Consider the following 55,431-nt stretch of genomic DNA (forward strand, 5'->3'; position numbering starts at 1 on the left):
TCCCTACGTTATCCCCCACGACAGAGTAGATTCCGATGTATTCCTCACCCGTCCGCCACTCGCCACCCAGAGAGCAAGCTCTCCTGTGCTGCCGTTCGACTTGCATGTGTTAGGCCTACCGCCAGCGTTCACTCTGAGCCAGGATCAAACTCTTCACTTAAAACTACATGATCCGAAGATCAAAATTTAAAGCTGCAGATGATTGATTCTGGCAACGTATCGCTTGCTTTAAAACAATTAATAGTTGCTTGATCAAACGTCTGCAAGATGGACAATCATCCTTCCTGCAGGCGCCTTCACAAGATACCTGCGCATACTTTCAAAGATCGAGGGAAGTGGCCTCAGCGCCGTTCCCGTGTGCTGCGAAGTTTCCTTCGTAGCGAGCCGCCCATTATGCCAGACTTTTTCAGTCCGTCAACACCTTCGTTCGATCATCTCGTTCGGCGGTGGTGGGCGCCCTGTTGTCGCTGAAGCCCCTTGGTGGCGACCCCTGCGACGTGGGAGGAGAAGTATGGCCCCATCCACATCGTTTGTGAAGGGGGTGTGGCGATTTTTTTCACCGGATGTTGCATCTGTTCATCCGTCGCGCCCGTGGAGGCATTCCGCGAAGAGCAAGAGCAGTCGAGCATGGCTCGACTCTACAAAGGAGGGGCCGGCTGCGCCGGCCCTTCCTTTGTCTCAGGCAGCGACCAGGCGCACGCGGGCGAAAGTACGCTTGCCGACCTGCAGCAGGCCTTCGAAGCCCGGCTGCAGCACCTGCTGGCCGTCTTCGACCACTTCGCCATCCACCTTCACCGCGCGCTCCTTGAGCTTGCGGTTGGCTTCGGAATTGCTCGGGGTCAGGCCGGCCGCAGTCAGCAGCGCAGCGATACGCAGGCCTTCGGCCGGAATCGCCACGTCCTGCAGCGGCAGCTGGGTGATGTCACCCTGCCCGGTCACCGCTGCTTCCCAGCCTGCAATGGCCTGCTCGGCCGCCGCGGCGTCGTGGAAACGGGTCGCCAGTTCACGCGCCAGGCGCAGCTTGACCACACGCGGGTTCAGGCCGCCATTGCCCACCTGCTCGCGCAGCTGCACGGCTTCGGCCTGGCTGATGTCGAAGGACAGCAGCTCGATCCAGCGCCACATCAGGGTGTCGTCCACCTTCATGGTCTTGGTGACGATGTCGATGGCCGGCTCGCTGATACCAATGTAGTTGCCCAGCGACTTGGACATCTTGTTGACGCCGTCCAGGCCTTCCAGCAGCGGCATGGTCAGCACCACCTGCGGCTTCTGCCCGTGGTGTTCCTGCAGGCCACGGCCCATCAGCAGGTTGAATTTCTGGTCGGTGCCGCCGAGTTCGACGTCGGCCTCCAGGGCCACCGAGTCGTAGCCCTGCACCAACGGGTAGAGGAACTCATGGATGGCGATGGACTGCTGGGCCGCATAGCGCTTGGCGAAGTCGTCGCGCTCGAGCATGCGCGCCACGGTGTGCTGGCCGGCGAGGCGGATCATGTCGGCCGCGCCCATCTTGCCGAACCATTCCGAGTTGAAGCGCACTTCGGTACGGCTGCGGTCAAGCACCTTGAACACCTGTTCCTCGTAGGTGCGGGCGTTGGCCAGCACGTCGTCGCGGCTGAGCGGCTTGCGGGTCAGGCTCTTGCCGGAGGGGTCGCCGATCATGCCGGTGAAGTCGCCGATCAGGAAAATGACCTGATGGCCGAGGTCCTGGAACTGGCGCATCTTGTTCAGCAGCACCGTATGGCCCAGGTGCAGGTCGGGCGCGGTGGGGTCGAAGCCGGCCTTGATCCGCAGCGGACGGCCTTCCTGCAGGCGCGCACGCAGATCCTCAAGCTTGAGGATCTCGTCGGCACCACGGCCGATCAGGGCAAGGGCTTCTTCAATCGAGGACACGTGACTACTCCCGGCAACGCCGATTCTTGTGTGGGGTGTTAAAGCAAAGTTAACCCGATTGGCTTCACAAAAGCCAATGGGCACAAGGGTTTGACGCGGTTTTCTCAGGTGTCTATGGTAACCGGCGATCAGGCCCGCGCTCCCGGGCTGCCAGGAAAGAACCGCCGATGCACAATTCCGAACAAGGGCGCGCACGCAAGCAGCGCTTCCAGGAACGCCTCCACGTCCTGCACGACAACACCCTGCATCGGAAGCTCAGGCAACACCTTCCCGCCGCCTTCAATGAGCGCTGGACCCGCCGCCATTGGATGCATGCCAGCCTGTTTGCGACCATCGGCGCCTTGGTGGCGACGATCGTCCCCGGTTTCTCGCACACCATCGATGCCCCCTACGCCGACAGCCACACCAGCCTGGCGCTGCCGTTGCCGCCACTGACCCTGGCCCGCCAGCAGCAGGTGCCGGGCGACAGCTGGCAGGTGCTGCGCGTGCAGCGCGGCCAGACCCTGAGCGATCTGTTCGACCAGGCCGGCATTCCGGCCACTACGCTGCACCGGGTGCTGGACCACCCCGGCGCGCGTGAGGCGCTGACCCGCCTGCGCCCGGGTGCCGAGATCGCCTTTGACATGCCGCTGTCCGGCGACCTGCGCAGCATCCGCTTCGACCGCGATGCCGACAACCGCGTGGAGCTGAGCCTGGCCGGCGATGACATCAAGGAAAAGGTGACCCGCCGCGAGACCTCCACGCGCACCGTGGTCACCAGCGGCGAGATCACCAGTTCGCTGTATGCCGCCGCGCGCCGCGCCGGGCTGTCGCCGTCGGCGATCGCGACGATGACCGACGACATCTTCAAGTACGACATCGACTTCTCCAAGGACCTGCAGCCGGGTGACCGCTTCAGCGTGGTGATGGATGAAACCTGGCGCGAAGGCGAGAAGGTGGACACCAGCAAGATCCTGGCGGCGACCTTCACCACCGGGGGCAAGACCTATTCCGGCTTCCGCTTCGACCGCAACGGCAAGTCCGAGTACTACGACATCAACGGCCGTTCGCTGAAGAAGAGCTTCATCCGCATGCCGATCCCGTTCGCGCGGCTGAGCTCCACCTTCGGCGCCCGCAAGCACCCGGTGCTGGGCAAGATGCGCATGCACAAGGGCGTCGACTACGCCGCGCGCACCGGTACCCCGATCATGGCCGCCGGCGACGCCCGCGTGCAGTTTGCCGGCGTGCAGAACGGCTACGGCAACGTGGTGATCCTCGACCATGGCCGCGGCCACACCACCCTGTACGGCCACATGTCGCGCTTTGCGAACATCAAGACCGGCCAGCGCGTGGCCCAGGGCACGGTGATCGGCTACGTCGGTTCGACCGGCCTGGCGACCGGGCCGCACCTGCACTACGAATTCCGCGTCAACGGCGAGCACCGCAACCCGCTGACCGTGACCATGCCGCCGCCGGAACCGCTGAAGGGCGCCGAGCTGGTCGCCTTCCGCGCGCAGACCGCGCCGGCGATGGCGCGCATCCAGGGCATGGAGAAGCTGATCTACGCCGACGCCAGCCCGGCACCGACCAGCCGCGACGAGGCTGCGCCCGCGGTGGCCAGCGCCAAGGACAAGCCGTCCAGCAGCCGCAAGCGCGGCTGAGCCCTGCGTTGACGAAGAAGGACGCGGCAGCCCAAGCTTGCCGCGTCCTTTTTTTATGCCTGCCATGAACACCACTGCCGACGCTGACGCCCCCCTGTACCTTGGCCTGATGTCGGGCACCAGCGCCGACGGCATCGACGCCGCGCTGGTGCAGTTCCCCGCCGGCGGTGGCTGCCGCTTCGTGCACGGCCTGACCGCCCGCTGGGAACCGGTGCTGCGCGCGCGGCTGGTGGCGCTGGGCGAAGGTGGCCCGCTGGAGTCGCTGGAGGAACTGGGCGCGCTGGACGCGCGGATCGCGATCAGCTTCGCCGACGCCGCCAATCAGTTGCTGGCCGAGGCCGGCGTGGACCGCCGCCAGGTCCGCGCGATCGGCTCGCACGGCCAGACCGTGCGCCACCGCCCGCTGGCCAGCCCGGCCTTCACCGTGCAGCTGGGCGACGGCAACCGCATCGCCGAACTGACCGGAATCACCACCGTGTCCGACTTCCGCCGCCGCGATGTGGCGGCCGGGGGCCACGGTGCGCCGCTGATGCCGGCCTTTCACCTAGGCATGCTGGGCACCGCCGATGAGGACCGCGCGGTGCTCAACCTGGGCGGCATCGCCAACCTGACCCTGATCCCGCGCGAAGGCGAGGTGCGCGGCTTCGATACCGGCCCGGCCAACGCGCTGATGGATGCCTGGTGCCAGCGCCATACCGGCCGCACCTTCGATGCCGATGGCGCGTATGCCGCCAGTGGCGCGGTGGACGAGTCCCTGCTGGCCGGCTGGCGTTCGGACCCGTGGTTCGCGCTGCCGCCGCCGAAGAGCACCGGGCGCGAACAGTTCCACCTGGCCTGGGCCGAGGCGCACATGGGCGAAGGCCAGTACGCCGCCGCCGATGTGCAGGCCACCCTGCTGGAGCTGACCGTGGCAACCGTGGTCGATGCGCTGCTGTCACAGCAGCCGCAGACCCGGCGCCTGCTGGTGTGTGGCGGCGGCGTGCGCAACCGGCAGCTGATGAAGCGGCTGGCGGCCCAGCTGCCGGAGGTGCAGGTGGAATCCAGCGCAGTGCACGGGCTGGACCCGGAGTACGTGGAGGCGATGGGGTTCGCCTGGCTGGCGCAGCGGACGATGGACGGGCTGGCCGGCAACCTGCCGAGCGTGACCGGGGCCAAGGGCCCGCGGATCCTGGGGGCGATCCACCTGGCGTGAGGTGGGCCATCCGCGCAGGTGAGGCGCCGTTGTAGAGGCGAGCACCGCTCGGCTTCGCGCAAGCCGGGCCAGGAGCAGCCGAGCGCGGGCTCGGCGCTACAGCATGGCAGCGCGGCCGCTAATCGAAGCCCTGCCCTGCCGGCAGGGCCTGCAGGGCGGCAATCGCGGCGGAGAGGGCGTCCACTTCGGGATCGCCGAAGCCGGAGCGGACCTCCAGTTCACTGCTGAACAGGCCCTGCTCCAGCAAGGCGGCGCAGGTCTGTTCGTGGGTCCAGCCGCGGGCGACCGCGACCCGTCGGATGCGTTCCAGCAGCAGCGGGTCCAGGTCCCGCAGCACAACGTCGGCCATGCTCACTTCCCCGTTCGCAAGGCACCGCCCCCTCGGCGCGTCGGGGGCGATGATCCCGCAGTCCGGGCGGGCAGGCAATCAGGCGACCGGCGGCGGCCCGCGATCGGCGATCCGCGGCCACAGCCACGCCAGCAGCAGCAGGGTTGGCACCACGGTGATCGAGCTGAGGATGAAGAACGTGCTGTAGGACGTGGCTTCGACGATGTAGCCGGAGACGCCACCGACGAACTTGCCCGGCAGGTTGGCCAGCGAGACCAGCAATGCGTACTGGGTGGCGGTGAAGTTGCGGTCGGTCAGCGACGACATGAAGGCCACCAGCACGGTGCCGGCAAAGCCCTGGAACAGGTTGTCGGCACTGAGCGCGGCGTAGAACGCCCACAGCTTGCCCGGATTGTGCGCCATCAGCAGGAAGGCCAGGTTGGACAGCGCCACGCCCAGCGCGGCCACCAGCAGCATGCGGCGGAAGCCGAACGCAGCCACCGCGATGCCGCCAAGGAACGCGCCGCCGATGCCCATCCACACACCGAACAGCTTGGAGACGGTGGCGATGTCGGCCTTGTCGAACCCCGAGTCGAGATAGAACGGCCCGGCCATCACCCCGATCACCTGGTCGGGGAACTTGAACAGGCCGACGAAGGCCAGCAGCACCAGCGCCAGTGCCACGCCATTGCGGCTGAAGAAGCTGGAGATGGGCTGGACGAACGCTTCGGCAATATCGATGCGGCGCTGCACGGCGGTGGCCGGGCGTTCCGGTTCGGCGCACAGCAGGGTGGTGACGATCGGCAGCAGCATCAGCGCGGCCATCGCCAGGTAGGCGACGATCCAGCCTTCGAACTGGGCCAGGTACAGCGCGCCGGCACCGGCCAGGATCAGGCCGATCCGGTAGCCCAGCGTATAGGTGGCGGCCAGCGCCGCCTGGGCGGTCTGCGGCGCGATCTCGATGCGGTAGGCATCGACGGCCGAATCCTGGGTGGCGCCGGCGAACGACGCCACCAGCACCCACATCACCAGCGGCCACACGCCCTGTTCGGGCCGCACGAAGGCCAGCGCGACCAGCCCGACCAGCACCAGCACCTGCGACACCAGCAGCCAGGAGCGGCGGCGGCCGAGCCGCCCCAGCAGCGGGAAGGCGTAGCGATCCAGCAGCGGCGCCCACAGGAACTTGAGCAGGTAGAAGAAGCTGGCCAGGCTGATCAGGCCGATGCTGCCCAGGTCCAGGCCGACGTCGCGCAGGCGCGTGGACAGGGTCTGCGAGGCGATCAGCAGGAACGGCAGGCCACTGCCAAAGCCGAGCATGGCCATGGTCAGCGCCGACGGGGTGCCGAAGGCGCGCTTGATGCCTGCCCAGCCCTTGTAGCTGACCGGCGTGGCGGCCTCGGTCACAGGTCGTAGTCCACGGTGAACGGGGCGTGGTCGGAGAAGCGCTCGTCGCGGTAGATCGAGCAGCTGCGCAGGCGGTCACGCAGGCCCGGGCTGATGAACTGGTAGTCGATGCGCCAACCGACATTGTTGGCGCGGGCGGCGCCGCGGTTGCTCCACCAGGTGTAGTCCTCGCCGGTGGGGTTGAGCAGGCGGTAGGCATCGGCCCAGCCACGGCCGGCGGCGACATCGGTGGCCTGGCCATGGTCGGCGCACAGGGCGTTGAGCCAGTCGCGCTCTTCCGGCAGGCAGCCGGAGTTCTTCTGGTTGGACTTCCAGTTCTTGATGTCCAGCGCCGAACGCACGATGTTCCAGTCGCCGCACAGCACGTAGTCGCGGCCGCTGCGCGCCCACTCCTCGAGGATCGGCCGCAGCCATTCCATCACTTCGAACTTGAAACCCTGGCGCAGGTCGCCCGAGCTGCCGGACGGGATGTAGAAGGACACCACGCTGAGATTGCCGTAGCGCGCCTCGATGTAGCGGCCTTCGTCGTCGAACGGCGCCCAGCCCAGCGAGGTGATGACCTGGTCCGGCTCGCGCTTGCTGTAGATCGCCACGCCGCTGTAGCCCTTCTTGGTGATGGCATCGCGATAGAAGCAGTGGTGGCCGTCCGGACGGAACATCGGGTCGGTCAGCTGGTCTTCCTGGGCCTTGGTCTCCTGCAGGCACAGGACGTCGGCGTCCTGGGCCCGGAACCAGTCAAGAAAGCCCTTGGTCGCGGCGGAACGGATGCCATTGGCGTTGAAACTGATGATGCGCATGCGGGGGACCTGCGGCGGGAAACCGGGCAAGCATACCGGTTGCCCGCGGGGCTGCGCAGTCCGCCAGGCCGGGCTGCGGTGCGCGCCGCAGCGGGCCGGACGAGCGCGAAAGGCCCAGCTGGATTAGGATTTGTGCTCCAAATGAAGATGAATCGAGTTTTGATGAGCGACCACCGCCACCGTTTCCTGCAGCTGGCCCTGACCGCCGACGCCCTGCGCTTCGGCCAGTTCACCCTCAAGTCCGGCCGGCTGAGCCCCTATTTCTTCAACGCCGGTCGTTTCGACTCCGGCTCGCTGCTGTCCCAGCTCGGCGCCTGCTACGCCGACGCCATCGATGCCAGCGGGATCAAGTACGACGTGGTGTTCGGCCCGGCCTACAAGGGCATCCCGCTGGCCACCGCGATGGCCTGCGAACTGGCCCAGCGTGGCCGCGACCTGCCGCTGTCGTTCAACCGCAAGGAAGCCAAGGCGCATGGCGAAGGCGGCCAGCTGATCGGTGCCGACATGAATGGCAAGCGCGTGCTGATCGTCGATGACGTGATCACGGCCGGTACCGCCATCCGCGAAGCGCTGGGCATCATCCGCGCTGCCGGCGGCACCCCGGCCGGCATCGTGGTGGCCCTGGACCGCCAGGAGATCGCCTCGGAAGCCGACCGCCGCTCGGCGGCGCAGTCGGTGGCCGAAGAGGCCGGGATTCCGGTGATCGCCGTGGCGTCGCTGGCCGACCTGCTTGATTTCGCCTCCGGCAACCCGGAACTTGTGGGTTACCGGCAGCCGCTGGAAGCCTACCGGGCCCAGTACGGCGTCCGTTCGATCCGCTGACCGACCAGGGGAAAGGTCATGTCCCGAGTTCCTGCTGTTCTCTTTGCCGGCCTGCTGCTGGCCGTGCCGTTCACCGTGCCGGCGCAGTCGCGCGACGGCGGCAAGGTGGAAAAGAAGCTGTACTGCTGGAACGAGGGCAAGGAGCGGATCTGCAGTGATTCGCTGCCGGCCGATGCGGTCAATCACGCCCGCGAGGAGTTCAACGCGAAGAGCGGCCTGCGCAATGCGCAGGTCCAGCGCGCGTTGACCGACGAGGAGCGTGCCGCAGCCAGCACGGCGGCGCAGCAGCAGCAGCTGGACCTGATGGCCGAGCAGACCCGCCAGCGCACCGAACAGGCAATGCTGTCCACCTATGGCAGCGAGGACGACCTGCGCCGGGTGTTCGCCGAGCGCCAGGAGGTGCTGGACAACAACCTGAAGACCGCCGAGTACAACGTCACCAGCCTGCGCGAATCGCTGGTGGCGCTGTTGTCGGCCGCTGGCGACCGTGAACTGGCCGGCGGCAAGGTAGCCGACAAGCAGGCCGAGGCGATCCGCCAGCGGCACGTGCAGCTGCAGTCGCAACAGCGCCTGCAGGCCGGATTCCTGCAGCAGCAGCAGGCGCTGAAGGCGGAAATCGAAAGCACCCTGCAGCGCTATCGCGAGCTGAAGGGCGTGGCGCCGGCGAGCCAGGCACCGTGATCCGCTTGTGGAGCCGAGCCCATGCGCGGCTCCGGCGCCCGGTTACGGCTTGACCCACCGAATTTATGCACTCTTTACGCGTCGGCCCGGTCCGGCGCGTAGTGCGTTTATGGGCGGCAGGACGACGATGGCGGCCTGAGGTGGAGGGGTTCCACCAGGACGCTATTGCAATGTCCCCCTGGCTGTCGTTGTTGTGTGGCGTGCTGGTGCTGGTCGCCGCCGCCTATCTTCTCTATGTCGTGCTGCGGCCCGAGTCGTTCTAACGGAGCCGGCCATGACTGAGATGCTTGTCATTCTTGCCGCCAGCCTGCTGCTGGCGTGGCCGCTGGGCCTGTACCTGGCCCGCGTGATGCGCGGCACGCCGATGAAGGTCGACGTGCTGTTCAACTGGATCGAAAAGCCGCTGTACACGGTGTTCGGCGTCGATCCCTCGCGCGCGATGTCCTGGCGCGGTTACGTACTGGCCTTCGTACTGAGCAACGTGGTGGTCGCTGTATTGACCCAGGCGGTGTTCATGACCCAGGCCTGGCTGCCATTGAATCCGGACCAGATCCCGAACATGCGCTGGGACACCGCGCTGCACACGATGATCTCGTTCCTGACCAATACCAACCAGCAGCACTATTCGGGCCAGGCGCAGCTGTCCTACCTCTCGCAGATGACCGGCATCACCGGCCTGCAGGTGGTGACGCCGATGATGGGCCTGGCGCTGGCGGTGGCGACGCTGCGTGCGCTGTTCGCGCGTGCGCCGCAGGCTGCGGCGACCACCGGCAGCGGCGATGACCGCCAGATCGCAGTGGGCAACTACTACGTGGACGTGGTGCGCCTGTGCGTGCGCTTCCTGCTGCCGCTGTGCCTGCTGTGGACCCTGCTGCTGACCAGCCAGGGCGTGCCGTCGACGATGGCCGGCGGCCCGCAGGCCGCACCGATCGACGCCAGCGCCGGCATGGCCCAGCAGAAACTGCCGCTGGGCCCGGTGGCGGCGATGGTCGCGGCCAAGCAGCTGGGCGCCAACGGCGGTGGCTGGTATGGCCCCAACAGCAGCTTCCCGCTGGAGAACCCGACCCCGCTGTCGAACGCGCTGGAGGTGGTGGGCATCCTGCTGGTGCCGATCGCGGTGATCTTCATGATCGGCGCGTTCACCGGCCGGCGCCGCTTCGGCGCCCTGGTGTTCAGCTGCATGCTGGGCATGTCGCTGCTGTCCACCGGCGCGATGATGTGGAGCGAAGGGCATAGCGCCAGCGCCGCCACGCCGCTGCTGATGGAGGGCAAGGAAGTGCGCTTCGGCGCCGACGGCACCGCGCTGTGGGCGGCGGTCACGACCCAGGTCTCCAATGGCTCGGTCAACGGCATGCACGATTCGCTGGCGCCGCTGAGCGGTGGCATCGCGATGGTCAACATGCTGGTCAGTGCGATCTGGGGCGGCATCGGCTGTGGCCTGCAGCAGTTCATCGTGTACCTGCTGCTGGGCGTGTTCCTGGCCGGCCTGATGACCGGGCGCACGCCGGAACTGTTCGGCCGCAAGCTGGAGACGCCGCAGGTACGCCTGCTGGCGCTGCTGGTGCTGCTGCAGCCGATCACCCTGCTGGTGTTCACCGCGATCACCCTGGCCGTGCCCGGCCTGGCCGGCACGTCCAACCCCGGCTTCCATGGCATCAGCCAGGTGTTCTACGAGTATGTCTCGGCTTACGCCAACAACGGGTCGGGTTTTGAAGGGCTGGGCGACGCCACGCTGTGGTGGAACCTGAGCTGCTCGCTGGTGCTGCTGCTGGGCCGCTTCCCGCTGCTGATCATCCCGCTGGTGGTGGCCGCACAGCTGGCCGCCAAGCGCCAGGCGCCCGAATCTGCCGGCAGCCTGCAGATCGAAACCCCGACGTTCGCCCTGACCCTGGTCTCGGTGATCGTCATCCTGACCGTGCTGCAGTTCATGCCGGCGCTGGTACTCGGCCCGATCGCCGACCACCTGAGCCTGGGACTGCACTGAGGACACCGCCATGAGTAGTCTTGCAAGTTCCACCCGTAGTTCCTCCGCCGCGCGCCCTGCCCTGCTCGATGGCGCCGGCCTGCGCCGCGCACTGATCGAAGCCGTGCGCAAGTTGTCGCCGATGCACCTGGTCCGCAGTCCGGTGATGGCGGTGGTGATGGCCGGCACGATCGTGGCCGCGATCGTCACCCTGACCGGCAATGCGCCGCTGGGCTTCGGCCTGGCGGTGACCGCGATCCTGCTGGTGACCGTCCTGTTCGGCAATTTCGCCGAGGCGGTCGCCGAAGCCCGTGGCCGCGGCCAGGCCGCTTCGCTGCGCCGTGCCCGCCAGGACCTGGTGGCGCGCCGGCTGGCGGCGCCGCAGCCGGGAGCGGCGGAAGCCCAGGTGCCGGCCGCCGAGCTGCGCCCGGGCGACCACGTGATCGTCAGTGCCGGCGAGCTGGTGCCGGCCGATGGCGAGATCGTGCAGGGCCTGGCCACCATCAACGAAGCGGCGGTGACCGGTGAATCCGCGCCGGTGCTGCGCGAGGCCGGCACCGACCGCTCCGGCGTGATCGGCGGCACCAAGGTGCTGTCCGACCAGATCATCGTGCGTGTCACCGCCGAGCCGGGCCACAGCTTCCTGGACCGGATGATCGCGCTGGTGGAAGGCGCCAACCGGCAGAAGACCCCGAACGAGATCGCACTGACCCTGCTGCTGGCGGCGATGACGCTGACCTTCCTGGTAGTGGTGGCCACGCTGCCGGCCATCGGTGCGGCCGTGGGCGTCAAGGTCGACCCGCTGCTGCTGATCGCGCTGCTGGTGTGCCTGATCCCGACCACCATCGGCGGCCTGCTGCCGGCCATCGGCATCGCCGGCATGAACCGTGCGCTGGCCGCCAACGTGCTGGCCAAGTCGGGCAAGGCGGTGGAAGTGGCCGGCGACGTCGACGTGCTGCTGCTGGACAAGACCGGCACCATCACCTACGGCGACCGCCAGGCCAGCCACTTCCATCCGCTGGCCGGCATCGACGCCAGCCAGCTGCGCGAGGCGGCACTGCTGTCCTCGCTGGCCGACCCGACCCCGGAAGGCAAGTCGATCGTGCGCCTGGCGCGCGAACAGGGCTGCGCCACCGCCGAGCCGGACCGTGCCGAGTACCTGGCCTTCAGTGCGCAGACCCGCATGTCCGGCGTCGATCTGGAGCATGGGCGGCAGATCCGCAAGGGCGCTGCCGATGCGATCCGCGCCCACGTGCAGGCGCTCGGCGGCAACGTGCCGGCTGAACTGGCCGGCCGCGTCGAGCAGGTCGCGCGCAATGGCGCCACCCCGCTGGTGGTGGCCGAGGGACGCCACGTACTGGGCGTGATCGAGCTTTCGGACGTGGTCAAGCACGGCATGCGCGAGAAGTTCGCGCAGCTGCGGGCGATGGGCATCCGCACGGTGATGATCACCGGTGACAATCCGCTGACCGCTGCCGCCATCGCCGCCGAGGCCGGTGTCGATGACTACATTGCCGAGGCCCGTCCGGAAGACAAGCTGGCGCGCATCCGCCAGGAACAGGCCGGTGGCCGCCTGGTGGCGATGGTGGGTGACGGTACCAACGACGCTCCCGCACTGGCCCAGGCCGACATCGGCCTGGCGATGAACTCCGGCACGCAGGCGGCGAAGGAGGCCGGCAACATGGTCGACCTCGATTCGGACCCGGCCAAGTTGCTGGCGGTGGTGGAGGTGGGCAAGCAGCAGCTGATCACCCGCGGCGCGCTGACCACCTTCTCGCTGGCCAACGACGTCTCCAAGTACTTCGCGATCCTGCCGGCGCTGTTTGCCGCTGCGGTTCCGGCCATGGCCGCACTGAACGTGATGCAGCTGTCGAGCCCGCGCAATGCGGTGCTGGCAGCGCTGATCTTCAACGCGCTGGTGATTCCCGCGCTGATCCCGCTCGCCCTGCGTGGCGTGCGCTTCCGTCCGGCCACGGCCACCGCGCTGCTGCGCCGGAACATGCTGGTGTACGGCCTCGGCGGCGTGCTGTTGCCGTTCGCGGCGATCAAGCTGATCGACCTCTTCCTTGTCCTGGTATTCGGCGCATGAACCGTTCTGCTTCCACCTCCACCTCCCTGCCCCGCGAAGCGAAAGCCGAGGCCCGCGTGGCCAGCCTGCAGGACGGCGCCGGCTGGCGCCCGGCGATCGGCCTGGGCCTGGCCACCCTGCTGCTGGCCGGCGCGGTCTACGCCGGCATCGCCACCGGTTTCGCCGGCCTGGCCTACCCCACCCAGGCCGAGGGCAGCCTGCTGCGCGACGGCAACGGCCAGGTGCGCGGCTCGGCCTGGCTGTCGCAGCCGTTCACCGGTGATGGCTACTTCCAGGCACGGCCGTCGGCGGCCAACTACGACCCGATGGCCGCGGCCGGTTCCAACCTGGCGCGCAGCAACCCGGCCCTGGCCGAGCGGGTTGCCGCCAGCGCCGCGGCGGTGGCTGCGCGCGAAGGCGTCGCGCCGACGCAGGTGCCGGCCGATCTGGTCACCCAGTCCGGCGGCGGCCTGGATCCACAGCTGTCGCCGGCCGCTGCTCAACTGCAGGTGGCACGCGTGGCGCGTGCCCGTGGCCTGCCGGTGGAGCGCGTGCAGGCGCTGGTGCAGGCACATACCGAGGGGCGCCAGTGGGGCCTGTTCGGCCAGCCGCGGGTGAACGTGGTCACGCTGAATTTCGCGCTGGACCATGCGGCTAAGGCACCGTGATGCCAGCCTGCACCGGCTGCGCGCACAATGGCGGCCATGACAGCGGCCCCCATGACTGATGCGCGTACCCGCCAGGCCGATGCCCTGGTGGAAGGCCTGCAACGCGAAGCCGGTGGCAAGCTGACCGTGTTCCTCGGCGCCGCGCCGGGCGTGGGCAAGACCTACACCATGCTGACCCGCGCCCAGGAACAGCTGCGCCGCGGCGTGGACCTGGTGGTCGGGCTGGTGGAAACCCATGGCCGTGCCGATACCCAGGCGCTGCTGGAGGGCCTGCCGCAGCTGCCGCTGAAGGAAGTGGCCTACCACGGCCACACGTTGCAGGAGATGGACCTGGATGCCGTGCTGGCACGGCATCCGGCGCTGGTGCTGGTGGACGAGCTGGCCCACCGCAACGCGCCGGGCAGCCGCCACGAGCGACGCTGGCAGGATGTGATGGAGCTGCTGGACGCTGGCATCGACGTCTGGACCACGGTCAACATCCAGCATCTGGAAAGCCTCAACGACGTGGTGATGCGCATCACCGGCGTGCGCGTCAGCGAGACCGTACCGGACGGCGTGCTCGATCGCCTGCACGACATCGTGCTGGTCGATCTGCCCCCGCGCGAACTGATCGCGCGCCTGCAGCAGGGCAAGGTCTATGTGCCCGAGCAGGCCGCGCAGGCGCTGCAGGCGTTCTTCTCGCCGGCCAACCTGACCGCCCTGCGTGAGCTGGCGATGCAGGAAGCCGCCGACCGCGTCGACAGCAGCCTGCGCGAAACCCGCGCCGCACGCGGCGAAGGCAACCTGCCGCTGCGGCGCGGCGTGCTGGTGGCCATCGATGGCGGTGGCCAGAGCGAGTACCTGGTGCGGGTGGCGCGTCGCATCGCCGAGCGCCGCGACGCGCCATGGACGGTGGTGACCGTGCAGGGCCGGCGCCAGGACGAGGCCACGCGGCGCGAGATCGATGCGGCCTTCGCCCTGGCACGTCGCCTGGGTGGCGACGCCGAACTGCTGCATGGATCGAGCATTGCCGATGCCCTGCTCGACCATGCCGCACACAACGGCGTGTCGACCCTGGTGCTGGGGCGGACCCGTGAGCGCCCGCTGGCGCGGATGTTCAACCGTACCCTCACCCAGCAGCTGATCCAGCGCGGCGCGCACTACGAGATCACCATCATCAGCACGCCGCAGGCCCGGGCGCGCTCGCGCCGCGAGGGCCTGCTGCCGCCGATGCGCGGCATCAGCTACGAGCCGGTGCAGGCGCTGATCGCCACCGCGCTGGCCTGTGCGGTGGCCTGGCTGGCCGAACGCTGGGTCGGCATGGCCGACCTGTCGATGGTGTTCATCGTGGCAGTGGTGCTGGTGGCGGCGCGCACGCGCGCCAGCGTGGCGGTGATGGCGGCGATCCTGTGCTTCCTCGCCTACAACTTCCTGTTCATCGCGCCCCGCTTCACCTTCGCCATCGGTGCACGCCAGGGCGTGATCACCGTGTTCCTGTTCCTGGCCGCCGCCTTGGTGGCCGGACGGCTGGCCTCGCGCCTGCGCATGCAGGTCATCGCGCTGCGTGCGGCCAACCGCCATGCGCGTGCGCGCCAGCAGCTGGGACGCCAGCTGGCCAGCGCCGCCGGCAACGGCGAGGTGGCACAGGCAGGTCGGCATGCCCTGGAACAGGCCATGGATGTGCCGGCCTGGCTGCGGATCGGCGCCGACACCGCCGCCGGTGGCCGCAGCCAACCCGGCGATACCGACCTCGCCGCCGCCGACTGGGCGCTGCGCCATGGCCAGCCCAGTGGCCGCTTCACCGATACCCTGGCCGGTGCGCAGTGGTGGTTCCTGCCATTGCTGGATGGCGAAGACCGCGCGATCGGCGTGGCCGGCCTGTACCTGCCCGGCGCACAGGCACGCCTGCTGCCCGAACAGCGGCAGCTGGCCGAAGCAATGGTCGATGACATCGCGCAGGCCGCGCTGCGCACCCGACTGGTGGCCGAACTCGAACAGGCACATGTCAGCAACGAGACCGAGCGGTTGCGCTCGGCCCTGCTTTCTTCGGTGTCGCACGACCTGCGCTCGCCACTGGCGGCGATGATCGGTTCGGCCGACAGCCTGGCCAGTTACGGCGCGGCGATGGACACGGCCGATCGCCGTGCCCTGCTGGACACCATCCTGGTCGAAGGCGAGCGGCTGGACCGCTACATCCAGAACCTGCTGGACATGACCCGCCTGGGTCACGAAGGGCTGAAGATCAACCGCGACTGGATCGGCGTGGACGAACTGATCGGCTCGGCGGCGCGGCGCCTGCAGCGCTACCAGCCGAAGGTGCGGCTGGAGCTGGACATTCCGGCCACGCTGGCGCCGATCTGGGTGCACCCGGCGCTGGTCGAACAGGCCGTGTTCAACGTGATGGAGAACGCAGCCAAGTTCTCGCCGCCCGACGCCGCCGTGCAGGTGCAGGCGCGCGAACTGGACGGACAGCTGCGCATCGATGTGATCGATGCCGGCCCCGGCATTCCCGATGACGAGCGTGCGCGCATCTTCGACATGTTCTACAGCGTCGAGCGCGGCGACCGCGGCCGCCACGGCACCGGCCTGGGCCTGACCATCTGCCAGGGCATGATCGGCGCACATGGCGGCAGCGTGCAGGCGCTGCCCGGACGCGACGGTCGCGGTACCCTGATCCGCATCACCCTGCCCCTGCTCAAGCCAGCCTCCCACGATGAGCCCGACCCCGATTGATGCCAGCGTGCCGGCCGCGCGCGTGCTGGTGATCGACGATGAAACCCAGATCCGCCGGTTCCTGGATATCAGCCTGCGCGCGCAGGGCTACCAGGTGCGGCAGGCGGCCACCGGCCAGGAAGGCCTGCAGCTGGCCGCCAGCGAGGACATGGACCTGGTGATCCTGGACATCGGCCTGCCGGACATGGAAGGCCACGAGGTGCTGGAACAACTGAGGCAGTGGAGCCAGGTGCCGGTGATCATGCTGACCGTGCGCGCCGGCGAAGCCGAGAAGGTGCGCGCACTGGATACCGGCGCCAACGACTATGTGACCAAGCCGTTCGGCACGCAGGAGCTGATGGCGCGGGTGCGGGCGCTGCTGCGCACGCGCAGCGTGCCGACCGACGGCACCCCGCCGGTGTTCGACGATGGCCATCTGCACGTGGACCTGGTGCGCCGTGAAGTCGCCCTTGATGGCGAAGCGGTGGCGTTGACCCGCAAGGAGTATGCGTTGCTGTCGCTGCTGCTGCGCAATGCCGGGCGGGTGGTGACCCAGCCGCAGATCCTGCAGGAAATCTGGGGCCCGACCCACCAGCACGACACCCATTACCTGCGCATCCTGGTCGGCAAGCTGCGGCACAAGCTGGGCGACTCGGCGCTGGATTCGCGTTACCTGTTCACCGAACCGGGCGTGGGATTGCGGTTCAAGGGGTAGTGCCGGCCGCTGGCCGGCAATTGGGCTTGCCGGCCAGCGGCCGGCACTACCCATTCTGCTGCAGCGTCCAAAGGGGTCAGAACCCCAGCGGGGTATCGCCCAGCACCGGTTGCAGCTGGCTGCGGAACAGGGCCTGGATGCGCTCCAGTGCCGCCTCGTCGTTGCCCTCGAAACGCAGCACCAGCACCGGGGTGGTGTTGGAGGCACGCACCAGGCCCCAGCCATCGGCGAAGTCCACGCGCAGGCCGTCGATGGTCGACAGGCGGCCGCCCACGTACGGGTTGTCCGGCGATTGCGCCGCCGCCACCAGCATCGCCACCAGCGCATGCGGCGTCCCCTCGGCCACCGGAACCTTCAGCTCCGGCGTGGCGACCATCTCCGGCAGTTCGCCCAGCACCTCGTCCGGGGTTTCCTCGCGCTGTGCCAGGATCTCCAGCAGGCGCGCAGCGGCGTACAGGCCGTCGTCGAAACCGAACCAGCGCTCCTTGAAGAAGAAGTGGCCGCTCATCTCGCCGGCCAGTTCGGCGTCGGTCTCGCGCATCTTCGCCTTCATCAGCGAATGCCCGGTCTTCCACATCAGCGGGCTGCCACCGTTGCGCAGCACATGGTCGGACAGCTTGCCGGTGCACTTCACGTCGTAGATCACCATCGCGCCCGGATTGCGCATCAGCACGTCGGCAGCGAACAGCATCAGCAGGCGGTCGGCATAGATGATCCTGCCTTCGCCGGTGACCACGCCCAGCCGGTCACCATCGCCATCGAAGGCCACGCCGAGATCGGCACCGAAGCGCTTGACCGTCTGCACCAGGTCTTCCAGGTTGGCCGGCTCGCTCGGGTCGGGATGATGGTTGGGGAAGGTACCGTCGACATCGCAGTACAGCGGGATGACGTCGGCGCCGATTGCTTCCAGCAGCTGCGGGGCCAGTGCGCCGGCCACGCCATTGCCGGCGTCGGCCACCACCTTCAGCGGACGGTCCAGCTGCACGTCATCGGCGATGCGCTGGATGTAGTCGGCACTGACGTCGCGCTGCTGGTAATCACCCGGCTCGGCGGCCTGCACCAGGCGGCCCTCGACGATGCGCTGGTAGAGGTCGGTGATCGCCTCGCCGGACAGCGTTTCGCCGCCGATGACCACCTTGAAACCGTTGTACTCGGGCGGATTGTGGCTGCCGGTGACCGCCACGCAGGTGCCGGTCCGCAGGTGGAACGCGGCGTAGTACACGAGCGGGGTCGGCGCCAGGCCGATGTCGATCACCGCGCAGCCGGCACGGCGCAGGCCTTCGGCCAGCCCGGCCGTCAGCTCCGGTCCGGACAGGCGGCCATCGCGGCCGACCACCACCTCGCGCAGGCCCTGCTCCAGCGCCACGGTGCCGATGGCCTGGCCGATCAGCGCGGCGGTCTTCGGCGTCAGTTCGCTGCCCACCACGCCGCGGATGTCGTAGGCGCGGAAGATGCCGGCGGCCAGTTCTTCGACAGGCACCGGCGGTGGCGGCGGTGGCGTGGCATCGCCACTGCCGGCCAGGTTCGCCACCGGTGGCGGCGCCTGCTGCAGGCTCTCGCTCAGGGTCGGGCCATGGTCGGCTTCGGACGCTGCGGCGCGGCGCGGCAACGGCAGCGACTTCGGCAGCCGGTCGCGGCCGACCACCAGCAACACGGCAATGAACGCCAGCAGCAGCGCGACGATGGCGCTGGCCAGCGCACCGAGGCCGAGCGGGCCGGCCTCGACGTTGGGCACCGACGCGACCAGCCGCAGCGGCGTGCCGGCCACGGGTCGCGCCAGCGCCTCCGCACTCTCGGCCAGGCTCGGGTCGCCCTGGGTGACCAGATCGAATCCTCCCTGGCGCAGGCCGAGGAAGCCGGCCGACGGCGCGCTGACCTGGTCGAGCGGTGAAGTCAGCCGCAGCAGCGGTTGGCGCACATAGATGACGGCCGGCCCCAGGCTGCCCAGCTGCACCGGCGCGGCCAGGCCCAGGCGGTTGCCACCGCCGTCGCGGACCACGCGCAGGCTGGGCTTGGCCTCGGCCAGCGCGGCTTCCAGCAGCGCCAGCCGCGCATAGCCGAAGGCGGCCGCATCGGCATAGGCGTTGGCCAGATCGGCCGCCAGCACCTCGACCTGCTCGACCCCGCTCCAGCCCTCGCGCACGGCCAGCGCCGCCGCAGCGGCATCGCCAGCCTGCAGCGCCTGCTGCACGCGATCGTTCTTCAACTGCTGCTGCAGCTGCTGCAACTGGCCCGCAGCGGCCTGCTGCAGGCCCTGCACGGCCTGGTCACGCGCCTCTTCCAGCGCCTGCCCGTTGGCCTCCTGCCGCCACTGCTGCACCGCACTCCATCCGAACCAGCCGGCCAGCAGGATCAGCAGTACCCCCAGCAAGGGTGCACTGCGTCCCAACGACCGTCCCCGCTGTCCTTCCCCGATGCCGCTCATCGATGCCCCCTGTCAACGCACCCCGGTATGGCCGAATCCACCCGCGCCCCGCACGCTGTCGGTGAAAGTATCCACCACCTGCAGGCTCACGCGTGCGATCGGAACCACCACCAGCTGCGCGATGCGATCGCCCGGCTCGATGGTGAACACCTCGCGGCCACGGTTCCAGACGCTGATCAGCAGCGGCCCCTGGTAGTCGGCGTCGATCAGGCCGGTGCCGTTGCCCAGCACGATGCCGTGGCGATGGCCCAGCCCCGAGCGCGGCAGGATCACCGCGCACAGGTTCGGGTCGGCGATGTGGATGGCCAGGCCGCTGGGCACCAGCGCGGTGTCGCCCGGCTGCAGGGTCAGCGCGGTATCCAGCGCCGCGCGCAGGTCCATGCCGGCACTGGCCTCGGTGGCATAGGCCGGCAGCGGCCAGCTGTCGCCGAAGCGCGGGTCGAGCAGCTTGACCTGCAGCGGTTGGGAAAGGGATGCCTGGGTCATGCCTGGAGTCTCCGCGCGATCAGCGCCAGCAGTTGTTCGGCCAGCTCGCGCTTGGAGGTGGCCGGGAATACCTGTTCACCGTCCTGCCAGAAGGCCGTGGCGGCATTGTTGTCGCTCTCGAACCCGCCGCCGCTGATGCCCACCTGGTTGGCGATCACCAGGTCCAGGCGCTTGTCGATCAGCTTGCCGCGTGCGTACTTCTCCACGTCGTGGGTCTCGGCGGCGAAGCCGACCACCAGCTTCAGCGACTGGGTCTGCGCCGCCACTTCGGCAAGGATGTCCGGCGTGCGCACCAGCTCGATCACCAGCGACTGGCTGTCAGCGGTCTTCTTCAGCTTCTGCGTGGCAACCTGGCGCGGCGTGTAGTCCGACACCGCGGCGGCACCGATGTAGATGTCGGCAGGCAGGGACGTCAGCACGGCATCGCGCATCTGCGCGGCCGAACGCACATCAATGCGCTGCACGCCCGGCGGCGTCGGCAGCTGTACCGGTCCGCTGACCAGCACCACCTCCGCGCCCAGCGCGGCGGCGGCGGCGGCCAGGGCGAAGCCCATCTTGCCGCTGCTGCGGTTGCCGACGTAGCGCACCGGATCGATGTCTTCGTAGGTCGGGCCGGCGCTGATCAGCAGGCGCAGGCCCTGCAGCGCGCGGGTCTCCGGCGCGGCAACGGCCGCGGCGCTGCCGCCATTGGCGGCCAGCGCGGCCACGATGTCGCCGGGTTCGGCCAGGCGACCGGGGCCAGATTCGCCTTCGGCCAGCGGGCCATCGACCGGGCCGATCACCTGCGCGCCCCGCTGGCGCAGCAGCGCGATGTTGGCCTGGGTGGCCGGATGCAGCCACATGCGATGGTTCATCGCCGGGCAGATCGTCAGCGGCGCGGTGCTGGCCAGGCACAGGGTACTGACCAGGTCATCAGCATGGCCCTGGGCCAGGCGTGCCAGCAGGTCGGCGGTCCCCGGCGCGACCACGATGCGGTCGGCCCAGCGGGCCAGCTCGATGTGGCCCATGGCCTGTTCGGCGGCGCTGTCCCACAGCGTGGTGCGGGTCGGCTGCCCGGACAGGGCCTGGAAGCTGAGGGGGGTGACGAACTGCTGGGCGCCGGCGGTCATCGCCACCTGGACCTGGGCGCCGGCGTCACGCAGCCGCCGCACCAGTTCCAGAGCCTTGTAGGCCGCGATCCCGCCTCCGACGCACAGCAGCAGTTTCTGGCCTTCCAGCGCGCGAACCGGCGCGGGGGAAGCGTTGGGGGAGTCAGCCACCTGGAATTCCTGTGCAAACGAGGGCATTAGCTTACCCGATGGTCGGTAATGTCCCGGTACACGGCGCACATAGCGGGCGGCTATCAGCAGATGGGACTTGGACCACAGCGCTTCCGGGGTTCAGGCCAGTGCGATTCGGAACTTTCCTATACCTGCGGGCCGGCCACGTTTGCAGAATCGTCGGTGGCCACCACAGGTGTGCCGCTTCGCTTTTCGAGGATCCCGCGTGCACCCGCGCATCATCATCGCCGACGACCATCCCGTCGTCCTGCACGGCATCCGCATCGTGCTGCAGACCCACCTGATGGAGGTTGTCGGCAGCGCGCGCGACGGCGCCCAACTGCTGCACCTGGTCGAACGCCACGACTGCGACGCCGTGCTGACCGATCTCTCCATGCCGGGCGACGGTCCCGACGGCGCGGACCTGATCGCTGAACTGCGCGCACGCCACCCCGGCACGCCCGTGGTGGTGCTCACCGGCGCCCGCCACCCCGGCCTGCTCGACGGCCTGCTGCGCGACGGGGTCGGCGGCCTGGTCGACAAATGCGCCGATTTCGGCGAGTTGCCGCAGGCGCTGAACGCCGCCCTGGCAGGCCAGGTATTCGTCTCGCAGCAGCTGCGCCACCACCTGCAGGCGCGCGACCTGATGTTCGCGCGCGAACCGGCCGCGCTGTCGGCCCGCGAGCAGGAAGTACTGGACCTGCTGGCCGCCGGGCTGAAGGTGAACGCCATCGCCGTCCACTGCGGACGCAGCCCGAAGACGATCAGCCGGCAGAAGGCCGAAGCCAAGCGCAAGCTGGGCCTGCAGAACAACCAGGAACTGTTCGCCTACCTGCAGTCGCGGCGCGGCTGAGGCAACGGCCGACCCTGGCATGCGTGCTGCCCCGATGGGACGCCTCACCCGCACCGGCGATGATGCAGGCATGCCCATCCATGACTGGCCCAAACAGGAACGTCCCCGCGAGAAGCTGCTCGCCCGCGGCCCCGCCACCTTGTCCGACGCCGAGCTGCTGGCGCTGTTCCTCGGCTCGGGCTTCGGCGGGCGCGACGCGGTGCAGACCGCGCGCGACCTGCTGCAGGCGCATGGCCCGCTGCGCGTGCTGCTGGACCGCCCGGCCCGGGAGCTGGCCCGGCTGCCTGGGCTGGGCCCGGCGCGCAGCTGTGCCCTGGCCGCCGGGCTGGAACTGGCCCAGCGCTACCTGGCTGCCGAGCTGCAGCAGGGCGAGGCGGTCGGCAACAATCCCGTCGCGGTGGGCCGTTACCTGCAGCACCGCCTGCGCGGCCAGGCCCGCGAGATCTTCATGGCGCTGTTCCTCGACAACCGCCACCGCCTGATCGCCTGCGAGGAGCTGTTCCAGGGCACCATCAACGCCGCGCCGGTCTATCCCCGCGAGGTGGTGCGGCGCGCCCTGCTGCACAACGCGGCGGCGGTGATCCTCAGCCACAACCACCCCTCCGGCGACCCGGAGCCCTCCGGCGCCGATACCCGCATCACCGACGAACTGCAGCAGGCGCTGGCCCTGGTGGACGTGCGCCTGCTGGACCACTTCGTGGTCGGCGAGGGCCGCCCCGTTTCATTTGCTGAACGAGGGCTGCTGTCCCCGCCCCAGCCGCGCCTGTTCGGCTGAGCCGCGCCCGCCAGGCGCGGGCGGGGCCCCCACAGGCATGTTCTGGTCAGCGTGGGCGCGGGCATCTGCGCTAAAATGGGCGATTCCGCCGCTCATTCTCACAGCAGGCCTCGTGAAAAATCTCCTCCGCGCCCTGATCAGCCAAGGCATCGAAGCCTTGCGCGCCAATGGCACCCTGCCCGCCGACTCCCTGCCGCCGGACTTCGTGGTCGAGCGCCCGAAGACCCGTGACCACGGCGACTTCGCCACCAACGCCGCGATGCTGCTGGCCAAGGCCGCGCGCAGCAATCCGCGCGCACTGGCGCAGGCGCTGGTCGAGGCGCTGCCGCGCAGCGAGGACGTCAGCAAGGTCGAGATCGCCGGTCCCGGCTTCATCAACTTCCACCTGGCTCCGGCCGCGTACCAGCGCGAAGCCGCCTCGGTCATCAAGGAAGGCCACGATTACGGCCGCAACCTCTCCGGCAACGGCCGCACGGTGGGCGTGGAATACGTCTCGGCCAACCCGACCGGCCCGCTGCACGTCGGCCATGGCCGCGCAGCGGCCATCGGCGACTGCGTGGCCCGCGTGCTCGATGCCAACGGCTGGAATGCCAAGCGCGAGTTCTACTACAACGACGCCGGCGTGCAGATCGAGAACCTGGCGCTGTCCACCCAGGCGCGGATCAAGGGCATCGCACCCGATCAGGACGGCTGGCCGGAAGGCGGCTACCGCGGTGAGTACATTGCCGATGTCGCCCGCGCCTACATGGCCGGTGCCAGCGTCGATCTGGAAGGCAGCATCGTGGTCGGCGCCAAGGACCCGGACGACATGCAGGCGATCCGTCGTTTCGCGGTGGCTTACCTGCGCAACGAGCAGAACCTGGACCTGGCCGCGTTCGGTGTCGACTTCGACATCTACTTCCTGGAAAGCTCGCTGTACGCCGACGGCAAGGTCGCCGAAGCCGTGGCCAAGCTGCAGGCGTCCGGCCACACCTATGAGGAAGGCGGCGCGCTGTGGCTGCGCAGTACCGACTTCGGTGACGACAAGGACCGCGTGATGCGCAAGTCCGACGGCACCTTCACCTACTTCGTGCCGGACGTGGCCTACCACCTGTCCAAGTGGCAGCGCGGCTATGAGCGCGCGATCACCGAACTCGGCGCCGACCACCACGGTTCGCTGGCACGCGTGCGCGCCGGCCTGCAGGCGCTGGAAGTGGGCATCCCGCAGGGCTGGCCGGAATACGTGCTGCACCAGATGGTCACCGTGATGCGCGGCGGCGAGGAAGTGAAGCTGTCCAAGCGTGCCGGCAGCTACTTCACCCTGCGCGACCTGATCGAGGAAGCCGGCCGCGATGCCACCCGCTGGTTCCTGATCGCGCGCAAGCCCGATTCGCAGCTGACCTTCGACATCGACCTGGCCCGCCAGCAGAGCAACGACAACCCGGTGTTCTACGTGCAGTACGCGCACGCCCGCGTGTGCAGCCTGCTGCGCCAGGCACAGGAAAAGGGCCTGGTCTACGAGCAGGGCGATGGCCTGGCCAATCTCGGCCGCCTGGCCGACGACGCCTCGCTGCTGCTGATGAACGAGATCTCGCGGTACCCGGAAGTGGTGGAAGCGGCCGGCGTGGCGCTGGAGCCGCACCTGGTGGCGCAATACCTGCGTGAATTGGCGCATGCCTTCCACACGTGGTATCACGGGACGCCGGTGCTGGTGGACGACGCCGCCGACCGCAACGCCAAGCTGACCCTGGCCTGCGCGGCGCGCCAGGTGCTGGCCAATGGCCTCGAACTCCTGGGCGTGAGCGCCCCGGAAAAAATGTAAGCATCAGGAGACGCAGTACACATGGCAGCACGACGCGGCAAAAGCCAGGCACGACGCAACAGCAGCAGCCAGGGCACACCCGGATGGGTGTGGCTGGTGGCCGGTGTGGCGATCGCCGCCGTGGTGTTCCTGGCGGCGCCGAACCTGTTCAAGGGCGATGGCGATGGTTTCCTGCGCGCCGGCCCGCAGCCGAACCCGAACGCGCAGCCGGCCCCGGTCGCTGATGCCGACAGCGATGTCGGTGGCCAGCCGGCCGCACCGCCGGCCACGCCGAAGCCGGCCGAGGCGGAGAAGCCCGCCGCGACGCAGTACGACTTCTACACCCTGCTGCCGGGCAAGGAAGTGGAAATGTCCGACGCCGAACTGGCCGCCAGCGCGCGCGCCGAGGACCAGCGCCGGGCCAAGGCGGAAGCGTCGCGCGCGCAAGCCGCGCTGGAGGGCAAGCCGGTACCGCCCGCCAGCTCCGCCCCCGCGGCAACCGCCAGCGTCGCCAGCACCGCACCGGCGGCCGCCGCCAGCCGCCCGCTGCCGGCACCGCTGAGCGAGCGCCCGACGGCGGCAACGCCGCCGGCCAGCACCGCGCCGGCGTCCACCAGCACGGCGGCCACCCCGGCGGCACCGCGGGCGGAGACCGCGCCGGCAACGGCCGCTGCCGCACCAGCGGCCGCCGACAACGCCCGCTACATCCTGCAGGCAGGCGCCTTCGGTGCCTCCGGCGACGCCGAAGCCACCAAGGCCAAGCTGGCGATGATGGGCCTGGCCGCACGCGTGGAGTCGGCGCAGATCAACGGCAAGACCGTGTACCGCGTGCGCATGGGGCCGTACGGCAGCGCCAGCGAACTGTCCGAAGCCAAGCAGAAGCTGGACGGCACCGGCCTGCAGGCGATGGCGATCAAGGCGCAGTGAGGCTGCCGATCTGAATGAAAAAAGCCGGGCAGTGCCCGGCTTTTTTTTGTTCCTGCTGAGTCGAGCATGGCTCGACTTTACATACGGCGTCAGCCCTCGCGGGCAACCTGGAAACCGGCGAACGACTGGCTGACCGGCATCAGCTCCAGGCGATTGATGTTCAGGTGCGGGGGCAGCGTGGCCACCCAGAAGATCTGTTCGGCGATGTCTTCGGCCGTCATTGGATTGGCACCGCTGTACAGCTTGTCCGAGGCGTTCTGGTCGCCATGGGTGCGGACCACGGTGAACTCGGTCTCGGCCATCCCCGGCTCGATCGTGGTCACGCGCACGCCGGTGCCGTGCAGGTCCGAGCGCAGGCCGAGCGAGAACTGGCTGACGAAGGCCTTGGTACCGCCGTAGGCATTGCCGCCCGGGTACGGGTAGACACCGGCCACCGACGAAATGTTGATGATCGCGCCCTTGCGCTCCACCAGCTGCGGCAACAGGCGGTGGGTCAGGGTCACCAGCGCGGTGATGTTGGTGTCGATCATCGTGGTCCAGTCCGACAGCCTGGCGCTCTGTGCCGGTGCCGTGCCCTGCGCCAGGCCCGCGTTGTTGACCAGCAGGTCGATCTCGCCGAAGGCCGGCGGCAGCGCCAGCATCGCCGCTTCCATCGCCACCGCGTCGCGGATATCGAAGGCGGCGGCGTGCACCACGTCCTTGCCGTAGCGCTCGACCAGCGGCTGCAGGCGTTCACTGCGGCGGCCGGTGGCGATCACCTTCCAGCCCGCCTGGGCGAAGCGGTGGACAGCGGCGGCGCCGAAGCCGGACGTGGCGCCGGTAATCAGGACAGTGCGGGTCATCAGGCAACTCCAGGGGAAAAACCAGACCCCCATTCTGGCACCGTCGGTTGGTCTCTGTGTTGCCCGATCAGCCAGATCCGGGGTCAGATCCCCCTTGCTCCGCAAAGCGATCTGACCCCCAGCTGCAGGGTGACCGGTACAATCGGGCCATGATCAACAACGATGTCCTGCGCAGCGTGCGCTATTCCCTGGACCTGGGTGACCAGCACGTGGTCGCCCTGTGCCAGATGGCCGATCCGGCCTTCACCGTGGATACCGAACAGGTGAAAGCCTGGCTGCGCCGCGAGGACGAAGCCGGTTTCGAGGCGATGAACGACAGCGCGCTGGCGCACTTCCTCGACGGCCTGATCGTGCACCTGCGCGGACGCGACGAGAGCCAGCCGCAGCGGGCGGTGGAAACCCGCATCGACAACAACCTGGTGCTGAAGAAGCTGCGGGTGGCCTTCCAGCTGCGCGACGTGGACCTGATGGAGATCTTCGCCAGCGCCGGCTTCAACGTGTCCAAGTCCGAAGTCGGCGCGCTGTTCCGCCAGCCCGGGCACGCCAACTACCGGCGCTGCCTGGACCAGATGCTGCGCAACTTCCTCAAGGGCCTGAGCCTGCGCCTGCGCGGCTGAGCACCGCCTCGACGAAGGCGCGCGCAGCCGGCGCCGGCAGTCGCTGCCAGACCAGGTGCACGCGCCGGGTCGGGGTCGGCTGCAGTGGAATCCGCACCACGCCCTCGAAGCCGTCGGCGATCGACGCCGGCACGATGCCGACGGCCAGCCCATGGCGGACGAAGCGTTCGACCAGTTCCATCAGGTTGACCTCGAAACGCACCGCGTGCGGCACGCCAGCGGCGGCGAACGCATCGTCGGTCTGCCGGCGCGCACCGGTGCCGCGCGGGAAGTCGACCAGCGCCTCATCCTGCAGCGCGGTCAATGGCAGGCGCGGCTGCCCGGCCAGGCGATGCGACGGCGCCAGCACGGCCACCAGATCCTCCTCCTGCAGCATCTGGTGGCAGACCCCATCCAGGGGTGCCGAGGGTGCCAGCCCGACCAATGCCACATCCAGCGCGCGCGACTGCACCTGCGCGATCAGGTCCTCACTCCTGTCCACCCGCAACTGGAATTCCACCTGCGGGTGCACCTGCTGGAACGCCGCGAGCATCGCCACCAGGTCGATGCCGGCCAGCGAGGAGATCTGCCCAATGGCCAGCAGTCCGCGTACCTCGCCGCTGACGGCGGCCACGTCGGCGCGCAGGTGGCGCAGGCTGGCCTGCACCTGGCGCGCATGCACCAGCAACGCCTCGCCGGCCGCGGTGGCCCGTACCTGGCGCGGCAGGCGCTCGAACAGCGTGACACCCAGTTCCTGCTCCAGATGGGCGATCTGGTGGCTGAGCGCGGACTGCACCACGTGGCAGCGTTCGGCGGCACGGGTGAAATTGCCCTCTTCGGCCAGGGCCACGGCGAACTCCAGCTGCTTGAGATTCATCCTGCTATCTTATTTTCAGATGACACGGATGATGATGATTCATTTCCATCATGTCCGCAGCAGGCGGACACTGTGTACCCCACTTGCTGGAACACCGCGTGAGTCCGTCGCTCCCCCCTCTGCACCGCTGGCAGGTGCTGCTGATGTCGGTTGCCACCGGCGTGGCCGTGGCCAGCAACTACTATGCGCAGCCACTGCTGCACACCATCGCCGACGCGTTCGGCGTGCCGTTCGGCCAGGCCGGCATGGTGGTCACCGCCGCGCAGCTGAGCTATGCCGCCGGCCTGATCCTTCTGGTGCCGCTGGGCGACCTGTTCGAACGCCGGCGCCTGATCGTGGTGATGAGCCTGCTGTCGGCCGGCGGGCTGGTGATCAGTGCCTGCGCACCGTCGCTGACCTGGTTGCTGGTGGGCACCGCGATCACCGGCCTGTTCTCGGTGGTGGCCCAGGTGCTGGTGCCGTTCGCGGCCACGCTGGCGGCACCGGAACACCGTGGCCGCGTGGTCGGCACGCTGATGAGTGGCCTGCTGCTGGGCATCCTGCTGGCGCGCACCGTGGCCGGATTGCTGTCCAGCCTGGGTGACTGGCGTCTGGTGTATGCGATCGCCGCCGGCGCCCTGGTGCTGACTGCACTGGCACTGCAGCGCGGCCTGCCCCGCTTCCACCACAGTGCAGGGCTGGGCTATTTCGCGTTGCTGCGTTCGATCGGCGTGCTGTTCGTGCAGGAACCGGTGCTGCGCCAGCGCACCCTGCTGGGCGCCTGCAGCTTCGCCATGTTCGCGATCTTCTGGACACCGCTCGCGTTCCTGCTGGCACAGCCGCCCTACGGCTACAGCGACGCGACGATCGGCCTGTTCGGGCTGGTGGGTGCGGCCGGCACGCTGGCCGCCGGCCTGGCCGGCCGCATGTCCGACCGTGGCCAGAGCGGTCGCGCCACCGCCATCGCCCTGGTGCTGTTGCTGCTGTCGTGGCTGCCGCTGGGGCTGTCGTCGCACTCGTTGTTGGCACTGCTGATCGGCGTGGTGGTGCTGGACATGGCCGCGCAGCTCCTGCACGTCAGCAACCAGAACCTGATCTACGCACTGCAGCCTGCGGCGCGCAACCGCCTCAATGCCGGCTACATGACCGGCTACTTCATCGGCGGCTCGCTGGGTTCACTGCTGTCGGCACAGGTCTACCCGCGCTTCGGCTGGACCGGCGTGTGCGTGGCCGGTACCGCCGTGGCCGTGCTGGCGCTGCTGCTGTGGCTGCCCGGCGCGCTGCGTGCGCGCCAGGCGGCATCGTCGAACTAGAAGCTGCCCTGCAGCGCCAGCTCCCAGCGTCCACCGGCATTGCCCGGGAACAGGCGCTTGGCGGCGTTGTCGGTGTCATGCACGGTGGCGCGCAGCTCCCATGCCGGGGTCAGCGTGGCAATGGCACTGAGCTGGCCATGCAGGTAATCCGGGCCCTGTGCGGTGGCCAGCCAGTACTGGCCCACCGCCGCTTCCAGGCGGAAGCGTTCATGCAGCGGCACACGCACGCCCAGCTGGGCATAAGTGCCGCGATGTCCGCCGGCCAGTGCATCGTTGGAATGGGCGACCTGCAGCCAGGCACGCTGCTTCCAGGTCGCGGTGGTGCTGAGCTCGGTCCAGTCCAGCGCGCGGCCGGTGCCCGGGTACACATAGCGGGTCAGGTTGGCATCCAGGGTCCAGTCCGGTGCCAGCGCGCCGGACCAGCCTGCCACCAGATCGAACTCGCTGCGCGCGCCATTGTCCGGTTTGAACGAGACGTTGGAACCCCAGACGCTGGCGTACCACCCCGATGCGATCGCGATCTTCGCGCCGGCCTGTACTGCCGGGTCGCCCTCGCTCTGCGAACTGCCGCGCCACACGTAATCGCTGGTCAATGCGGCGCTGCCACTGGCCTGCACCTGTGCCTGCGCGCTGCCGATCCCGAGCAGCCCTGCCAGTGCGGCCACCACCGCCGCCATCATCCCCTTGCTGTTCACTGCACTGTGTTCCTCGTCGAAGGCGGTCGCGCCGCCGGGACGGCAGTGTCGGGCGCGTGCCCGTAACGGATCGAGGGTGCTGCCCGGCCGGCGGCGCAAATTCGGCGTAAATCCCGTGGATCGGGGCCATGTGCCAGCGACGCGGTATCATGGCGCCCTGTTTCCAGGAACCAACCGCGTGGACGCCATCCTGACCCCGGTATCGATCGGCGAGCTGATCGACAAGATCACCATTCTCCAGATCAAGGCCGAACGCATCGACGACGCCGCCAAGCTGGCCAACGTGCGCACCGAGCTGGACGGCCTGCTGCCCCTGTTGCAGCAGCAGTTGCAGGCACAGCCGGCGCTGGCCGCGCTGCAGCAGCAGTTGAAGGCGATCAACGAGCGCATGTGGGACATCCAGGACCAGCTGCGCGACAAGGAAGCGGCGCAGGTGTTCGACGATGCGTTCATCCAGCTGGCACGCGGCGTGTATGGCACCAATGGCGAACGCGTGCAGGTGAAGAACGAGATCAACCGCGTGGCCGGTTCGGCGCTGGTGGAAGAGAAGCAGTACCAGGGCGAGTGAGCGCGCTCATCCGCATTCCAGCAGCTGCCGGAAGCGGAACAGGTCGCCGTCGCCGCGGATGCCGAGCTTGCGGTAGGCCGAGGTTTTCTGCGAACTGATCGTGCTGGCCGAGCGCCCTGACCGCAGGGCCATTTCGCTGGTGCTGAACCCTTTCAGCACCAGCCCAAGCACTTCACGTTCGCGCCGGCTCAGTGGCGCCAGCGTGGGCGCCGGCATCCTGCGGGTGCGTGGCAGGTTGAGTGCCGCACGCAGCTCCGGAGGCACGAAGCGCCCTCCGCGGGCGACCACGTCGATCGCGCGCAGCAGCAGGTCCGGCGGCGTCGACTTGGACAGGAAGCCACGCGCGCCGGCACGCATGGCGGTCGTTACCGTACTGGCATTGCAGTGCGCCGAAAGCACCAGTACCAGCAGTGCCGGCCAGCGCTGCGACAGCACGTGCAACAGCGCCATGCCATCGCCCAGGTTGCCCATCGGCAACGCATCGATCAGCAGCAGGTCGACGCAGCGTGGACTGCGCTGCAGCAGCTGCAGCAGATGGGCCTCGCTGGACAGGCTCACCCGGACCTGTACGCCACTGTGCTGGCGCAGCAGCACTTCCACGCCCAACCGCAGCACAGGATGCGGGTCCAGCAGCGCCAGGCGGCATGGCCGATCAGGCAGCAGGGGCGGGAGAGTGGGCGGCATCGCGGCATGTCCAGGCAACATGGGGCATCCACCGTAGGCCGGTGCCCGCAGCGGCGGAATCCAATTCCTTGCAATGCCCGGCCCGCGCACGCCACCAGTCAGATGGCATTTCGTTTTTGCATCCCCGCAAATGCAACAGGCCCGGCAAATGCCGGGCCTGTCGAAGCGTCTGCAGCGCGGAATCGCGCCGAGGGCGCAATTACCAGCTGAAGCGCGGGCCGACGGTGTATTCCTTGTCGCCGTGGCGGTTCATCTTCAGCTCGCCGTTCAGGCCCCAGTTCTGGTTCAGCTTGACCTGACCACCCAGGCGGCCGTACCACTGGCCATCCGGATTGACGCCGTGCTTCTTGGCGTAGTCTTCGTAGCCGACCATGCCGTAGACCTCGGCGTGGGCGCCAAAGGCGGTGCGGATACCGGCTTCAGCGCTGTAGCCGTTGAAGTCCAGGCCGTGCTTCGGGTCGAACTTCTGGTAGGCGACGCGGGCAACGAAGTCGGTGGTCGGCGCGATTTCGACGTTGTAGCCGGCACCGATCTTCCACTGGTCAACCTTCAGGTTGGTGTGGTCGATTTCCTGGCGGCTGTACTCGCCGAAGGCGTGGAAGTTCGGCAGGAAGCCGTACGAACCCTTCACGCCCCAGCCGTCGGCCTTGATGCCTTCAACGTCGGTCTTGGCGTAGTCGGCTTCGGCGTAGTTGTAGGACAGGTTCTCAGCAGCCGAGGCGGTGAACGGCAGGGCAGCGGCCAGGGCCAGAGCAATCAGCGAATTCTTCATGGGGGTACACCTTTACTTTCTTATGGTGTGCAGCAGCGCCAGGGCGCCATCGCATCGGGAATGTAAATTCTCCGTTATTCGCCACAACGCTCCCTGAAAACAGCAGTCTTCGCATTGCTGAATTTTCTGGCTTGATTCAGGCTCTATCTGGCATACGCGCGCGCCGCGCGTGCATTCTGCTTCCAGCTTTCACCCACCTTTCCCCCGATGTCGATCCGCGATGCCCGGGTTCGTCGGTTACTTGAAGACCGTGCATGCGGCACGGTCCATGCGGAGGCAGGCAATGAGCTACATCGATGGTTTCGTCCTGGCGGTACCCACCGCCAACAAGGAGAAGTTCCTCGCCCATGCGCGCGCCGGCGACGTGGTGTTCATCGAATACGGCGCGCTGCGCGTGGTTGAGTGCTGGGGTGACGACGTACCGCACGGCAAGACCACCGACTTCTTCGGCGCGGTGAAAGCCACGCCGGAGGAGACGGTGGTGTTTTCCTGGATCGAATGGCCGGACAAGCCGACCCGCGACGCCGGCATGAAGAAGATGATGGAGGACCCACGGCTGGATCCGGCGAAGAATCCGATGCCGTTCGACGGTGCGCGGATGATCTACGGTGGCTTCGTGCCGATCTACGAGCTGACGCGCTGAAGCCGGCGGACGTGCTCAGCGCGCGTCCGTTTCATCGCTGCCAGCGGCATGGCCGGCGCCCAGTGCGGCGCCGGCGCCGAGGCCCATGCCGCCCATCCCGGCGCCCATGCCGCCCCCGCCGCCCGCACGCCCGCTCCTGGCATCGCCATCATTGCGGCCCTTGCCACCGCCACTGGCACCAGGCCGGGTCGGGCCCTGCGGTGGAATCTTCAGGTCGGCCGGAATCGGGGCGAGGCCCAGTGCTTCGCGCACGAAGTCACGCAGCGACACCACCAGTTCGTGGGTATGCACCGGGCGCCCCTGCGCCAGTTCATGGGCGGCACGCGCGGCCAGCCGCACCTGTTCGTCGGTGCCCAGCAACAGGATGTCCGACAATGCGGCTTCGACCGCGTCACGGATGCGCCGCGCGCGGTCCGAGCGCGGCTCGGCGATGGCTTCGGCACCTTCGCGCTGGCCCAGGTCGCGACGATGGCGCGGATCCACGCCCAGCTCGCCGGTGAACGAACCACCGAGGGTCTTGTAGGCCGCCATCAGCGTGCGCAGCCGCTCGTTGATCTGCCGGTTCTCGCGCTCGCGGCGCTGCTGCAGGGTCTGCATCACCAGCAGGCGGATGCCCACGCCCAGCAGGGTGATCAGGACCAGGCCGGCCAACGTGGACAGCACGCCCTGCCAGGAACTGAAGTCGATACCGCGCATGCGTGGGCTCCGGCGGGAAGAACCTGCATCTTGCCCCAGTCCCTGCCCCGGAAACGCGAAGGCCCCGCCACCCGGTGGGCGGCAGGGCCTTCGGTCACGGCGCGATTACTTGCGCTTGGCGACCTTGCGCACGGCCTTGGCCGGCGCCTTCTTGGCAGCGACCTTCTTCAGCGGCGCAGTCTTCTTGGCGACCGTCTTGCGGGTGGCGGCGACCTTCTTGCCCACCGCCTTCTTGGCGACGGCGGTCTTCTTGCCGACAACCTTCTTGGCAGCGGCGGTCTTCTTGCCGACGGCCTTCTTGGCAACAGCAGCCTTCTTGCCGACCACCTTCTTGGCGGCTGCGGTCTTCTTGGTAGCGACCTTCTTGGTGGCGGCAACCTTCTTGCCGACAACCTTCTTCGCAGCCACGGCCTTCTTGCCGGCGACCTTCTTGGCGGCAACGGTCTTCTTGGCCACAGCCTTCCTGGCGGTGGCGACCTTCTTGCCAACCACCTTCTTGGCGGCCGCGGTCTTCTTGGCAACGGTCTTCTTCGCGACGGCGGCCTTCTTGGTGGCGGCCTTCTTCACGGTGGCGACCTTCTTGCCGGCAGCCTGGGTGGCGGCCTTGGTGGTCTTCTTGGCGGCGGCAGCCTTCTTGGTCACGGCCTTGCCCGCGGCGGCCTTCTTCTTGGCCACTTCCTTCTTCAGGGCAGCGGCTTCGGCCTTGGCGTTCTGCTTGGCCGCTTCCAGCTTCTTCTTGGCGTTGGCAACGGTCTTGCCGACCGACTTGGCGGCCTTCTCGGCCTTCTTGGCCACGGTCTTCTCGACCTTGGCGACAGCCTTCCTGGCCTTGGCAACGCGGGTGCCGGCCGCCTTGGTGGCGCGCTTGACGGTCTTCTTGACCGACTTCACTGCGTCTTCGGCAGCGTGGGCGATGGTCTCGCCAACGTTGGTGGCGGTTTCTTTGACGTTCTCGACGGCGTCGGTCACGACCGACACACCATTACCGTTGCTCATGTTGCCCTCCTGCGGGCCTTAAGTATCAAAACGGGGCGATGCTATACCGACATTGACGATCGTGGAACGGGGCATGCGCCCGCAATCGCATCTGCTGCGACACCGATGGTGTACGCAGCCGTCCCCACCATCGCCTGCGCTTTGCAGCAAACCCCTTTTTTTCAGCGATGTGCCGCGCCCATCGCGTGGTGTCCGGCAGGCCCCGCGCGTGCCCGCGCGAAGGCGGCAGCCTGTACGCGCCGTGGCGCATTGCGGCGCCGGCTTGCGCGGAACTGCGCAAGGTTCGGCTGCGGCCGGCGCGCTCGGCGATCGCCTTCGGTGGCTCGCGAATCCGCTGCCCGGTGTGTCGCTACGGCCCTGTTTCCGCCCCTGCCGCCGACGTCCAGGCACGCCGTTTTCATGGCGCATTTATCCAGATCGCGACACACTCATTCAGCTTGTTTTACCGTAGGGCCGAACCGCCCCCACCCACGCCAGCGAACCGACTCCCATGCGACCGCTACCTACCCTGCTCACGCTCGCAATCGCCGCCGCCTTCGGCGGCTTCGTTGCCACCGGCCTCAATGCGCACCTGGACAACCGTGCCGACGCAGCGCCACTGCCTGCGGTGCTGCCGACCACCGCGGCGCTGCCGGCCTCGGTGGCCGGGCAGGCGGTGCCGTCGCTGGCGCCGATGCTGGAAAAGGCGATGCCGGCGGTGGTCAGCGTCAATACCAAGCAGGTGGTGCGCGTGCGCAACCCCTTCTTCAACGACCCGTTCTTCCGCCGCCTGTTCCCGGACATCCCGCAGGAACGCATCAATGAATCACTGGGCTCGGGCGTGATCATCGATGCCCGGGAGGGCCTGGTGCTGACCAACCACCACGTCATCGACAACGCCGATGACGTGCAGGTGACCCTGGCCGACGGGCGCACGGTGAAAGCGGAGTTCCTCGGTTCGGACCGCGATACCGACATCGCGCTGATCCGCATCCCGGCGCAGAACCTGACCGACATCAAGCTCGGCAACAGCGACCAGCTGCGCGTGGGCGACTTCGTGGTGGCGATCGGCAATCCGTTCGGCTTCAGCCAGACGGTCACCTCGGGCATCGTTTCGGCGGTGGGCCGCAGCGGCATCCGTGGGCTGGGCTACCAGAACTTCATCCAGACCGACGCGTCGATCAACCCGGGCAACTCCGGTGGCGCGCTGGTCGACCTGCAGGGCCAGCTGGTCGGCATCAATACCGCCAGCTTCAACCCGCAGGGCAGCATGGCCGGCAACATCGGCCTGGGCCTGGCCATTCCATCCAACCTGGCGCGCAGCGTGGTGGACCAGCTGGTCAAGCACGGCGTGGTGGTGCGTGGCACGCTGGGCGTGGAGAGCCAGAACCTGACCGCGCAGATCGCGCAGGGCCTGGGCCTGGGCGAAACCCGTGGCGCGCTGATCACGCGGGTACTGGCCGGCTCGGCCGCGGCCGCGGCCGGACTGAAGCCGGGCGACGTGGTGGTTTCGGCCAACGGCCAGCGCGTGGACAGCGCCGAAGCGCTGCACAACGTGGAAGGCCTGGCGGCGGTCGGCAGCCCGATGACGCTGGACGTGCGCCGCGAAGGCAAGCCCCTGCAGATCAAGGCAACGCTGAAGGAACAGGCGCGTGCGGTCAGCGGTGAGAGCCTGGACCCGCGCCTGACCGGCGCGACCTTCGTCGACCTGCCCGAGTCGCTGCGGCAATCGGGTGTCGGCGGCGTACTGGTCAGCGAGGTCAAGCGCGGCAGCCGCGCGGCCAGCAATGGCCTGCAGCAGGGCGACATCATCACCGACGCCACCGTCGGTGAGTTCGCCGATCTGGCCAGCTGGCGTGCCAACTTCCAGCAACGCCCGCCGACCCTGGTGGTGCGCGTGCTGCGCAACAACGGCCAGCAGCAGGGCCAGCTCGTGATGCGCTGATCGCCCTGCCGTAACACCCCCTATACCCTGGCAATGGTATTGCTGTCAGTCCAGGTCGGCACCGCCGACGCCCGTTCCCCCATCGCAACAGGAGTGATTCGATGAGCCCCACCAATACCGAGAACCTGAAGGAACACCTGGGTGAAGCCGGTTCCCACCTGAAGCAGGCCGCCAGCGCCGCCGGCGGTGCGATCAAGGGCGCCACCGGTGCAGCAACCGACGAGCTGCGCATCGGCAAGGCCAACGTGAAGGCCGAACTGTCCGACAGCGCGCTGTCCGGCCTGGCCGCCGCCGAGTTCGGCGGTGCCGCCGCCAAGGAACAGGTCGACGCACTGATGGACAAGGGCAAGGACCTGATCGACAGCGCCGCCGAGCTGATCCGCGAGCGTCCGCTGGCCTCGTTCGGCGTCGCCTTCGCTACCGGCTGGATCATTGCCAAGCTGGCCCGCGGCAGCAGCGACAAGTAAGCTGCGGCGTGAGCGAAGACAACGCGCAAGCCCCTGATCCGGCGGCCACCCCGCCGCTGGATGAGAGCATCCGCCAGGTCGGCGCGGCCGGTCGTGCCGCCGCCGATTCGGCCAAGCACACCGTGCGCTCGCTGCGCCGGCTGGCCTCGGCCGACTTCGCCCTGGCCCGCAGTGCCTTCGGCCGTGCGCTGGCCTGGGCCGGCGTGGCGATCGTATTTGGTGCCTCGGCCTGGCTGCTGATGGCGGCCACCCTCATCGCGCTGCTGCAGAGCTGGGGTCTGAGCTGGCTGCAGGCGCTGCTGATCACCTCGCTGCTGAGCCTGGCCGTCACCGGCTATGCCATCTGGCGGGTGTCCTACTTCTTCCACCACACCGGCATGCACGCCACCCGGCGCCAACTGTCACGCCTGGGGCTGTTCGACGAGCCCAGCGAGGACGATCCGGATGCCGAGGTGCAGCTGCCCGAGGGCAAGCCATGAAGTTCGGTGCGCTGCAGCGGCGGGTAAAACGCTGCGAACAGGTGGTGACCGTGCGCCTGGTCGAAACCCAGGACCACTGGTCCACGCTCAGCCAGGTCTGGCGCCGGGGCTGGTCGCCGCTGCGCATCGTCGTGGTCGGACTGGCCGGTGGTTTCATCGCCGGCAAGCTGGAAGTGCCGGGCAAGGTGAACGGTGCGCGCTGGCTGCAGATGGCCGGTTCGGTCTCGAACCTGTTCGCCAGTGCACAGGCGGCGTTCGCCACCGCGATGGCGGCACAGGCGGCAGCCACAGCCGACGACGCGGCCGAAGAAGCCGGCGATGCCAGCGAACAGGCGCAGGCAGCCGTCTCCGCCGCCGATGCACGGCCCGCAGCGGCGCCGCGACCGGTGCCGGAAGCGGAGCTGCGCGAACCGCGTCCGGCCGAAGCGGCCACCGAGCTGTCCGAACGTTGATCCATGGAAACCGCCGCGCCGCAGACGGCCGGCGGATAATGCGTTTCCCTTTCCGGCTGGTGCGTCGATGAGCGAGTCCCTCCTGTCCCCGTCACCGGCCGATCCACAGGAACCGGACGCGCCGCTGCCGCCTCCCTCGCGCCCGCGCGGGCCGATGTCACTGGTGGTGCTGGCAACCCTGGCCGTGGGGTACACGCTGTGGGCCGCGCAGGACATCATCCTGCCGGTGCTGCTGGCGATGTTCTTCGCGCTGGTCGGCAATCCGATCCTGCGCCTGCTGCAGAAGCTGTGGATTCCGCGCGCCCTGGGCGCACTGCTGATCCTCGGCGCCGGCCTGGGCGTGACCGGTTCGCTGGCGGTGCAGCTGATCGGCCCGGCGATGGAATGGGCGCAGGAAGCGCCGCAGCAGCTGCGCAAGGTCGCCCGCCAGGTACAGAACCTGACCAAGCCGGTGCAGCAGGCCAACCAGGCCGCGGAGAACTTCGCGCGCGTGGCCGGCGGTGACAGCAACCACAAGGTGCAGGTGATCCGCACCCAGCTGGACGACCCGTACCGCATGCTGACCCGTGCCCCCCGACTGGCGGCATCGGTACTGGCGGTGGTGTTGCTGACGCTGTTCTTCATGATCTACGGGCAGAGCCTGCAGCGCGCGGCGATCGCCCTGTTGCCCAACCGCCAGCAGCAGCGCTTCACCACCGACATCCTGCGTTCGATCGAGCGCGAGGTCTCGCGCTATGTGCTGACCATCAGCGTGATCAATACGCTGGTCGGGCTGGTGTTCGCTGGCGTGCTGATGCTGCTCGGCATCGGCCTGCAGGAAGCGCTGTTGTGGGGCACGGTCGCCGCGCTGCTGAATTTTGCGCCCTACGTGGGCCCGCTGATCGGCGTGGCGCTGATGCTGCTGATGGGCTTCGTGGAATTCCCCGACCCGCTGCAGGCGCTGCTGCCGGCCGCCGCCTACCTGGCCCTGCACACGCTGGAAGGGCAGATGGTGACCCCGATCGTGCTGGGCCGGCGCATGAAGCTGTCACCGCTGGTGCTGATCCTGGCGCTGATGGTGTTCGGCTGGGCCTGGGGCATGATCGGCCTGCTGCTGGCGGTGCCCCTGCTGGTGTGCATCAAACTGGTGCTGGCACGGCTGGATGGCACCCAGGGCTGGGCGCGGCTGCTGGAATGAAAGCCCGCGCGGGCAGGCGTAGAATGGCGGGGTGAATTTCCCCGTCCAAGCCATCACCCTCGACCTCGACGACACGCTGTGGCCGTTCGCTCCGATCGGCGCCCGCATCGAGCAGGTCCTGCACGCATGGATGCGTGAACACAGCCCCGCCACCGCCGCGATGTATCCGGTGGCCGCGATGCGCGAACTGCGCGAGCGCCTGTACCACGCCCACCCGCATCTGCACCACGACCTCAGCGAACTGCGCCGGCTGACCCTGCACGAAGCGCTGCACAGCAGTGGCGCCAGCCTGGACCTGCTGGAGCCGGCGTATGAGGTCTTCTACGCCGCGCGCAACCAGGTCGAGTGCTACCCCGATGCGATCGATGCGCTGGCGCGGATTGCCGCGCGGGTGCCGGTGGCTGCGTTGAGCAACGGCAATGCCGACCTGGAACGGATCGGCCTGGCCCACCACTTCGCCTTCCAGCTGGGCGCGCGCGAACACGGCGCGGCCAAGCCCGAAGCAAGCATCTTCCACGCTGCCTGCACCCGCCTCGGCGTGGTGCCGGCACAGGTACTGCATGTCGGCGACCACGCCGAGATGGACGTGGCCGGGGCGATCGCCGCCGGCCTGCGCGGCTGCTGGATCAACCGCGACGCAGCCACCTGGACCCATCCGCAGCTGCAGCCGGACCTGCAGTTCGACACCCTCACCGGCCTGGCCGACTGGTTGGACGCCAACCTCGACGCCGCCGCATCCCGGAGTACCTGACGCATGAGCGAGATCACTGGTTTCACCGCCGACAGCGGCGCAGCACTGCCGCTGTACGTGCTGGACCGCGAACAGTTCGCGGCCTGGAAGGACGGCCAACCGGCCGCCACCCAGGCCTGGCTGGCGTCGCAGGGCTTCAGCGCCGGCGCACACAGCGTGGCGTTGCTGCCGGGCGCCGATGGCCTGGCCGGCGCCGTGATCGGCGTCGGCGACCGCGCCGATGCCTACAGCTATGCGCACGCCCCGCACGCACTGCCCGAAGGCAGCGTGTGGCAGCTGGCCAACGAACTGCCGGCCGCCGAACAGGCACTGCTGGAGCTGGGCTGGGGCCTGGGCAGCTACCGCTTCGACCGCTACCGCAAGCGCAACCGTGCGCCGGCACAGCTGGTGGCGGCACCGTCCGGGGAAGTGGCCGACCTGATCGCTGCCAGCCTGCGCGTGCGCGACTGGGTCAATACCCCGACCGAAGACATGGGCCCGCAGCAGCTGGAAGACGCCGCGCGTGCCCTGGCCGCTGCCCATGGCGCGCAGGTCGAGGCGATCACCGGCGATGAACTGCTGAAGCAGAACTTCCCGGCCATCCACGCCGTCGGCCGTGCGTCGCACCGCGCGCCGCGCCTGGTCGTGCTGCGCTGGGGCAAGGACACCGATCCGGCGCTGGTGCTGGTCGGCAAGGGCGTCTGCTTCGATACCGGCGGGCTGGACATCAAGCCGGCCGACGGCATGCGCAACATGAAGAAGGACATGGGCGGCGCCGCGCATGCACTGGCGCTGGCCGGCCTGGTGATGGCGCGCGGGCTGCCGGTGCGCCTGACCCTGCTGGTGCCGGCGGTGGAAAACGCGATCGGTCCGGATGCATTCCGCCCGGGCGAAGTGATCGCCACCCGCAAGGGCCTGAGCGTGGAGATCGACAACACCGACGCCGAAGGCCGGGTGATCCTGTGCGATGCGCTGACCTTCGCCAGCGAGCAGAAGCCTGACCTGGTGCTGGACTTCGCCACCCTTACCGGCGCTGCACGCATTGCGCTGGGTCCGGACCTGCCGGCGCTCTTCAGCAATGACGACAGCGTGGCCCAGCAGTGGCTGCAGGCCGGCGACGCCACCCGTGACCCGGTCTGGCGCATGCCGCTGTGGCGCCCCTACCTGCGTTACCTGAGCAGCGGCATCGCCGACCTGGCCAACGCCGGTTCGCGCATGGCCGGCTCGGTGACCGCCGCGCTGTACCTGGAACGCTTCCTCGAAGACGGCCAGCGCTGGGCGCATCTGGACGTGTACGCCTGGAACGACGGCGAGCGCCCGGGACGCCCAGCCGGTGGCGAGGCGCTGGCACTGCGTTCGGCGTGGGCGATGCTCAAGGCGCGTTACGCATGATGGCGGCGCCGGGCACGGCCCGGCGCGTCCCCAGGCGGGGTCGGCAAATCTGACGAAAAATTGAATTCCGGCCCCGGCCGGGTTCTGCGAGGATGTGAGGGTCGACCACCCACACGCTCCGTGAAGGCAGGACTCCGACCATGTCGCTCTTCCGCTACACCCGCGCCGGCCAGACGGCAGGCGCACCGCGCAGGCATTCGCCGCTGCTCTGGATCGCATTGATCGCACTCATCCTGGGTGGCGTCGCGCTGGCCTTCGCCTGGCTGGCCGGCTGGATGGGCGACCGCCTCACCGCGCAGCGCTTCACCGACACCATCGAGGCCACCGGCCCGGCCCATCCGGGCTTCCGTCGTGCGCACAGCAAGGGCATCTGCGTAAGCGGCTGGTTCGAACCCAGCGCACAGGCCCCCACCCTGTCCAGCGCGCGGGTGTTCTCGCAGGCCCGCGTACCGGTGATGGGCCGCCTGTCGATCGGTGGCGGTGATCCCTACGGCGCCGACAACACCGCACGCGTGCGCAGCCTGGCGGTGCAGTTGGTCAGCGACGATGGCCAGGAATGGCGGATGGCGATGAACAGCTTCCCGTTCTTCGCTGTGCCCAGCGCCGAGGCGTTCTACGAGCAGACCCGCGCCTCCATTCCCGACCCGGCCACCGGCAAGCCCGACCCGCAGAAGATGGCGGCGGTGCTGGCCAGGTACCCGAGCGCACAGGCGTTCCAGCAGTGGGCGAAGACGGCACCCTGGACCAGCAGCTGGGCCGACACCACCTTCAACAGTGTCAACAGCTTCTGGTTCACCAACGCGCAGGGCCAGAAGCGTGCGGTGCGCTGGCGCTGGCAGCCGCAGGCACCGGTAGTGGAGATGGACGCGGAAACGCGCAAGCAGGCCAGCGTCGATTTCCTCAGCGAGGAACTGCAGCAGCGCCTGGCCAAGGGCCCGGTGCGCTGGAACCTGGTCGTGACCACTGCCGAGCCCGGCGATGCCATCGACGATCCATCGGTACCCTGGCCGGAATCACGCGACCAGGTGGTGGCCGGCGTGCTCAGCCTGGACCACATGCAATCGCAGGAACAGGGTGCGTGTGGCCAGATCAACTTCGATCCGTTGATCCTGCCCAGCGGCGTGCGCGGCAGTGACGACCCCATCCTGGCGGCACGCTCGGCGGTCTATTCGCAGTCTTTCAACCGCCGCGAACGCGAGCGCGCCAGCGGTAACGTCGAGCCACCGAAGGAGGCCGCACGATGAGCACCGGTAACGGCCACTTCAACCTGCTGGCGAGGGTGCTGCACTGGTCCATGGCGCTGATGATCATCGCCATGCTGTTCATTGGCGTGACCATGGTCGCCTCGCTGCACCTGCGGCCGATGCTGATCGACCTGCACCGCCCATTGGGCATCGCCCTCGGCGTACTGGTGCTGCTGCGCCTCTACAACCGGCTGCGGCATCGCCCGCCGCCGCTGCCGGCGGATCTTCCGGTGTGGCAGGTGATGGCGGCCAAGGCTTCGCACTGGATGCTGTATGCACTGATGCTGGCGATGCCGCTGATCGGCTGGGCGATGCTGTCGGCCGGCGGCTACCCGATCGTGCTGTGGGGTGGCCTGCACCTGCCGCCGATCGTGCCGCACACTCCGGCGCTGTATGCCGCGTTGCGCAATGCGCACAGCCTGCTGGCCTATGTGTTGTTTGCCACGGTGCTGATGCATGTGGGTGCGGCGCTGTTCCACCTGTGGGTGCGGCGTGACGGGGTGTTCCAGGCGATGGCGCGCGGCAAGGAGTGATGATCGGGTTCGCCGGGAGTTCCCGGCGGGTTGTTTCCGCGACCGCGGAGGGGTGTCACTTTCTTTGCTCGTGCAAAGAAAGTAACCAAAGAAACACGCCGCCAGGTCGCGAGCCGGTGCTGCGCACCGGTGTCCTGTGCTTCTCGGTGAATCAGGGGACGGCGCCGAACTCGCTGCGCTCAGACACCGGCGCCTCTCGCCCCTGATTCCCCTGCGATGCTCGGCTCGCTCAAGGCGGACCCAAGGTCAAATGCCACAGCTGCACCCAGTAGATTCACGCCATGCGTGGATGCCGTTGCCGTTGACCTTGACCTTCCAGTCCGCCTTCAAGCGAGCCGAGCACCGCAGGTCCGGCGAGGGCGAAGAGGTGCGGGTGTCTGAGCGCAGCGAGTTCCCGCACCGTCCCTCGACGGACCGAGGAGCGCAGGGCACCGGCGTGCGAAGCGCGCCGGCTCGCGGCCGGCGGAGCGTTTCTTTGGTTACTTTCTTTGCGCGCAAAGAAAGTGACACCTCTCCACAGGCGCGGAAATGATCCGCCGGGCAGCGCCCGGCGCTACCCGTGCGTCGGCGCACGCCGCTACAGCCACCCCTTCTGCCGCGCCAGCCGGTACGCCTCGATCCGGTTGGCCACGCCCAGCTTGCCGATGCACTCGGACAGGTAATTGCGCACCGTGCCGTGCGACAAGCCCAGCTGCTCGGCGATCTCGCTGGCGGTACGGCCCTCGCCCGCCAGCCGCAGCACGCGGCGCTCGCGGTCGGTCAGCGGATCGGCCTGTGACCATGCATCCAGCGCCAGCTGCGGGTCGATCGCACGGATGCCCTGCTTCACCTTGCGCAGTGCATCGGCCAGGTTCTCGGCCGGTGCATCCTTCAGCAGGTAGCCCAGCACGCCGGCTTCCAGCGCGCGGCGCAGGAAGCCGGCGCGGGCGAAGGTGGTCACGATCACCACCTTGATCGGCAGCTCGTGGCGCGCGATGCGCTGGGCAAGCTCGAGCCCGGACAGGCCGGGCATCTCGATGTCGGTCACCAGGATGTCCGGCTGCAACTGCTGCAGCATGCGCCACGCGGTTTCGCCGTCGGCGGCGCTGCCCAGCACCTCGATATCCAGCTCCAGGCCCAGCAGCGCCGACAGCGCGCCGCGTACCATCGCCTGGTCCTCGGCCAGCAGGATGCGGATCATGCGGCACCGTCCTGTGCCAGCGACGGCGGCGTTCCCGGCGGCAACGGTGTGGTCGCGGCAGCCAGCGGCACGCGCACGGTCAGTCGCGTGCCCTCGCCCCTTGCGGACTGTACCTGCAGGCTGCCCCCCAAGGCGGCCACGCGTTCGCGCATGCCGCTCAGCCCGTTGCCCTCGGCCTGCACGCCGCCACGGCCATCGTCGCGGATCTGCATCGCCAGCATGCGTCCCTCCAGCATGAACTCCACCCGTGCCTGTGTCGCCTGTGCATGGCGCACGATATTGGTCGCGGCCTCGCGCAGCACCAGCGCCAGCCCGCGTTCGACATTCACCGGCATCGCCGGTGGTGGTGCGTATTGAAGGTGGACCTGCTGGCACTCCAGCAGCAGCCGCGCCGACGCCAGCTCACCGGCCAGGTCGCTGGCGCGGATGCCGGTGACCGCGCTGCGGACCTGTGCCAGCGCTTCGCGGGCGATGGCCTCGGCCTCGCCGATCTCCAGCCGCGCGCGCGCGTCGCCGCGGTCGTGCAGCTTGCGCGCCAGCTCCAGCTTCAACGTGATCAGCGACAGGGTGTGGCCGAGCAGGTCATGCAGGTCGCGGCCGATGCGTTCGCGCTCGGCCGTGGCCGCCAGCCGCCGCACCTCGTCCTGCGACAGCTGCAGTGCCGCATCCTTCTGCTGGTTGAGCGCTTCCACGTTCACGACCAGCCCCACGATATAGGACACGGCCGGGATCCAGACCAGGCTCTGCCATGGGTACTGGAACAGCAGCGCGAGGCTGCAGAACAGCAGATTCAGGCCAGTGAGCTGCAGCAGATACTGCCACCAGCCACCGCGTCCGCTCACCCGCAGCAGCACGCAGCCGAACACGAAGTAGGTCAGCCCGGACGGGTACCAGGGCAGCAGCACCAGCGACATCGCGATCAGGGCCAGTGCATAGCGCGGAGCGTGATGGCGCGGCGCCACCATCACCTTGGCGTACAGCAGCAGGAACACCGGATAGCTGGCCAGCGTCAGCAGCAGCCAGCGCAGGGTGAAGCCGTGGCCAAGCAAGGGCGTCAGGAAGATCCACACCGACCACAGCAGGTGGATTGCCTCGCTCCAGGGCGATTTTCCCCGGCGCAGCGTATCGGCCACCGCCGAGTCCGGCGCGGGGCGCAGCAGCGAGGCAAGCCATGTCGAGGGCACGGGCGGTTCCAGGCGGGGACGATCGCCGCCGATCATGCCAGTTCAGCTGCCTGCGCGCAGGCGCGGGTGCCGGCCGGGCGGCACCGGCGCAACCGGGCGCAGATCACGGTACGCTTGGCGGCGCCGCTGCGGCGGGCCGGCAATGGGGCGATCGGATCCATGGGCAGTACCGGTAGCGGGAACGTTGCCATCCTGTGCCGCCGTGGTCACATTTCGCAGTTGCCGCCGTCAGTGTCATCGGGTGACAGCTGTCACTGCCGTCATCGCTGTGCCTGGCTTCATGCTGTGCCGCACGCTCCACCGCCGGAACCGCCGCCGTCCGCCCTTCCGGCCACACCCGCCCGAACGCCTGTGATGGAACGAATGAACGCTTCTGCCGAGCTGTTGAAGGAACTCCGTATCGACCGCAAGTCGCCGCCGCCGGCCTCCGGGGGCAATGGTGGTGGCCGCCGCTGGCTGTGGATCGCGATCATCGTGGCCGTGCTGCTGCTTGCTGCCGCAGTGGCCTTCGTGTTCGGCCGCGCGCCGGCCGTGGAGGTGGAAACCGCGCCGGCGGTGGCCATCCAGCAGGGCAGCGCCAGCAGCTCGGTGCTCGACGCCAGTGGCTACGTGGTCGCCCGGCGCATGGCCACGGTATCGGCCAAGATCACCGGCAAGGTGCGCGAGGTGATGATCGAAGAAGGCATGCGGGTCGAGGCTGGCCAGGTGATGGCCACGCTGGACCCGATCGACGCCGACGCGCAGCGCAGCCTGTACGCCTCGCAGCTGCAGGCCGCACGCAGCCAGGTCGCCGGGCTGCAGGCGCAGCAGAGGCAGGCCGCCGCCGAAGCCAGCCGCCTGCAGGCGCTGGTCGGCCAGCAGCTGGTGTCACGCTCGCAGTACGACCAGGCCGTGGCCCAGCGCGACAGCCTGCGTGCGCAGCTGGATACCGCGCAGCGCAACGTCAAGGTCGCCCAGGACCAGCTGGCCATCGCCGACCTTGGCGTGGACAACAACGTGGTACGCGCGCCGTTCTCCGGCGTGGTCACCGCCAAGGCGGCGCAGCCGGGTGAAATCGTCTCGCCGCTGTCGGCGGGCGGTGGTTTCACCCGCACCGGCATCGGCACCATCGTCGACATGGACTCGCTGGAGATCGAAGTCGAGGTCGGCGAGGCCTTCATCGGCCGCGTGCAGCCGAAGATGCCGGTGGAAGCCATCCTCAACGCCTACCCGGAATGGAAGATTCCCGGCGAGGTGATCGCCATCATCCCCACCGCCGACCGCGGCAAGGCCACGGTGAAGGTCCGCGTGGCGTTGAAGGTGAAGGACCCGCGCATCGTGCCGGAGATGGGCGTGCGCGTCAGCTTCCTGGAACAGGCGCAGCCGCAGGCCGCAGCCAAGCCGCAGGGCGTGCGCGTGCCGGGCGGCGCCGTGGTGCAGCGCGACGGCGCCTCGGTGGCCTTCGTGCTGGGTGACGAGAACCGCGTGCAGCAGCGCACGGTCGAGGCTGGCCAGGCGATGGGCAAGGACCGCCAGATCCTCAAGGGCGTAAGCGCCGGTGAATCGGTGGTGGTGAACCCGCCGGACACCCTGCGCGATGGCGCCAAGGTGCAACAGAAACAAGCGCAGTAACGGCCTGGCGCCCGTGGGCGCCGCCGGCAGCACCGCTCGACGCTCGCCCGCGGCCATCGCGGGTGCGCTTCCCCGTTTCCCGCCTTCCGTGGAGAACCACCCATGTCGACCCTGGTTTCACTGCGCAACATCACCAAGACCTACCAGCGTGGCCCCGAGAAAGTGCAGGTGCTGCACGGCATCGACCTGGACATCGCCAGCGGCGACTTCGTCGCGCTGATGGGCCCGTCCGGCTCGGGCAAGACCACCCTGCTCAACCTGATCGGCGGCCTGGACAACCCCAGTGGCGGCGAGATCAGCATCGAGGGCGAGCGCATCGACCAGATGAGCGGCGGCCAGCTGTCGACCTGGCGCAGCCACCATGTCGGCTTCGTGTTCCAGTTCTACAACCTGATGCCGATGCTGACCGCGCAGAAGAACGTGGAACTGCCGCTGCTGCTGACCCACCTCAATGCCGCTCAGCGCCGCCGCAATGCCGAGATCGCGCTGACCCTGGTCGGCCTGGCCGACCGCCGCAGCCACCGCCCGAATGAGCTGTCCGGCGGCCAGCAGCAGCGCGTGGCGATCGCCCGCGCGATCGTCTCCGACCCGACCTTCCTGATCTGCGACGAACCCACCGGCGACCTCGACCGCCAGTCCGCCGAGGAGATCCTCGGCCTGCTGCAGCAGCTCAACCGCGAGCACGGCAAGACCATCATCATGGTCACCCATGACCCGAAGGCTGCCGAGTACGCCACCCACACGGTGCACCTGGACAAGGGCGAGCTGGCCGACGCGCCGCTGGCCCACTGACGGAGGCCACGGCGATGAAATACTTCTCGTTGGTGTGGGCACAGCTGTTCCGCAGCCGCACCCGCACCCTGCTGACCCTGCTTTCGGTGGTGGCCGCGTTCCTGCTGTTCGGCATGCTCGATTCGGTGCGCGTGGCGTTCTCGTCCGGTGGCAGCGTGGAAGGGGCCAACCGCCTGGTGGTCGCTTCTCGGCTGTCGATCACCCAGTCGCTGCCGATCCGCCTGGAAACCCAGGTGCGCCAGGTCGCCGGCGTGCGCGACGTGGCCTATGGCATGTGGTTCGGCGGCATCTACCAGGACCCGAAGAACTTCTTCCCGAATTTCTCGGTGTCGCCCAACTACTTCAAAGACTACCGCGAACTGCAGATCGACCCGGCGCAGCTGGAAGACTGGAAGCAGACCCGTACCGGCGCCATCGTGGGCGAGACCCTGGCCAAGCAGTTCGGCTGGAAGATCGGCGATACCATCCCGCTGCAGGCCACGATCTTCCCGCGTGGCGGCAGCAACGACTGGCCGTTGGTGCTGAAGGGCATCTACCGCTCCAAGGACCGTGCGCTGGCCGCCAACGAAGAGCGCCAGCTGATGATGAACTGGAAGTACTTCGATGAATCCAACGACTACATCAAGAACCAGGTGAGCTGGTACACGGTGACGCTGGACAACCCGGACCACTCTTCGCGGGTGGCTCAGGCCATCGATGCGATCTCGGCCAACTCCGACCACGAGACCAAGACCCAGACCGAATCGGCGTTCCAGCAGGCCTTCGTCAAGCAGTTCGCGGACATCGGCATGATCGTCACGTCGATCATGGGCGCGGTGTTCTTCACCCTGCTGCTGCTGACCGGCAACACCATGGCGCAGGCGGTGCGCGAGCGCGTGCCGGAGCTGGCCACGCTGAAGACGCTGGGCTTCAAGGACAGCACCGTGCTGACCCTGGTGATGGTGGAGTCGGTGCTGTTGATCGGCCTGGGCGGCCTGATCGGCATGGGCCTGGCCGCGCTGATCCTGCCGGCGATCGGGCCGAAGAGCATGGGCATGCTGCCGCCGCACGTACCGACGCCGACCTGGCTGATGGGGCTGGGCCTGATCGTGGTGATCGGCATCATCGTCGGCCTGTTGCCGGCGCTGCGTGCCAAGCGCCTGAAGATCGTCGACGCACTGGCCGGCCGCTGAGGAGGACACCGACATGTTCAAGAGCAAACTCAAGAAGTGGCTGGGCAACGGCGTGACGGTGCTGCTGCTGGCGGTCGGCCCGGTGCTGTGGATCAGCCTGCCGTGGATCGGCGTGCTGGCCGTGGCCGTGCTCGTGGCGCTGTGGCTGCTGCTGACCCGCGGTGGACGGCTGGCGCTGGCCGCCACCCGCATCGGCGTGGCCAGCCTGCCGCAGCGCTGGGGCGCGTCCTCGGTGATCGTGGTCGGCATCGCCGGCGTGGTCGGCGTGCTGGTGGCGATGCTGGCGATGGGCGAAGGCTTCCAGGCCACGCTCAACAACACCGGCGATGACACCACCGCCATCGTGCTGCGCGGGGGCTCGCAGGCCGAGACCAACTCGGTGATCACCCGCGAGCAGGTACCGATGCTGTCCACCCTGCCCGGCATCAGCCGCGATGCGCAGGGCCGGCCGTTGCTGTCGCCGGAGCTGTCGCAGGTGGTCAATCTGGTGTCGAAGTCCGATGGCACCGACGTCAACGCGCAGTTCCGCGGCGTCGGCCCGCAGGCGTGGGCGGTGCATGACAAGGTCAAGATCGTTGAGGGCCGCAAGTTCGCCACTGGCCTGCGCGAGATCGTGGTCGGCCAGGGCGCCAAGGGCCAGTTCCGCGACATGGAGGTCGGCAGGACGCTGACCCTGGGCAACCAGACCTGGACCGTGGTCGGCACATTCGCCACCGGCGATGCGCATGATTCGGAACTGTGGACCGACGCCGATACGCTGGCCACCACCTACCAGCGCAGCGCCTGGCAGTCGATCAGCGTGCGCACCGAGGGCAAGGCTGGCTTCGAGCAGTTCAAGGCCGCCGTCGCCGCCGACCCGCGCCTGAAACTGGACGTGGAAACCACCCGCGTCTACTACAGCAAGCAGGGCGGCGGGCTGACCAAGCTGATCGACATCCTCGGCAAGGTGATCGGCACGATCATGGCGGTGGGTGCGGTGTTCGGCGCGCTCAACACCATGTATGCGGCCGTGGCCACGCGCGCCCGCGAAATCGCCACCATGCGTGCGATCGGCTTCCGCGGCCTGCCGGTGGTGACGGCGGTGATGCTGGAAACGATGCTGCTGGCGCTGCTCGGTGGCCTGCTCGGCTGCGCGGTGGCGTGGCTGCTGTTCAACGGCTACAGCGTGTCCACCATCGGCAGCAACTTCAGCGCGGTGGTGTTCAAGTTCCACGTGTCGCCGGAACTGCTGTGGACCGGCCTTAAATGGGCACTGGGCATCGGCCTGGTCGGCGGCCTGTTCCCGGCACTGCGCGCGGCGCGCCTGCCGATCACCACGGCGCTGCGCGAAACCTGAGCGCCGGCTTCGCAGCGGCACACCCACAAGGACGGAGCGAAGGCTCCGTCCTTTCTTCTGTCATGCGTCTGTGGATTGTTGGACGCGATTCATCTTGGCGGCACGCTGCCGGACCATCGCCAATGGAAACCCTCTAGAATCGCGCGCCCATCATCTGTATCCGCGTTCCCACCACGGCCATCTCTCTCCTGGCCATGGCTGGAAGCAGAACGGCGCCTTTCGGGGCGCCGTTCTTTTTGCGCGAAGGCGGGGTCAGAGCCCTCCACGTTGCGGAGGGATCCGACCCCGTAGCTGCGCCTGCGCTACCGCTTGGCGCGCATCGTGCGGATGTTGTCGCCGACGAACAGGATCAGGCCGGCCCAGATCGCGGCAAAGCCGATCGCCTTGGCGGTATCGAACGCTTCGTGAAAGAAGAACACGCCCAGCAGCAGCTGCAGGCTCGGTGCGATGTACTGGAGGATGCCGACCAGTGACAGCGGAATGCGCTTCACACCGTAGGCAAAGCCGATCAATGGAACAGCAGTCACTACGCCACCGAAGATCAGCAGCAGGTCGTTGCGCCAGCCCCAGCCATGGAAGAACGCGCCGCCATGGCCGTTCTCGGCCCAGATCGCAAAGGCCAGCGCCGGCAGGAACAGGTACATGCTCTCCACGCCCAGCCCCGCCACCGGGTCGACCGAGACCAGCTTGCGCAGCAGCCCATACAGGCCGAACGAACAGGCCAGGCCCAACGCGATCCACGGCGGCGTGCCGGCGTCGATGGTCAGCCACGCCACGCCCACCGCCGCCATCGCCACCGCCACCCACTGCAGGCGGCGCAGCCGCTCCTTCAGTACCAGCACGCCCAGCAGCACGTTCACCAGCGGGTTGATGAAATAGCCCAGGCTGGTCTCGATCACATGGCCGGCGTTGACCGCCCAGATGTACAGGCCCCAGTTGAACGCGATGGTCAGGCTCGAGACCAGCAGGATCGGCAGCGCGCGCGGCTGCGCGGCGATCTTCCGCCACCAGCCCAGGCGTGCGCTGAGCAGCAGCCAGCCCAGCACCAGCACGGTGCTCCAGATGATGCGGTGGGCGATGATCTGGAACGACGGCACCTCATTGAGCAGGTGCCAGTACACCGGCACCAGGCCCCAGATGACGAAGGTGGAGGCCGTGACCAGCAGGCCCCGGCGCTGTTCTTTCTCGTCCATGCTCATTTCTTGCGCGTCCTTGCCATCGTCAATACCACCACACCCAGGAGAATCACCGCCATCGCCAGCAGGTCGCGCCAGCCGAAGCGTTCACCGTTGAGCAGTGCGCCCAGCAGCACCGCGATCACCGGATTGACATACGCGTAGCTGCCCGCGAGCGCCGGGCGCACGTTCTGCAGCAGCCACACGTAGGCGGTGAACGCGACGATGGAGCCGAACACGCACAGGTAGGCCATCGCCAGCAGGCCACCGGTATCGGGCAGCGTGGTCGGGCGCTCGCCGACCGCCAGCCCGATCAGCACCAGCAGCACGCCACCGCAGATCATCTGCCCGGCCGCCGTCATGAACGGGCCCGGCAGGTCCAGCCCGCGTGCCCACACCGAACCGAAGGCCCAGCCGATCGGCGCGATCAGCAGCAGCACCAGCCCGGTCGGCGAAGCGGTCAGGCTGCTGCCTGCATTGAGCCAGACCACACCGAGGAAGCCGATGGCGATGCCCAGCCATTCACCGCGGCTGGCGTGCTGGCCGCGCAACGCCGAGAACAGTGCCATCCACAGCGGCACCGAGGCCACCGCGGTGGCGGCCAGGCCCGAGGACACCTCACGCTCGGCCAGCACCACCATGCCGTTGCCCAGCACCAGCATGGTCACGCCCATGATGACCAGGTTGCGCCACTGCCGCAGTGTCGGGTTGGGCAGCTTCCAGAACAGGCGCAGCGCCAGGAACATCAGGCCGCCCGCGACGATGAAGCGGCTGCCGGACACCATCGTCAGCGGCAGCGCGCCGCCATGCAGGGCCTTGGCGATGCCCAGGTAGGTCGAGCCCCACACCACATAGACCAGCAGCAGCGCCAGCGCGACAAGGCCACCCCGGGGGGCAGCCGCAGACGAAGAGGGGGGAGCCGACATGACACACCAGGGAGCCGGGGGAAGGCGGATTCTAGGACGTTTTGAGTATGGTCCGGCACCCCGTACGGTGGCACGCTGTCATCCATCCATGCACCCTGCGCTGGTCTGCTACCCCGTGTTGACGGCCGATGCAGTACCAAGAAGGCTGCCCGGTCGCGCCGTCCCGATGACCGTGCGCCGTTTTCCCTGCGCACGGACGCGCCGCATCGAGGATTTCCACCCAGATGAGCACCACGTCCCAACCCGCCGTCCCCGCCAACGACCGCGCCGCCCTGCGCCGGTCGATCTCCAACACACTCAAAGGCTCCGCCGGCAACCTGGTGGAGTGGTACGACGTCTACGTGTACTCGGTGTTCGCCGTGTACTTCGAATCGCAGTTCTTCTCGCCGGACGACAAGAACTCCACGATGTACGTGTGGGCGATCTTCGCAGCGACCTTCCTGATGCGCCCGATCGGCGCCTGGTTCTTCGGCCGCTTCGCCGACCGCCACGGCCGCCGCCTGGCGCTGACCGTCTCGGTCACGCTGATGGCGCTGTGTTCGTTCCTGATCGCCGTCACCCCCACCGCCGCCAGCATCGGCATCTGGGCGGCCGTGATCCTGCTGTTCGCGCGCCTGCTGCAGGGCTTCGCCACCGGCGGCGAGTACGGCGCCAGCGCCACCTACATGTCCGAGGCTGCCATTCCCGGCCGACGCGGCTTCCTGTCCTCCTTCCACTACGTCACCCTGGTCGGCGGCCATGTGCTGGCCCAGCTGACCCTGCTGCTGATGCTGACCTTCTGGGGCAAGCCGGAGATCTCCGAGTGGGGCTGGCGCATCGCCTTCGGCATCGGCGGCATCGCCGCGGTGGTGGTGTTCTGGCTGCGCCGGGGCATGGACGAGTCGCTGTCGGAGTCGTCGATCGAAGCTGCGCGCGAGGGCAAGGCGCAGAAGTCCGGCTCCATGTACGAGCTGTTCGTGCACCAGTGGCGGCCGTTGCTGCTGTGCTTCCTGATCACCGCCGGCGGCACCGTGGCCTTCTACACCTACTCGGTGAACGGCCCGAAGATGATCCAGAGCGCCTTCGCCGGCAACGATCCGATGACCGGCACCCTGATCAACCTGGGCGTGCTGGCGTTCCTGATGGTGCTGCAGCCGGTCGGTGGCTGGCTGTCGGACATCATCGGCCGCAAGACCCTGCTGGTGTTCTTCGGCGTCGGCGGCGTGCTGTACAGCTGGTACCTGATCACCCAGCTGCCGCACCAGCATAATGCCACCCTGGCCTTCCTGACCCTGGCGCTGGCCTTCGTCATCCTCACCGGCTACACCTCGATCAACGCGGTGGTGAAGGCCGAACTGTTCCCCACCCACGTGCGTGCACTGGGCGTGGGCCTGGGCTATGCGCTGGCCAACTCGCTGTTCGGCGGCACCGCCCCGCTGCTGTACCAGGGCGCGCTGAAGACCGGCCACGTCGACTGGTTCGCCATCTACGTGACTGCCACGATCGCGGTATCGTTGGTGGTCTATGTGTTCTTCCTCACCAACAAGGGCCCGAACTGGCTCGACGGCACCCGCAAGTAAGCGCGCTGCCGTGATCGCGGCCACCGGTGCACTGCCGGTGGCCGCGGCTTCTCCCGCCGCCCCGTTGATGTGGATCGCGGCGACGCTGGCCGAAGCCACGGCACTGGCCTGGCTGCTGCGCCGCCCCAGCGCACAGGCCGCATGGCCACGCATCGGTTTCGGGATTGCCCTGCTGGTGTTCTGCGTCGCGCTGGCGCTGCAGCTGGCAGTGGACCTGGGCAGCGGCCACAGCTCGCTGCAGTTGCGCCTGCATCGCGGCGTCAACGGCGGATCGCTGGTCGGCCTGCGTACGATGGTGGCGTGCTATCTGGCAGCGCTCGCCGTCAGTGGCTGGGCCGCCTGGAAGCTGCTGCGCCGGCGCTGACGAACACCCGATGGTGCCGGCCGCTGGCCGACACCTCCACATTCCTTTGGTAGTGCCGGCCGCTGGCCGGCAACGCCACCTTCTTTCGGTAGTACCGGCCGCTGGCCGGCAACCTCATGAACCTCCGGGAAGAGCAGCGAGTTGCCGGCCAGCGGCCGGCACTACCTCAGCGGCGGGCCGCTTCGCTCTTGTCACGCGCGCTGCGGAACTCCGATTCCTTTTCCCACGTGGGCCAGCGGCGGCTGTTGGCCAGCTCCGCACCCAGGTCGTAGACCAGCAGGGTGTCGGCGGCGTGGCCGCTCGGGTCCCAGCTCGGCGTCCAGGCATCGCAGGCCTGGTGGTAGCAGTCGGCGAAGTACTTCTCGCGCAGCGCGCGGCCGGCTTCAACCCCACCGTCCAGCTTGTCCAGGCCCGGGCCGATGGTGATCGCCGGCACGCCCAGGCGGGCGAAGGCGAAGTGGTCGGCGCGGTAGAAGAAGCCGGCTTCCAGGTTCGGGTCCGGGCTGTAGCTGCGGCCGCGGGCCTTGGCCACGCGTTCCAGGTCGCCTTCCAGCGACACCCGGCCCTTGCCCCACGACGCGATGTCGCGGGTCGGGCCATCCGGGCTGAACATCTCGATGTTCAGCACCGCGGCGGTTTTGTCCAGCGGCGCCAGCGGGTGCGCAGCATAGTAGCTGGCCCCCAGCAGGCCCTTCTCTTCAGCGGTCAGCGCCACGAAGTACAGCGTGCGCTGCGGCTGCGGGCCGGCAGCGAACACCCGACCCAGCTCCAGCACCGTGGCCACGCCGGTGGCGTTGTCGATCGCACCGCGGCGGATGCGGTCCCCCTTGGCGTCGGGCTGGCCGATGCCGAAGGCATCCCAGTGCGCGGAAAAGATCACCGCCTCGTCGCCATGCTCGCCACCGGGCAGCTTGGCCACCACGTTGCGGGTGACCACCTGCTCGCGCTTCAGCGCGAAATCCACGCTGAGCTTGGCGTTGTCCAGTGCCACCGGGCGGAAGTCGGCGCGCATCGCCTTGCGCTTCTCCGCATCGAAGTCGAGGCCGGCGTCGGCGAAGATCGCCTCGGCCAGCTCGCGCTGCATCCAGCCACGCAGCGGCGTGTGCTGCGCCATCGCTTCGGCCTGGCCGCGCTCGATGTCGAACAGCGGCGAGGTGCCCGAGCTCTTCACCGTGGCCCAGCCATACGCGGCCGGCGCGGTCTCGTGCACGATCAGCACGCCTTCGGCACCACGGCGTGCGGCTTCCTCGAACTTGTAGGTCCAGCGGCCGTAGTAGGTCACCGCCTTGCCGTCGAACGCGCCCGGCGCATCGGCCTCGAAATCAGCATCGTTGATCAGCACCACGGCGATCTTGCCGTGCAGGTCCACGTCCTTGTAGTCGTTCCAGTGGCGTTCCGGCGCATCGATGCCGTAACCGACGAACACCAGCGGTGCCTCCTTGATCTGCACGCGCTTGCGCGGCTGCAGGCTCTGCAGGGTCACGTCCACGCCGTTGGTCAGCGCGCGGCGGCCCTGCTTCAGCGCCAGGCTGGCCTTGGCCGGGCCGTCCAGCTGCGCGCGCACCAACGGCACCGGCTGCACCCAGCTGCCATCCACGCCGCCCGGCTGCAGCCCGTAGCTGCGGAACTGCTCGATCAGGTACTGCACCGTGCGCTCTTCGCCCTCGGTGGCCGGCGCGCGGCCCTCGAATTCATCCGACGCCAGCACC

General features: G+C 68.5%; 52 protein-coding genes and 1 rRNA gene (1 of these 53 only partly in view). 33 read left to right on the top strand and 20 right to left on the bottom strand.

Going from position 1 to position 55,431, the window contains the following annotated elements; translation table 11 throughout:
- Positions 1–160, bottom strand: a 16S ribosomal RNA gene (locus BLS66_RS18205); the annotation flags it as partial.
- Positions 161–678: 518 nt separating this feature from the next.
- Positions 679–1,890: a tyrosine--tRNA ligase gene (tyrS, locus tag BLS66_RS18210; RefSeq protein WP_049465908.1), complete on the bottom strand. Its 1,212-nt coding sequence runs from the start codon at positions 1,888–1,890 to the stop codon at positions 679–681.
- Between the two features lie 167 nt (positions 1,891–2,057).
- Between tyrS and BLS66_RS18215 the strand changes: the two genes are divergently transcribed.
- Entirely contained in the window at positions 2,058–3,530 is a 1,473-nt protein-coding gene (locus tag BLS66_RS18215; protein ID WP_049465910.1) for a M23 family metallopeptidase, read from the top strand.
- A gap of 64 nt (positions 3,531–3,594) precedes the next feature.
- Complete coding sequence (locus BLS66_RS18220) at positions 3,595–4,722, top strand: anhydro-N-acetylmuramic acid kinase (protein ID WP_080473184.1); 1,128 nt, start codon at positions 3,595–3,597, stop codon at positions 4,720–4,722.
- 118 nt (positions 4,723–4,840) lie between these two features.
- Here the strand turns inward: BLS66_RS18220 and BLS66_RS18225 are convergent, their stop codons facing one another.
- The 3 genes from BLS66_RS18225 to BLS66_RS18235 all read right to left on the bottom strand — a co-directional run bounded on the left by BLS66_RS18225 (position 4,841) and on the right by BLS66_RS18235 (position 7,251).
- Positions 4,841–5,071: a hypothetical protein gene (locus tag BLS66_RS18225; protein ID WP_014645678.1), complete on the bottom strand. Its 231-nt coding sequence runs from the start codon at positions 5,069–5,071 to the stop codon at positions 4,841–4,843.
- 78 nt (positions 5,072–5,149) lie between these two features.
- Positions 5,150–6,454 carry an AmpG family muropeptide MFS transporter gene (locus BLS66_RS18230; protein ID WP_049465914.1) on the bottom strand — a complete coding sequence of 435 codons (1,305 nt, stop codon included), beginning with the start codon at positions 6,452–6,454 and terminating at the stop codon, positions 5,150–5,152.
- A complete protein-coding gene (locus BLS66_RS18235; RefSeq protein WP_049465916.1) occupies positions 6,451–7,251 on the bottom strand; it encodes an exodeoxyribonuclease III in 801 nt (266 codons plus the stop codon). Before BLS66_RS18235 ends, BLS66_RS18230 begins: the two co-directional genes overlap by 4 nt.
- A 162-nt stretch (positions 7,252–7,413) precedes the next feature.
- Here BLS66_RS18235 and pyrE point away from each other — a divergent pair, with 162 nt between their 5' ends.
- The 8 genes from pyrE (at position 7,414) to BLS66_RS18275 (ending at position 16,859) form a co-directional block, all read left to right on the top strand.
- Positions 7,414–8,073 carry an orotate phosphoribosyltransferase gene (gene pyrE / locus BLS66_RS18240; RefSeq protein WP_049465919.1) on the top strand — a complete coding sequence of 220 codons (660 nt, stop codon included), beginning with the start codon at positions 7,414–7,416 and terminating at the stop codon, positions 8,071–8,073.
- Positions 8,074–8,091: 18 nt separating this feature from the next.
- Positions 8,092–8,754 carry a hypothetical protein gene (locus tag BLS66_RS18245; protein WP_053461961.1) on the top strand — a complete coding sequence of 221 codons (663 nt, stop codon included), beginning with the start codon at positions 8,092–8,094 and terminating at the stop codon, positions 8,752–8,754.
- 170 nt (positions 8,755–8,924) lie between these two features.
- A complete protein-coding gene (locus tag BLS66_RS18250; RefSeq protein ID WP_005407770.1) occupies positions 8,925–9,017 on the top strand; it encodes a potassium-transporting ATPase subunit F in 93 nt (30 codons plus the stop codon).
- 11 nt (positions 9,018–9,028) lie between these two features.
- The gene (gene kdpA, locus BLS66_RS18255; RefSeq protein WP_074726484.1) at positions 9,029–10,738 is read left to right on the top strand and encodes a potassium-transporting ATPase subunit KdpA; all 1,710 of its coding nucleotides are present in this window, start codon (positions 9,029–9,031) and stop codon (positions 10,736–10,738) included.
- Between the two features lie 10 nt (positions 10,739–10,748).
- The gene (gene kdpB, locus BLS66_RS18260) at positions 10,749–12,806 is read left to right on the top strand and encodes a potassium-transporting ATPase subunit KdpB (protein ID WP_053461959.1); all 2,058 of its coding nucleotides are present in this window, start codon (positions 10,749–10,751) and stop codon (positions 12,804–12,806) included.
- A complete protein-coding gene (kdpC, locus tag BLS66_RS18265; protein ID WP_074726485.1) occupies positions 12,803–13,453 on the top strand; it encodes a potassium-transporting ATPase subunit KdpC in 651 nt (216 codons plus the stop codon). The genes kdpB and kdpC overlap by 4 nt, the downstream gene beginning before the upstream one ends.
- 51 nt (positions 13,454–13,504) lie before the next feature.
- Positions 13,505–16,165: a sensor histidine kinase gene (locus tag BLS66_RS18270; protein WP_053461957.1), complete on the top strand. Its 2,661-nt coding sequence runs from the start codon at positions 13,505–13,507 to the stop codon at positions 16,163–16,165.
- Entirely contained in the window at positions 16,146–16,859 is a 714-nt protein-coding gene (locus BLS66_RS18275) for a response regulator transcription factor (RefSeq protein WP_053461956.1), read from the top strand. Before BLS66_RS18270 ends, BLS66_RS18275 begins: the two co-directional genes overlap by 20 nt.
- 76 nt (positions 16,860–16,935) lie before the next feature.
- Here the strand turns inward: BLS66_RS18275 and BLS66_RS18280 are convergent, their stop codons facing one another.
- From BLS66_RS18280 to coaBC, 3 genes are read right to left on the bottom strand one after another with little or no spacing between them, the layout of a single operon-like run.
- On the bottom strand, positions 16,936–19,284 hold the full coding sequence (locus BLS66_RS18280; RefSeq protein WP_074726486.1) for a phosphomannomutase/phosphoglucomutase: 2,349 nt from the start codon (positions 19,282–19,284) through the stop codon (positions 16,936–16,938).
- A 12-nt stretch (positions 19,285–19,296) separates the two neighbouring features.
- On the bottom strand, positions 19,297–19,770 hold the full coding sequence (gene dut, locus BLS66_RS18285; RefSeq protein ID WP_049465935.1) for a dUTP diphosphatase: 474 nt from the start codon (positions 19,768–19,770) through the stop codon (positions 19,297–19,299).
- Complete coding sequence (gene coaBC, locus BLS66_RS18290; protein WP_229766869.1) at positions 19,767–21,056, bottom strand: bifunctional phosphopantothenoylcysteine decarboxylase/phosphopantothenate--cysteine ligase CoaBC; 1,290 nt, start codon at positions 21,054–21,056, stop codon at positions 19,767–19,769. The genes dut and coaBC overlap by 4 nt, the downstream gene beginning before the upstream one ends.
- Before the next feature lie 199 nt (positions 21,057–21,255).
- Between coaBC and BLS66_RS18295 the strand changes: the two genes are divergently transcribed.
- From BLS66_RS18295 to BLS66_RS18310, 4 genes are all read left to right on the top strand, one after another.
- Positions 21,256–21,882: a response regulator gene (locus BLS66_RS18295; protein ID WP_049465939.1), complete on the top strand. Its 627-nt coding sequence runs from the start codon at positions 21,256–21,258 to the stop codon at positions 21,880–21,882.
- A gap of 70 nt (positions 21,883–21,952) precedes the next feature.
- Positions 21,953–22,657, top strand: a complete 705-nt coding sequence (gene radC / locus BLS66_RS18300) for a RadC family protein (protein ID WP_074726525.1) — start codon at positions 21,953–21,955, stop codon at positions 22,655–22,657.
- Between the two features lie 112 nt (positions 22,658–22,769).
- Positions 22,770–24,458: an arginine--tRNA ligase gene (gene argS, locus BLS66_RS18305; protein ID WP_049465941.1), complete on the top strand. Its 1,689-nt coding sequence runs from the start codon at positions 22,770–22,772 to the stop codon at positions 24,456–24,458.
- A gap of 21 nt (positions 24,459–24,479) precedes the next feature.
- Positions 24,480–25,364 carry an SPOR domain-containing protein gene (locus BLS66_RS18310; protein ID WP_057495236.1) on the top strand — a complete coding sequence of 295 codons (885 nt, stop codon included), beginning with the start codon at positions 24,480–24,482 and terminating at the stop codon, positions 25,362–25,364.
- Between the two features lie 89 nt (positions 25,365–25,453).
- Here BLS66_RS18310 and BLS66_RS18315 read toward each other — a convergent pair whose 3' ends face one another.
- Complete coding sequence (locus BLS66_RS18315) at positions 25,454–26,206, bottom strand: SDR family NAD(P)-dependent oxidoreductase (protein WP_074726487.1); 753 nt, start codon at positions 26,204–26,206, stop codon at positions 25,454–25,456.
- A gap of 149 nt (positions 26,207–26,355) precedes the next feature.
- Here BLS66_RS18315 and BLS66_RS18320 point away from each other — a divergent pair, with 149 nt between their 5' ends.
- Positions 26,356–26,823, top strand: coding sequence for a YehS family protein (locus BLS66_RS18320; RefSeq protein ID WP_049465947.1), 468 nt, complete (start codon positions 26,356–26,358; stop codon positions 26,821–26,823).
- On the opposite strand, the gene BLS66_RS18325 is transcribed toward BLS66_RS18320, so the two are convergent.
- Positions 26,792–27,679 carry a LysR family transcriptional regulator gene (locus BLS66_RS18325; protein ID WP_049465949.1) on the bottom strand — a complete coding sequence of 296 codons (888 nt, stop codon included), beginning with the start codon at positions 27,677–27,679 and terminating at the stop codon, positions 26,792–26,794. The genes BLS66_RS18320 and BLS66_RS18325 overlap by 32 nt on opposite strands.
- A 143-nt stretch (positions 27,680–27,822) precedes the next feature.
- Here BLS66_RS18325 and BLS66_RS18330 point away from each other — a divergent pair, with 143 nt between their 5' ends.
- A complete protein-coding gene (locus BLS66_RS18330; RefSeq protein ID WP_370596945.1) occupies positions 27,823–28,971 on the top strand; it encodes an MFS transporter in 1,149 nt (382 codons plus the stop codon).
- Here the strand turns inward: BLS66_RS18330 and BLS66_RS18335 are convergent.
- On the bottom strand, positions 28,968–29,666 hold the full coding sequence (locus tag BLS66_RS18335) for a TorF family putative porin (RefSeq protein ID WP_049465953.1): 699 nt from the start codon (positions 29,664–29,666) through the stop codon (positions 28,968–28,970). The two genes, BLS66_RS18330 and BLS66_RS18335, sit on opposite strands and share 4 nt — an antisense overlap.
- 178 nt (positions 29,667–29,844) lie before the next feature.
- On the opposite strand from BLS66_RS18335, the gene BLS66_RS18340 reads away from it, so the two are divergent.
- A complete protein-coding gene (locus BLS66_RS18340) occupies positions 29,845–30,234 on the top strand; it encodes a DUF6165 family protein (protein WP_010486915.1) in 390 nt (129 codons plus the stop codon).
- 6 nt (positions 30,235–30,240) lie between these two features.
- Here BLS66_RS18340 and BLS66_RS18345 read toward each other — a convergent pair whose 3' ends face one another.
- Both BLS66_RS18345 and BLS66_RS18350 read right to left on the bottom strand, forming a co-directional pair.
- A complete protein-coding gene (locus BLS66_RS18345) occupies positions 30,241–30,918 on the bottom strand; it encodes a response regulator transcription factor (RefSeq protein WP_074726489.1) in 678 nt (225 codons plus the stop codon).
- 199 nt (positions 30,919–31,117) lie between these two features.
- Positions 31,118–31,690, bottom strand: coding sequence for an OmpO family porin (locus BLS66_RS18350; RefSeq protein WP_049465959.1), 573 nt, complete (start codon positions 31,688–31,690; stop codon positions 31,118–31,120).
- A 283-nt stretch (positions 31,691–31,973) separates the two neighbouring features.
- On the opposite strand from BLS66_RS18350, the gene BLS66_RS18355 reads away from it, so the two are divergent.
- Positions 31,974–32,333 (top strand): DUF1428 domain-containing protein, encoded by a 360-nt coding sequence (locus BLS66_RS18355; protein ID WP_053461947.1) that lies wholly within the window; start codon positions 31,974–31,976, stop codon positions 32,331–32,333.
- Positions 32,334–32,348: 15 nt separating this feature from the next.
- Here BLS66_RS18355 and BLS66_RS18360 read toward each other — a convergent pair whose 3' ends face one another.
- Positions 32,349–33,029: a hypothetical protein gene (locus BLS66_RS18360; RefSeq protein WP_074726490.1), complete on the bottom strand. Its 681-nt coding sequence runs from the start codon at positions 33,027–33,029 to the stop codon at positions 32,349–32,351.
- Between the two features lie 105 nt (positions 33,030–33,134).
- On the bottom strand, positions 33,135–34,025 hold the full coding sequence (locus BLS66_RS18365; RefSeq protein WP_074726491.1) for a histone: 891 nt from the start codon (positions 34,023–34,025) through the stop codon (positions 33,135–33,137).
- Between the two features lie 490 nt (positions 34,026–34,515).
- Between BLS66_RS18365 and BLS66_RS18370 the strand changes: the two genes are divergently transcribed.
- From BLS66_RS18370 to BLS66_RS18410, 9 genes are all read left to right on the top strand, one after another.
- Positions 34,516–35,949 carry a Do family serine endopeptidase gene (locus BLS66_RS18370; protein WP_049465966.1) on the top strand — a complete coding sequence of 478 codons (1,434 nt, stop codon included), beginning with the start codon at positions 34,516–34,518 and terminating at the stop codon, positions 35,947–35,949.
- A gap of 101 nt (positions 35,950–36,050) precedes the next feature.
- Positions 36,051–36,416: a hypothetical protein gene (locus BLS66_RS18375; protein ID WP_053461944.1), complete on the top strand. Its 366-nt coding sequence runs from the start codon at positions 36,051–36,053 to the stop codon at positions 36,414–36,416.
- 8 nt (positions 36,417–36,424) lie between these two features.
- A complete protein-coding gene (locus BLS66_RS18380; protein ID WP_049465970.1) occupies positions 36,425–36,895 on the top strand; it encodes a phage holin family protein in 471 nt (156 codons plus the stop codon).
- Positions 36,892–37,347: a hypothetical protein gene (locus tag BLS66_RS18385; RefSeq protein WP_057494443.1), complete on the top strand. Its 456-nt coding sequence runs from the start codon at positions 36,892–36,894 to the stop codon at positions 37,345–37,347. The genes BLS66_RS18380 and BLS66_RS18385 overlap by 4 nt, the downstream gene beginning before the upstream one ends.
- Positions 37,348–37,414: 67 nt before the next feature.
- Complete coding sequence (locus tag BLS66_RS18390; protein ID WP_049470021.1) at positions 37,415–38,524, top strand: AI-2E family transporter; 1,110 nt, start codon at positions 37,415–37,417, stop codon at positions 38,522–38,524.
- A 31-nt stretch (positions 38,525–38,555) separates the two neighbouring features.
- Positions 38,556–39,275 (top strand): HAD family hydrolase, encoded by a 720-nt coding sequence (locus BLS66_RS18395; protein WP_049470017.1) that lies wholly within the window; start codon positions 38,556–38,558, stop codon positions 39,273–39,275.
- Between the two features lie 3 nt (positions 39,276–39,278).
- Positions 39,279–40,646 (top strand): leucyl aminopeptidase family protein, encoded by a 1,368-nt coding sequence (locus BLS66_RS18400; RefSeq protein WP_074726492.1) that lies wholly within the window; start codon positions 39,279–39,281, stop codon positions 40,644–40,646.
- Between the two features lie 140 nt (positions 40,647–40,786).
- Positions 40,787–41,890 carry a catalase family peroxidase gene (locus BLS66_RS18405; RefSeq protein ID WP_049470011.1) on the top strand — a complete coding sequence of 368 codons (1,104 nt, stop codon included), beginning with the start codon at positions 40,787–40,789 and terminating at the stop codon, positions 41,888–41,890.
- Positions 41,887–42,423: a cytochrome b gene (locus BLS66_RS18410; protein WP_057494446.1), complete on the top strand. Its 537-nt coding sequence runs from the start codon at positions 41,887–41,889 to the stop codon at positions 42,421–42,423. The genes BLS66_RS18405 and BLS66_RS18410 overlap by 4 nt, the downstream gene beginning before the upstream one ends.
- Before the next feature lie 577 nt (positions 42,424–43,000).
- On the opposite strand, the gene BLS66_RS18415 is transcribed toward BLS66_RS18410, so the two are convergent.
- Both BLS66_RS18415 and BLS66_RS18420 read right to left on the bottom strand, forming a co-directional pair.
- Positions 43,001–43,603: a response regulator transcription factor gene (locus BLS66_RS18415; protein WP_074726493.1), complete on the bottom strand. Its 603-nt coding sequence runs from the start codon at positions 43,601–43,603 to the stop codon at positions 43,001–43,003.
- A complete protein-coding gene (locus BLS66_RS18420) occupies positions 43,600–44,823 on the bottom strand; it encodes a sensor histidine kinase (RefSeq protein ID WP_074726494.1) in 1,224 nt (407 codons plus the stop codon). The genes BLS66_RS18415 and BLS66_RS18420 overlap by 4 nt, the downstream gene beginning before the upstream one ends.
- A 327-nt stretch (positions 44,824–45,150) precedes the next feature.
- Between BLS66_RS18420 and BLS66_RS18425 the strand changes: the two genes are divergently transcribed.
- The 4 genes from BLS66_RS18425 to BLS66_RS18440 all read left to right on the top strand — a co-directional run bounded on the left by BLS66_RS18425 (position 45,151) and on the right by BLS66_RS18440 (position 49,698).
- Positions 45,151–46,398 (top strand): efflux RND transporter periplasmic adaptor subunit, encoded by a 1,248-nt coding sequence (locus BLS66_RS18425; RefSeq protein WP_074726495.1) that lies wholly within the window; start codon positions 45,151–45,153, stop codon positions 46,396–46,398.
- Positions 46,399–46,500: 102 nt separating this feature from the next.
- Entirely contained in the window at positions 46,501–47,190 is a 690-nt protein-coding gene (locus BLS66_RS18430; protein ID WP_004137569.1) for an ABC transporter ATP-binding protein, read from the top strand.
- Positions 47,191–47,204: 14 nt separating this feature from the next.
- Positions 47,205–48,362 carry an ABC transporter permease gene (locus tag BLS66_RS18435; RefSeq protein ID WP_074726496.1) on the top strand — a complete coding sequence of 386 codons (1,158 nt, stop codon included), beginning with the start codon at positions 47,205–47,207 and terminating at the stop codon, positions 48,360–48,362.
- A 13-nt stretch (positions 48,363–48,375) separates the two neighbouring features.
- Entirely contained in the window at positions 48,376–49,698 is a 1,323-nt protein-coding gene (locus tag BLS66_RS18440; RefSeq protein WP_074726497.1) for an ABC transporter permease, read from the top strand.
- Positions 49,699–50,000: 302 nt separating this feature from the next.
- Here BLS66_RS18440 and rarD read toward each other — a convergent pair whose 3' ends face one another.
- Together rarD and yedA are read right to left on the bottom strand one after the other, a co-directional pair.
- Entirely contained in the window at positions 50,001–50,897 is an 897-nt protein-coding gene (gene rarD, locus BLS66_RS18445; protein ID WP_053461935.1) for an EamA family transporter RarD, read from the bottom strand.
- Complete coding sequence (yedA, locus tag BLS66_RS18450; RefSeq protein WP_049468675.1) at positions 50,894–51,799, bottom strand: drug/metabolite exporter YedA; 906 nt, start codon at positions 51,797–51,799, stop codon at positions 50,894–50,896. The genes rarD and yedA overlap by 4 nt, the downstream gene beginning before the upstream one ends.
- A gap of 224 nt (positions 51,800–52,023) precedes the next feature.
- Between yedA and BLS66_RS18455 the strand changes: the two genes are divergently transcribed.
- The gene (locus BLS66_RS18455; protein WP_049468673.1) at positions 52,024–53,358 is read left to right on the top strand and encodes an MFS transporter; all 1,335 of its coding nucleotides are present in this window, start codon (positions 52,024–52,026) and stop codon (positions 53,356–53,358) included.
- Positions 53,359–53,425: 67 nt separating this feature from the next.
- Positions 53,426–53,722 (top strand): hypothetical protein, encoded by a 297-nt coding sequence (locus BLS66_RS18460; RefSeq protein ID WP_074726526.1) that lies wholly within the window; start codon positions 53,426–53,428, stop codon positions 53,720–53,722.
- 166 nt (positions 53,723–53,888) lie between these two features.
- On the opposite strand, the gene BLS66_RS18465 is transcribed toward BLS66_RS18460, so the two are convergent.
- A protein-coding gene (locus BLS66_RS18465) for a M28 family metallopeptidase (protein ID WP_053461932.1) crosses the window boundary here: on the bottom strand, positions 53,889–55,431 show its 3' portion. It continues 110 nt past the right edge of the window; 1,543 of the gene's 1,653 nt are visible here — the last part of the coding sequence; its start codon lies off the right edge, out of view — the gene reads right to left on this strand; it ends in the stop codon at positions 53,889–53,891.

The organism is Stenotrophomonas pavanii, assembly GCF_900101175.1.
Classification (GTDB): domain Bacteria; phylum Pseudomonadota; class Gammaproteobacteria; order Xanthomonadales; family Xanthomonadaceae; genus Stenotrophomonas; species Stenotrophomonas pavanii.

What these genes read in the sequence shown, in the direction of transcription:
- yedA (WP_049468675.1), bottom strand. Translation starts at nt 51,799, where the DNA reads ATGTCGGCTCCCCCCTCTTCGTCTGCGGCTGCCCCCCGGGGTGGCCTT.
- kdpA (WP_074726484.1), top strand. Translation starts at nt 9,029, where the DNA reads ATGACTGAGATGCTTGTCATTCTTGCCGCCAGCCTGCTGCTGGCGTGG.
- BLS66_RS18385 (WP_057494443.1), top strand. Translation starts at nt 36,892, where the DNA reads ATGAAGTTCGGTGCGCTGCAGCGGCGGGTAAAACGCTGCGAACAGGTG.
- BLS66_RS18220 (WP_080473184.1), top strand. Translation starts at nt 3,595, where the DNA reads ATGAACACCACTGCCGACGCTGACGCCCCCCTGTACCTTGGCCTGATG.
- BLS66_RS18350 (WP_049465959.1), bottom strand. Translation starts at nt 31,690, where the DNA reads ATGAAGAATTCGCTGATTGCTCTGGCCCTGGCCGCTGCCCTGCCGTTC.
- BLS66_RS18440 (WP_074726497.1), top strand. Translation starts at nt 48,376, where the DNA reads ATGTTCAAGAGCAAACTCAAGAAGTGGCTGGGCAACGGCGTGACGGTG.
- pyrE (WP_049465919.1), top strand. Translation starts at nt 7,414, where the DNA reads ATGAGCGACCACCGCCACCGTTTCCTGCAGCTGGCCCTGACCGCCGAC.
- kdpC (WP_074726485.1), top strand. Translation starts at nt 12,803, where the DNA reads ATGAACCGTTCTGCTTCCACCTCCACCTCCCTGCCCCGCGAAGCGAAA.
- BLS66_RS18245 (WP_053461961.1), top strand. Translation starts at nt 8,092, where the DNA reads ATGTCCCGAGTTCCTGCTGTTCTCTTTGCCGGCCTGCTGCTGGCCGTG.
- BLS66_RS18410 (WP_057494446.1), top strand. Translation starts at nt 41,887, where the DNA reads ATGAGCACCGGTAACGGCCACTTCAACCTGCTGGCGAGGGTGCTGCAC.
- BLS66_RS18400 (WP_074726492.1), top strand. Translation starts at nt 39,279, where the DNA reads ATGAGCGAGATCACTGGTTTCACCGCCGACAGCGGCGCAGCACTGCCG.
- BLS66_RS18390 (WP_049470021.1), top strand. Translation starts at nt 37,415, where the DNA reads ATGAGCGAGTCCCTCCTGTCCCCGTCACCGGCCGATCCACAGGAACCG.
- radC (WP_074726525.1), top strand. Translation starts at nt 21,953, where the DNA reads ATGCCCATCCATGACTGGCCCAAACAGGAACGTCCCCGCGAGAAGCTG.
- BLS66_RS18345 (WP_074726489.1), bottom strand. Translation starts at nt 30,918, where the DNA reads ATGCCGCCCACTCTCCCGCCCCTGCTGCCTGATCGGCCATGCCGCCTG.
- kdpB (WP_053461959.1), top strand. Translation starts at nt 10,749, where the DNA reads ATGAGTAGTCTTGCAAGTTCCACCCGTAGTTCCTCCGCCGCGCGCCCT.
- BLS66_RS18375 (WP_053461944.1), top strand. Translation starts at nt 36,051, where the DNA reads ATGAGCCCCACCAATACCGAGAACCTGAAGGAACACCTGGGTGAAGCC.
- BLS66_RS18355 (WP_053461947.1), top strand. Translation starts at nt 31,974, where the DNA reads ATGAGCTACATCGATGGTTTCGTCCTGGCGGTACCCACCGCCAACAAG.
- coaBC (WP_229766869.1), bottom strand. Translation starts at nt 21,056, where the DNA reads ATGCCCTCGTTTGCACAGGAATTCCAGGTGGCTGACTCCCCCAACGCT.
- BLS66_RS18415 (WP_074726493.1), bottom strand. Translation starts at nt 43,603, where the DNA reads ATGATCCGCATCCTGCTGGCCGAGGACCAGGCGATGGTACGCGGCGCG.
- BLS66_RS18420 (WP_074726494.1), bottom strand. Translation starts at nt 44,823, where the DNA reads ATGATCGGCGGCGATCGTCCCCGCCTGGAACCGCCCGTGCCCTCGACA.
- BLS66_RS18455 (WP_049468673.1), top strand. Translation starts at nt 52,024, where the DNA reads ATGAGCACCACGTCCCAACCCGCCGTCCCCGCCAACGACCGCGCCGCC.
- BLS66_RS18330 (WP_370596945.1), top strand. Translation starts at nt 27,823, where the DNA reads ATGTCGGTTGCCACCGGCGTGGCCGTGGCCAGCAACTACTATGCGCAG.
- BLS66_RS18370 (WP_049465966.1), top strand. Translation starts at nt 34,516, where the DNA reads ATGCGACCGCTACCTACCCTGCTCACGCTCGCAATCGCCGCCGCCTTC.
- BLS66_RS18310 (WP_057495236.1), top strand. Translation starts at nt 24,480, where the DNA reads ATGGCAGCACGACGCGGCAAAAGCCAGGCACGACGCAACAGCAGCAGC.
- BLS66_RS18460 (WP_074726526.1), top strand. Translation starts at nt 53,426, where the DNA reads ATGTGGATCGCGGCGACGCTGGCCGAAGCCACGGCACTGGCCTGGCTG.
- BLS66_RS18250 (WP_005407770.1), top strand. Translation starts at nt 8,925, where the DNA reads ATGTCCCCCTGGCTGTCGTTGTTGTGTGGCGTGCTGGTGCTGGTCGCC.
- BLS66_RS18215 (WP_049465910.1), top strand. Translation starts at nt 2,058, where the DNA reads ATGCACAATTCCGAACAAGGGCGCGCACGCAAGCAGCGCTTCCAGGAA.
- BLS66_RS18225 (WP_014645678.1), bottom strand. Translation starts at nt 5,071, where the DNA reads ATGGCCGACGTTGTGCTGCGGGACCTGGACCCGCTGCTGCTGGAACGC.
- BLS66_RS18325 (WP_049465949.1), bottom strand. Translation starts at nt 27,679, where the DNA reads ATGAATCTCAAGCAGCTGGAGTTCGCCGTGGCCCTGGCCGAAGAGGGC.
- BLS66_RS18320 (WP_049465947.1), top strand. Translation starts at nt 26,356, where the DNA reads ATGATCAACAACGATGTCCTGCGCAGCGTGCGCTATTCCCTGGACCTG.
- BLS66_RS18235 (WP_049465916.1), bottom strand. Translation starts at nt 7,251, where the DNA reads ATGCGCATCATCAGTTTCAACGCCAATGGCATCCGTTCCGCCGCGACC.
- BLS66_RS18270 (WP_053461957.1), top strand. Translation starts at nt 13,505, where the DNA reads ATGACTGATGCGCGTACCCGCCAGGCCGATGCCCTGGTGGAAGGCCTG.
- BLS66_RS18275 (WP_053461956.1), top strand. Translation starts at nt 16,146, where the DNA reads ATGAGCCCGACCCCGATTGATGCCAGCGTGCCGGCCGCGCGCGTGCTG.
- BLS66_RS18315 (WP_074726487.1), bottom strand. Translation starts at nt 26,206, where the DNA reads ATGACCCGCACTGTCCTGATTACCGGCGCCACGTCCGGCTTCGGCGCC.
- rarD (WP_053461935.1), bottom strand. Translation starts at nt 50,897, where the DNA reads ATGAGCATGGACGAGAAAGAACAGCGCCGGGGCCTGCTGGTCACGGCC.
- dut (WP_049465935.1), bottom strand. Translation starts at nt 19,770, where the DNA reads ATGACCCAGGCATCCCTTTCCCAACCGCTGCAGGTCAAGCTGCTCGAC.
- BLS66_RS18425 (WP_074726495.1), top strand. Translation starts at nt 45,151, where the DNA reads ATGAACGCTTCTGCCGAGCTGTTGAAGGAACTCCGTATCGACCGCAAG.
- BLS66_RS18280 (WP_074726486.1), bottom strand. Translation starts at nt 19,284, where the DNA reads ATGAGCGGCATCGGGGAAGGACAGCGGGGACGGTCGTTGGGACGCAGT.
- BLS66_RS18360 (WP_074726490.1), bottom strand. Translation starts at nt 33,029, where the DNA reads ATGCGCGGTATCGACTTCAGTTCCTGGCAGGGCGTGCTGTCCACGTTG.
- BLS66_RS18405 (WP_049470011.1), top strand. Translation starts at nt 40,787, where the DNA reads ATGTCGCTCTTCCGCTACACCCGCGCCGGCCAGACGGCAGGCGCACCG.
- BLS66_RS18430 (WP_004137569.1), top strand. Translation starts at nt 46,501, where the DNA reads ATGTCGACCCTGGTTTCACTGCGCAACATCACCAAGACCTACCAGCGT.
- BLS66_RS18435 (WP_074726496.1), top strand. Translation starts at nt 47,205, where the DNA reads ATGAAATACTTCTCGTTGGTGTGGGCACAGCTGTTCCGCAGCCGCACC.
- BLS66_RS18365 (WP_074726491.1), bottom strand. Translation starts at nt 34,025, where the DNA reads ATGAGCAACGGTAATGGTGTGTCGGTCGTGACCGACGCCGTCGAGAAC.